Origin of the sequence: Sinorhizobium sp. FG01, assembly GCF_002531875.1 — a bacterium.
GTDB classification, from domain to species: domain Bacteria; phylum Pseudomonadota; class Alphaproteobacteria; order Rhizobiales; family Rhizobiaceae; genus Sinorhizobium; species Sinorhizobium fredii_C.
This window is the reverse complement of record NZ_NWTB01000002.1, coordinates 57,214-114,884: the sequence shown is the minus strand read 5'-3', so window position 1 is coordinate 114,884 and position 57,671 is coordinate 57,214. Positions and strand designations below refer to the sequence as shown.

Below are 57,671 nucleotides of genomic sequence, written 5' to 3'. Positions count from 1 at the left end.
CGGCGACAATTTCGTGCTCTTCGCTCCCGCGTCTACCGATCCGCCGGGCACCGACACCAAGACGCGCGGCAAGGTCTACGGTCTGAACGGCTCGGGGTGCGCGCCGGGGGGCCTCACCGCCGAGCATCTCTTGAGGCAGGGAGTGAAGGAGATCGCTCTAACGTCGGTGCATGCGGTGACCGTCCCGGGCGCCATTGATTCCTGGGCCAAGCTGAACCAGCGCCTCGGCTCCATGCCGCTCGGCGCGTTGCTGCAGCCCGCCATCCGCCATGCCGAGGAAGGTTTTGCGGTGACCGAGCGCGTCGCCACCGATTGGGCCCGTAACGAAGACAAGCTGAAGGCGGATGCCAATAGTGCGCGCATGTGGTTGAAGGGTGGCCGCGCTCCTACGGCCGGTGAGGTGTTCAGGCAGCCAGAGCATGCGAAAGTCCTCCGGGAGATCGCCGCCAAGGGCCGCGACGGCTTTTACACCGGCTGGGTCGCCGAGGACATGGTGGCCTATCTCCGCAGCCTCGGCGGCACGCATTCGCTGGAGGATTTCGCCTCGCAGGAGGCTTTTTGGGTCGAGCCTATTTCGACCAGCTATCGCGGCATCGAGATCCTGGAAATCCCGCCGAACGGCGTCGGCATCACGACTTTGCTAATGCTCAACATCCTGAGCGGCTTCGACCTGGGCAAATACGATCCGGTCGGCGTCGAGCGCTTCCATATCGAGGCCGAGGCCACAAGACTGGCCTTTGAGGCGCGCGACATGTATGTCGCCGACCCGGCCTTTGCCGATGTCCCCGTGCAGAAGCTGCTTTCGGCCAACTTCGCCGACGGCCTGCGCGGCCGCATCGACCTGAGGAGAGCCATGCCGGCTGGGGGCCCGCTCGGCACCACGACATATCGGGATACCGTCTATATCAGCGTGGTCGACGGAAAGGGCAACGCCTGCTCCTTTATCAACTCGCTGTTCTGGCCCTATGGCACCGGCCTTTCCAGCCCGAAAACCGGCGTGCTGCTGCACAACCGCGGCACGGGCTTCCTTGTCGATCCCGCGCACCCCAATTGCGTGGCACCGCGGAAGCGCCCGCTGCACACGATTATCCCGGCGATGGCCATGAAGGACGGCAAACCGTGGCTCTGCTTCGGCGTCATGGGCGGCGGCTTCCAACCGGTCGGCCAAACCCACGTGCTCACCAATATCATCGACTTCGGCATGAATGTGCAGGAAGCCATCGACTGCGCCCGCGGCTTCCCCCAGATGGGGCGCTTCGAGGCCGAGCGCGGCATCCGCGAGGATGTGCTGAAAGGCCTCGTGGCATTGGGCCATGATATCAAAATGGCCGAGATGCCGCTTGGCGGCGGCCAGGCGATCATGATCGATGCGGCCAGCGGCGTGCTGCAGGCCGGCTCGGATCCGCGCAAGGACGGCTGCGCGCTGGCTTACTGAGCCTGCTCGAAGCGAGAACATTCGCCAACGTTCGGAACCTTGCGCGGGCGCGGGACGTTAGAGCCCGTCGCTTTACCAAGCGACGTTGACGCAATGGGGGTCGACTCTTTCCCTCCCACTGCCCCCGAGTCGACCTTGTTGGCAGCGCCCCTCCTCCCTCCTCCGAGGGGCGCTGCCTCACCATGGCAATGTTCGGCAGTGATGCTGTAGATGCCTCGATCAGAGCCGCCTTCTCTCTGCCATCAGAAGCACTGCCAGAACGCAGCACAGGAGGCCGAGGGACGTTGGCAGCCCGTGATGTCCGATCAGTTGCATCGTCAATCCCGTCGCGGGCGAGCCGACGATGCCGCCGATACCCCATACGAAGGCGAAGGCCGCGTTACCGGCGATCAGCGCCTGACCGGTGAACCGCTCGCCGAGCCGGATGAGCGATACGGTATAAATCCCGAAGGAGACTCCGCCCCAGACGAAAACGAGCGGCCAGACGAGCCATGCGTCGAAGATCGACGGCAGCAGCAGGCAGCCGGCCAGCGCAGCCAGGGCACAGAGCAACAGGGTCCGCCTCGAGCCGAGCCGTTCGGTCATGCGCCCGAACAAAATCTGCAGCACGGCATTGCCAGCGATGAAACAGGCGATGAGCGAAGCGATACGGGCCTCGGCGCTACCGAGCGCGGCGCCATAGACCGCCAACAAAGAGAGCAGGGTCTGCTCGAATGCGGCGGCCGTGAAGACCGCGAACAATAGGAGCGGCGCCCGTGCGAAGAAGCCGCCGACCGATATTGCCTCGCCTTCGTGCGGCATCTTCGGCAGACGTGGCACGACCCCAAGCACGATCAGGCCGCAGAGTAGAAGGGCCACGATGCCGATCAGGAAAGGCGGCCAACCCTCGGTACCGGTGAGGCCGAGCGAGAGCGGGCCGATGGCGAAGCCCCCCGAAACAATCGATGAATAGAGGCCCAGGATGCGGCCCCGGCGTGGCGCCGGCGTGATCGACATCAGCCAGGTCTCGCTGATGACGTAGAGCGGATTGGCGAAGAAGCCGAGCAGGAAGCGCAGCGGCATCCAGGCCCAAACGCCCTGCATCCAGGCGATCGCGGCCAGCGTGAGCGCCGCCAGCAGCGAACACAGGATCGCAAGCCGCGCCCCGCCCACGCGCCGCGCCAGCGCCGGAACGAGGGGTGCGGATACAATGAAACCCAGCGGCGTCATCGCCGCCGACAAGCCGATCAGGTCCGGCGCCATCCCCTGCCGCTCGAGGATGAAGCTGAGCAGCGGATAGGTCAGCCCCTGCGCCACGGCAAACACCGAGACGGTCGCGATGATGCCCGCCATCGCCGCCCAGGGGAGCCGATCCTCTCGCGGCGATGCCGTGCTTTGCAGGTGCCGGCAAACAACTGCGGCACGCGGAAACTGGCGATCCTCTGTCATTGCAGCAGTCGCCTCATAGAGGCGGCATCGGCCCTTGCCAGAAGGGCTTGGCGATCTCTGCCTCGAACTGCCGTTGGGTCAGGCCGATATCGGCGATCAAATGCGGATCGTCCTTCAACTTCTGCTCGAGTTCCCGGCGAAAGCCTATCCGCGCGCCCCAGGTCGCGATGATGCTCCGCAGAGTCGCGAGGCTGTAATGCCGATGGGGCGGGGCCGAAGCAGGGGTCGGAGTCTCGTTCATACCAATCCTCCTTATGGTTTGCGGGTCGGGGATCCGACCTGAAAGAGGATGAATTCTGCGGGAGACGAGGAGCGCCGTAATTAAGCGCTCCCAAAAAGTTCTCAAAAACTTCCAAACGGACTATAGACTTGCCCTATGCAGGGATCGCGCTTTGCCTTTGGTCCGTTCGTGCTTGATCCGGCTGCGGGAACGCTGCTTCGGAACGATGACCCCGTTGCGGTCGGCTACCGCGGGCTGAAGCTGCTTGCGGCTCTCGTCGGACGGTCCGGCGAAATCCTGAGCAAAGCCGAGTTGATGGACGCGGCGTGGCCCGACACGGCCGTCGAGGAAGGCAACCTCACCGTCCAGATTGCGCAGCTCCGGAAGCTGCTCGGTCCAGCCCCCGACGGCGGTGAATGGATCTCCACGGTTCCGCGCGTCGGCTACCGCTTCACGGGGGCGACCGAACAGCTCGGTGGCGCCATGCGAAAGCCTTTGCCACTGCCCGACAGGCCGTCGATTGCCGTGCTCCCCTTCGTGAATTTCAGCAACGATCCCGAGCAGGAAGCCTTCGCGGACGGGTTGACCGAAGATCTGATCACCGATTTATCCAGGATCTCCGGCCTGTTCGTCATCGCCCGCAACTCGGTCTTTGCCTACAAAGGACAGGCGACAGACGTGCGCGAGATCGCCGAGGACCTCGGCGTCCGATACCTGCTCGAGGGCAGCGCAAGACGCGCCAAGGGGCGCGTGCGCATCAACGCCCAGCTGGTCGATGCGCTGAGTGGCGCTCATCTCTGGGCGGAACGCTTCGATCGCAGCCTCGAGGATATCTTTGCCGTTCAGGACGAGGTCACCGGCAAGATCGTCGAGGCGCTGCTCGGCCGGCTGCGGGCACCGCCGCAGCGCAATCGGCCCAAGAATCTCGAGGCATACGATCTCTGCGTGCGGGCGCGCAAGCTGATCGACGATTCGCCGCAGACGGCGCGGGAGGCGCATCTGATGCTGACCCGCGCGGTCTCGCTCGATCCGCGATATGCCGAGGCCTATCGCTGGCTTGCCATGAATCATTGGATGGGGTGGGTGCATTGGGGCGAACCGATCGAACCAAGCCGCAGCGTTTCCTTGGAACTGGCGCGCAAGGCCGTAGCGATCGATCCCAACGATGCCGGCTGCCGCTGGGTGTTGGCCAACTTGCTTGCCTATGAGCGCAGCTTCAGGGAGGCGGATGCGGAATTCGCCAAGGCGATCGAGCTCGATCCGAACGACGCCGACATCTGGGCGACCTTATCCGACATTGCGGTCCTGGCCGGCCGGGTCGCGGAGGGCCTGGAGCACATCAGAAAGGCCTTCCGGCTGAACCCGTTTCCGGCAAGCTGGTACTATCTGACGCTCGGCCAGGCGCAATATGCGGGCGGCGAATACGAAGCGGCTGTCGTGACACTCAGCCGGGACGAGACCTATCGCACGGGCTCGCGCCGTTTCCTGGCGGCAAGCCTTGCCCAACTCGGCCGGCTGGACGAGGCGCGCGCCGAGGTCGAGCTTTTCCTCGTCGGCAACCCACATTTCACGATCCGCCATTGGGCCACGACCGAGCCGTTCCGCGACGACGCGACGCTCGAGCATTTCGTTGACGGTTTCCGCAAGGCCGGGCTTCCGGAGTGACGCGCTTCGCGCGGTTCGCTCGACCTACTCCTCGAACCGACCCGAGCCCTCTCGATCGCGCTCGTATTGTCTCGTGAGCGGAAACGGCGGCAGCCAGGCCTCACGGCGAACGATCCAGCTTTCATAGGTCGGCATCAGTTGGTCGGGGGCGTCCAGGGATCCCAGGTTCACTTCGATTTCGTCCGCGCTGCGGCCGAAAAGCGACGAGCCGCAGCGGGGGCAGAAAAACCGCCCGGCATAGGCGCGCGTTTCGCCATCGACCGTCACCGCGCTTTCGGGGAATATCGCGGAAGCGTGAAAAAGCGCCCCGTGATGCTTGCGGCAGTCGAGACAGTGGCAAAGGCCGACCCGGTATGGGAGTCCCGACGCCACAAGACGAACGTTGCCGCACAGGCAACCTCCGGTGAACCGGTCCATGCTGTGCCTCCTCCAGATCAAGCGGAGCGGATTGTTTACAACGAACGGCCCTGTCATTGCAATTTTCCGCCACCGGCGGGGAGTGATCGACTGACGCGCCCGCCTCCGAGGGGAACAAACCGCCACGCCTCCACGTTCCCGACCGTCGAGCATGTTGCGCGCAACCACCCCAGTGCTCCGTTCCCAGAGTGAGGCCGCATCGTGGCGCCGAGAGCAAATTGGAAGGGCTATCTGAAGGTCGCCGAGGTCAGCTGCCCGGTCGCGCTCTACACAGCGGCCTCGACCTCGGAACGAATTGCCTTTCACACCATCAACCGTGCCACCGGGCATCGCGTTCACCGGCAATTCGTCGACAGCGAGACCGGAAAGCCGGTCGAAAAGGACGATCAGGTCAAGGGCTATGAAGTCGGATCCGGCGACTACGTCGTGCTGGAGCCCGAGGAGATCGCGGCGGCCGTTCCGGAGAGCGACAAGACCCTGTCGATCTCGGCCTTCATCGCCTGCGGCGATATCGACAACGTCTATTTCGACAAGCCCTATTACCTTGCTCCGACCAAGAGCCATGCCGAAGACGCGTTCGCTCTGATCCGCGAGGGCATGCGCAAGAAGAACGTCGCGGCCATCGCCAGTGCAGTGCTGTTCCGGCGGGTGCGCACGCTTCTGATCCGCGCCTATGAGGACGGACTGATCGCAACGACCTTGAACTTCGACTACGAGGTCCGCTCGGCCGAAGAAGCCTTCGACGACGTGCCGGATCTGAAGATCGAGGGCGAGATGCTGAAGCTTGCCGAGCACATCATCAAGACCAAACGCGGAAAGTTCGACCCGGCCAAATTCGATGATCGCTATGAGGCGGCCCTTGCCGAGCTGGTCAAGGCGAAACTCGAGGGCAAGAAGATCGAGCCGCGCAAGGAGCCGAAGCGCGAAAAGGTCGTGGACCTGATGGAGGCATTGCGGCAGAGCGCCGGCGTTCCGGCCAAGAAGACAAAGGCGGCCACTCAAACCAAAAAGAAGGCGACCCGTGGCGCGAAGACGAAGGAAGCTTCGCCGCGTCGCAAGGCGGGCTGACCCATGGGCCTCGAAACCTATCGGGAAAAGCGCGACTTCGCCTCCACACCCGAACCGAAGGGGGGCAGAGCGCGTCGATCCGGCAACAGTTTCGTTGTCCAGAAGCACGACGCCACGCGGCTGCATTACGACTTCCGGCTGGAGATGGACGGGGTTTTGAAGAGCTGGGCCGTCACTAAGGGTCCGAGCCTCGTTCCCGGCGAGAAGCGCCTTGCCGTTCACGTCGAGGACCACCCTCTCGAATACGGAGATTTCGAAGGCACGATCCCGAAAGGCGAATATGGCGGCGGTACCGTCATCCTGTGGGATCGCGGCACGTGGACGCCGATCGGCGATGCCCGGCGGGGCTACGCGAAAGGCCATCTCGACTTCGAGCTCAGCGGCGAAAAGCTCGGCGGCCGCTGGCATCTGGTTCGGATGGCCGGCAAGCCGCGCGAGAAACGGGAAAACTGGCTGCTGATCAAAGGCGACGACGAGGCGGCGCGATCGGAGCAAGACCCCGATATTCTCGAGGAGCGGCCGGAGTCGGTTCTGACCGGCCGCGAGATCAAGGATGTTGCCGGCGAAGAGCCGGGCTGGTCGTCGAAGACCGGCCGGATACGCAAGCGGGCTCGCGGCAGGAAAACGGCCGCTTCACCAGGGCAGGAGCCGGAAGCGGCTTCGAACGTCCCAGATCCCGCGAAGTTCAAGGGCGCCAAGCGGGCTCCTTTGCCGGACTTCGTCGAGCCCTCATTGGCGACCCTCGTCGCCTCCGCGCCGGCCGGCGAACGCTGGCTCCACGAAATCAAGTTCGATGGCTACCGGTTGCAGGCGCGGATCGAAGCCGGGCGCACCAAGCTTCTCACCCGTGGCGGGCTGGACTGGACGAGAAGGTTCGGCAAGGCGCTGGTGTCGGCATTGCAGGCGCTACCGGTCGGAACGGCCTTGATCGACGGCGAGGTCGTTGTCGAAACGGGCTCCGGGGCCTCCGACTTTTCCGGATTGCAGGCCGACTTGAGCGAGGGGCGCAGCGATCGTTTCCGCTTCTATGTCTTCGACCTGCTCTATCTCGACGGCTACGACTTGCGCGCTCTGCCCCTGGTCAAACGCAAGGAGCTGCTCGGCCAGCTGATCAGCGAAGGCGATGGCCTCATCCGCTTCAGCAGCCATTTCGAGGAGGAAGGCAGCCTGGTGCTGCGTCACGCCTGCAGGCTGAGCCTCGAGGGCATCGTCTCGAAGCAGCGCGATGCGCCCTATCGTGCGGGACGGAACAAAAGCTGGGTGAAATCCAAGTGCTCGGCGCGTCAGGAGTTCGTCGTCGCCGGCTACGTGCCGTCGACCACGTCGCGGAAGGCGATCGGCTCACTCGTGCTCGGCGTCTATCAAGGCGGCAAGCTCCATCATGTGGGCCGCGTTGGAACAGGGTTCACCGTCGCCGTTGCGGAGGAGCTCTTCAAGAGGTTGGACCGTTTGCGGACGCCCGAGAGCCCGTTCGCGGCGCGGCTTGCGGCGGAAGATGCGCGCCAGGTCCGATATGTCAGGCCGGAGCTCGTTGCCGAGGTCGAGTTCAGGGCCTGGACCGCCGACGGCCTTCTCCGCCACGCTTCGTTCAGGGGATTGCGAGAGGATAAACCCGCCCGCGACATCGTGCGCGAAACGCCCAAGTCCGCGGCAGTTGCGCCCAAGGCTCCGCGTCGGACCGTGAAACTCACCCACCCCGACCGGTTCTACTGGCCGGACGAGGGTGTCACCAAAGAGGGGCTCGCCGATTATTACTCCGAAGTCTGGCGCTTTGTCGGCCCCCATATCGTCGGGCGCCCGCTCGCTTTGGTCAGATGCCCCAATGGGATCACCGGGGAGACGTTCTTCCAGAAGCATGCCTGGAAGGGGCTGAACCCCAATATCGTGCTCGTCAACGATCCGAAGGACCCGCCCGACGAACAGCTGTTGAGCATCAGGGATCTCGATGGCCTGATGGGGCTAGTCCAGTCCGCGGTTCTCGAAATCCATCCTTGGGGCTCGACGGTCGCCGATTGGGAAAGACCGGACACGATCATAATGGATCTCGATCCCGGCGAGGACGTGCCGTTCGAAGCGGTGATCGAAGCTGCGCTCGAGACCGCAGGCCGCCTGAAGGCGGCCGGCCTTGTTCCCTTCGTCAAGACATCTGGCGGCAAGGGGCTTCACGTGGTGGCGCCGTTGAAGCCCAAGGCGGAGTGGCCGGCCGTCAAGGCCTTCACCAAGTTGGTTGCCGATGCGATGGCCTCCGACAGTCCCGACCGGTTCGTTTCGACCATCAGCAAATCCAAGCGCCGCGGCAAGATCCTGGTCGACTATCTGAGAAACCAGCGCGGCGCGACCGCGGTGGCCCCCTATTCGACGCGAGCGCGGCCGGGCGCCGCCGTCTCGATGCCCCTCTCCTGGGACGAATTGGCTCCCAGCATCGGACCGGCCTATTTCACGGTGGAGAACACGCCGACGCGGCTGGCGTCGCTGCACACCGACCCATGGGCGGATTTTCGCGCGGCCGCCGTTCCGCTCAAGGAGGCGAAGGCCGGGCGAAGGAGGGCCGCGTAAGGCTGCACTCAGAACGGACCCTTTCAGGAAGGGGTGAGGCAATGCCGTCGCATCTGATAAAAAGGACAGACTACGACGCCGAGACGCGAACGCTCTCGGTCTGGCTCCTGACCACCGAAAAGCGTTATGACTATGAGGACGTGCCTCCCGAAACTTATGCGGCCTTCAAGCGGGCCTTTTCGAAGGGCCGCTTCTTCAACGCGCATATCCGCGATCGCTTCAAGTATCGCGTCTCGATGCCGGACTGACACCTTGATGCCGGGAGTTAACTCTTCGTCTTTTTCTTCTTTTCCGAACTGAGGCTCTTGCGAAGCGCGTCCATGATATTGACCACGTTGCTGGGTCGCTCCTCTTCCTCAGCCTTTGCCTTGGCCGGCCGCTTCCGGCCCTTCTTTTTGGCGGAAATGATGTCCAGGAGTCGCGCCTGAACGGGATCGCTCACCATAGCGGGATCCCAGGGCTTGCTGCGTTCTTCGATCAGCTTCGTCACGAGGCGCATCAGTTCGGGATCGTTATCGCTGTCATCAATGTTGCGGAAGTACTCCTCGGGTTTCCGCACCTCGTCGCCATAGCGCAGCGTCCAAAGAACGATCCCCTTCCCTCTCGGTTCGAGCATAACGGCGCGCTCGCGGCGATACATGACAAGCCGCGAAATCCCGACCGTCCCGGTTGAGGCCATCGCGTCGCGGATGACTGAAAAGGCCTCCTCACCGACGGGATCGTCGGGAACGAGATAGTGCGGCTTGTCGTACCATATCCAGCGAATGCTGTCGGCCTCCACGAACATGTCGATGTCGATGGTGCGCGTGCTTTCCAGCCCGACCGCTTCGAGTTCCTCGTCCTCCAGAAGCACGAAATCGTCCTCGCCACGTTCATAGCCTTTGACTTCATCATCTTCGTCGACAGCTTTTCCGCTCACCGCATCGACATACTGGCTGACGACGCGATTGTTGGTCTTCCGGTTGAGCGTGTGGAAGCGGACCTTCTCGTTCTCGGTCGTCGCCGGCGTCATTGCCACCGGACAGGTGACGAGTGACAGTTTCAGATAGCCTTTCCAGAATGAGCGGGGTGCCATTGCGGTTGGCCTCGAAGCCTCTCGTTTGAATTTCCGAAACGGGGCCGCGCGCGAGTTTGTTCCTCAGTCCTCGGGCAGGCACTGCCCTGCTCTATCCCGATGAGCGGCGCCCCGAGCTTTAGCGCCCCTGTTTGCGCTGGCCAAAGGCGCTCTCTGCTATCGGTCTCTCAGCCTTTCAGCCAAGAGATTCGGGTCTCTGACGCCTTCCTGATAGAGCGCGACCAGCCTCCTTGCGAGCGTTTCGGCCTCCTCGGTGTCACTCCTCAGCCTTGTCCGGGCAAGTTCGGTTTCGAACACGCCTTGCAGCATACTGATCTCGCTTGGTCGGATAACGCAGTCAAAGTCGCGGAACGGATACATGGCGCGGCCTCCTAGGATGGGGCGAAAGCGCGATGATCTCCCAGCCAGTGGCGCCCTTGCTAATAGCCGCTGATACTACGCAGCATGCGCCTCAAGTGAGACCGCAGCAAGGGGCACCTTCTCGCCTGTCCTCCTACTCCTTGGCAGCAGGGGCCAGCAGACCGGCAGACCTTAGAAGTTGAATCTGCTTCAACGCGTTCTGCGCAAGCAGTGACCGGTAGCGCTCGACGATCCGCGCTTTGTGAGCCTCGTCGGACACTGTTTCGAGCGATCCGAGGATCGCGGCTATCTTTTCGCTGGCCTCCCGCAACTGGACGAGAAGACCCTTGTCGTTCGCAACTCGGTCAAGGACGGAGCGCGTAACAAGCCCAATGCCAGAGGGGCTGCTTGCACCTTGCGATACATAGCCATCGGGCAGGTCACCCTTGAGGTTCGTGACCGAGAGCAATCGTATCGAGTCGATGATCTGGTCGACGGCTTGCTTCGCGCCGGCCACGCGCGTCGGATGGTCGGTGTCCGCTGCCGCGTGCGGGAGGAGTTCAAGCTTGTCGGCATGCTTCGGGAGAAGCGAGAGATAGGGTTTCATCGGGCCGCTCGGGCCGTCCGACGACTTGAAGATGTCGGCATCGATCGCCGCATGCCTGACCTTGCCGGATGTCAGGGCGTCGTCCAGGTCTCTCACGTTCACGAGCTCGCCGCGATCGTAGTTGAGCAGAACGGCCCTGTCGTTCAGAGCGGACAGGACTTCGCGATCGACGATCCCGGCATTGGAGAATGTCCCGGTGGCCGGATCCTGTTTTCCGAGGCCGAGGTGGACCGACAAGACGTCCGAGCCACGCGCGGCGTCAGCCGGAGTAGCGGCGTATTCATAGCCTTCCGCGATGATGTTGTCGCGATGCGCAGGCCGGGCGTAGACGACCACATCCATGTGGAACGCCTTGGCAAGACGTGCGAGCTCACGGCCTATGTTGCCGTAGCCGAGGATCGCGATCCTTTTTCCCTCGAGCTTCTCAGTCGGATATTCGGCGAGGTTCTTGCCGGTATCGAAGTCGCCCGCGACGACGCGGGCATGCAATTCCTCGACCGGCAGGTCGGGGAGAACCTTGAGAAGCGCCTTCATGGCCATCTGCGCGGTAGCCCGGCTATTGATGCCCGGCGTGTTCATCAGCGGGGCCTCGCCGCCTTCGCCGTTCGGACCGCCCCAGGAAGCGGAACCCATGTTTCCGGTGCCCGTGCCGATACGGACGCCGCCAAGGCGGAACTTCGCGGCCTGGGGGATGAATGTTGCGGCGGCGATCACCGCATCGTACTGCCCCTCGCCCGCTTCAGCGAGGATCTCGTCGGCGGTGCTGAGGTGGGGTCGGTAGTAGAAGTGAATCTTGCCGTCGTCGGCCGTGCTTGAACCGTCCGCGGAATTTTCGTGGAACACGCCGCCTTTTTCGTGGATGTATGCGGCCAGTTCGCTGTGATCGAGACGGCCCTCAGCATCGAAGCGGAGGCCGATCGCATCCGCGATCAACACCTTGAAAGTGCCCTCGCGCACCGATGCGGCACCGGCGCCGGCAGATTCGGCGTAGTCAACGCGGCTGCCTCTCTTCTCGAGCTCTTCTTCGATGACGACGATCTTGGCCCTGAGATAGGCGTATTTGAGATTGTCGAGCAGAGCGGTGACGTCGGCAGCGTCCCGAATGCCGCCGATCCAGGCGCGATAATCCCCCGGAGTGCCGGGGAACGCGTTCACGTAGCGCGCCGCATCCAGGCCCTTTTCGTGGACACCGTTCGGATGGGTAATTCCCTCATAACCCAGGATCTGCTTCGACCGCGCGATGATGCGCTGATGCAGGTCCGACGAGGAGATGCTGCCGTCATTGACCTTCAGCAGCGTTACCGCCGCGCCGCGGCGATCCTCTTCCTCCACGACGAGACTGAACAGCGGGTTGCGGTCCACCCATTCGTTCACGAGCTTGCGGTTCTTTGCCGATCGCCTGTTCAATTCGCTGACGGACCCGACGCGCCGTTCGGTCTGCAAGAGCCCGAAGGTGGTCTCGGCGAATGCCAGGGCGCTATAGGTGTTGATGACGCCGCCGAGCATCCTGTCTTCCTCGGCATCGTAGAACGGACCGGAATCGACCGACCGCTTGCTGCTGAACGGCTGCCGGGGATTGATCGGCGGCGCAATCTTGAGCTGCCTCGGGATTGCCCAGGACGGATTGCTCTGGTTGCGCTCGATCAATGCCAGAGCCGCCGGTGTGAAGGATGCGACGAAGTAGCCGGACACGCCGCCGATTGCTTTCTGGAACGGCATGAACAGGCAGCATTTGGCCATTACCGCCCGAACGACATCGGGCTCCCAAGGCATCGCCCCCAGCATGGAGGTCGCGTCGAAGACGGCATGACGGTTTTCAGGGTCGCCGTCCAACCAGGCCAGGAGCTCGGTGATCTCCTCGTTGGTGTATGAATTGGCACCGGTCGTTTCGTGTCCCACGCCAATGAAGATCGAAACGCCGAGTTCTGCGAGCGCGCTTGCCGAGGGGATCTCCCCCTCGCGCTTCGCAAAGTGAATCCTGTTTTCGTCGCCCTTTTCCGCGAAGCGATGCATCTCTATGAGCTGGGTTGCCCAGGATTGCCGGAAGAAGCCCGCTGCACCGGCGCGGTCGCTCTCGGGGCGCGGGGTGTCGACATACACCCGCTGGCCCGCGTCATTTGCGTTGAGCAGGTGCTGCACGCACACGGTATAGCCGCTGTGGCCGCCGCCCAAACCGACTGCAATCCTGTTCGACTTGGGGAATTCAAAATAGCGATGGATCGCCCGCATCATATCGAGCAGAATTTTGTCCGCCGGGTAACCGCGATGCATGCTGCGGGAAAGCTCGGCGGTCGTAAACGCGCCGATATCCTTGCCGGTGTCATCGTATTTCCGGTAGGTGCTCTCTATCCATTTGTCGAACTCATAGCGCCGCAGCCGGCTGTCGACCTCATCCTTTGTCGCATCGGTTATCGGACCGACCCCGAAGAACGGATTCGTCGGCAGCGAAGGAGCGCCGCCTTCGGTGCGTTTCATTGCGTCGAGGCGATGCGCGACAAGGTCTGAATCGGAAATCATTTCTACCTCTGTTCATTCTGGGCAGCAGGTAATCGCTCCCCGTCATTGGTGATCGCCGAAACTGACGCTGCGGCCGAACGTGCAAGTCTCGCTCCCGGATCGGGCGATTGCTCAGGCGACAATGTTGGACAATTCAAAAATCCACGCAGCACGAATTCCGAACGTATTGCCATCGAATTGCGACATGAGACGCTGGATACGATCGAACGCATGCTTTTCTTAAGAGCGGCCGATCAGAAGATCGGCCGCTCTTAAGATTATCAGCATCGTTATTGTGCGGCTTCAGGCGCAAGTGCGGCGGCTTCGCCAGCGGTAGCGGCAGTCGGCACCCTCCGCGGCGACCGCCCCTCTTCCAGTTCGTCGAGGAGCGAGTGCCACAGCGAGATGCAGAGCCCGACCATGACGATCAGGAACGGGGCCGCCGCGATGATCGAGGCCGTCTGCAAACCCTGCAATCCGCCCATCATGAGCAGGACCGAGGCCGAGGCGCCCGCCAGCACGCCCCAAAGCACGACGACACTCGGGGGCGGCTCGAGCGTGCCGTTCGACGAGAGCATTCCCATCACCACCGCGCCTGCATCGGCGCCGGAGATGAAGAAGATCGCAACCAGGAAAATGGCGACCAGGGACGTCAGCCAGGCAAAGGGATATTGCGCCAGCAAAGCAAAGAGCGAGACTGCGGCACCCTGGTTGTAGACCGCGTCGACGATGCCGCCGGCGCCGAAGAGCTCGGAATGCAGCGCGGTTCCACCCATGATCGTGAACCAGACGAAGGTGACGCCGCTCGGGATCAGCAGAACGCCGATCACGAATTCGCGGATCGTGCGGCCACGCGAGATGCGGGCGATGAACACGCCGACGAAGGGCGCCCAGGAAACCCACCATGCCCAATAGAAGATCGTCCAGCTGCCGAGCCACTTGCCGTCGCTGAAGGCCGCGGTGCGGAACGACATGGTTACGAGGTCACTCAGATAGAAGCCGAGCGATTCCGTGAAGGTGTTGAAGATGAAGATCGTCGGACCGATGCAGAGCAGGAATATCAACAGCAGCATCGCGATGATCATATTCATGTTGGAGAGGAACTGGATGCCCTTGCCCACGCCCGACACCGCCGAGAGGATGAACAGCACCGACATGACGCCGATGATGGACAGCGCGATCGCGTTGGAAGTCCCGGTCCCCCATAGGAAGTCCATGCCGCTGTTGATCTGCTGGGCACCGAGGCCGAGCGAAGTGGCCGTGCCGAACAGCGTCGCGATGATCGCTAGCACGTCGATTGCCTTGCCGATCGGCCCGCTTGCGGCCTTGCCGAGAAGCGGCGTGAAGGCAGACGAAATCAGGTTCGACTTGCCCTTGCGGAACGTGAAATAGGCGATCGTCAGGCCGACCACGGCATAGATGGCCCAGGGGTGAAGCGCCCAGTGGAAATAGGAGTACTTCATGGCGAGAAGCGCCGCCTCGAGGCTCTTCGGCTCCGCCTGCCCGTGCGGCGGGCTTGAAAAATGAAAGATCGGTTCTGCAACGCCCCAGAACATCAGGCCGATGCCCATGCCGACGCTGAACATCATGCAGATCCAGGATGCGGTGCGGAATTCCGGCCGCTCGTCGTCCTGTCCGAGCCGGATCTTGCCCAGGCGGCTGACGGCAAGAAAAAGCGCGAAAATCAGGAAGCCCGCTGACGAGACGACGAAGCCCCACCCGAAATCGTCGATGACCGTGTTGAGGACCACTTTCGAGACCGAGGACAGGCTGTCGGGGAACACCGTCCCCCAACCGACAAATCCCAAAATGATGGTGATCGACGGCCAGAAGACGGCCGGATCGACCTGAGGTCTTGATCCTTGCATTGGTTGCTCCTCCTAGTTAACCGGGGCTGCCCGCCTTCTTCCGAGCAGCCTGTTCCCACTCGTGCGATCCGCCGGGCGGATCGTGTCTTCTTGTTGTTGTCTGGGGCGAGCACGCCCGCACTCAACGGGCGGCCTTGCCGCTCAGGCTGCCTTGTTCATCGCCGACAACACGTCGGCGACGCTCTCGCCGAAGGAGGACGGAGTCGGCACGATCGTGACACCCGCCCCCTTCAGGATCTCGACCTTTTCCTGCGCCGATTCCCCGAAGGCGGAGATGATCGCGCCCGCATGACCCATGCGCCGGCCTTTCGGCGCCGAAAGCCCTGCGATATAGGCGATCAGCGGCTTCTTCATCTGGTCGCGCGCCCACAGAGCGGCCTCCGCCTCCTGCGGGCCGCCGATCTCGCCGATCATCAGCACGGCGTCCGTTTCCGAATCCTGTTCGAACAACTCCAGCATGTCCTTGAAGGACGAGCCGTTGACCGGGTCGCCGCCAATGCCGACCGATGTCGACACACCGATGCCGAGGGCCTTCATCTGGCTCGCCGCCTCGTAGCCGAGCGTCCCCGAGCGGCCGACAATGCCGATGCGGCCGGGCAGGTAGATCAAGCCCGGCATGATCCCCATCATCGCCTCGCCAGGCGTGATCATGCCGGCGCAGTTCGGCCCGATCAGGGTCATGCGATCCTCAAAGCGATAGCGCCTCATGTATCGCTTGACCCTGATCATGTCCTGGGAGGGAATGCCGTCGGTGATGCAGACGCAGAGCCGGATGCCGGCATCCGCCGCCTCCATGATCGAGTCGGCGGCAAAGGGCGGCGGCACGAAGACGATCGAGGCATCGGCGCCGGTTTCCTGGACGGCGCCTTTCACCGTGTTGAAGACCGGCATGCCGAGATGCGTCTGCCCGCCCTTGCCGGGCGTGACGCCGCCGACCACGTTGGTGCCGTAACGCTTCATGTCTTCGGCATGGAAGCTGCCGATTTTACCGGTGAAGCCCTGCACGATGACGCGCGTGTTCTTGTCGAGGAGAATGGACATGGCGTAGGCCTCCCTCAAGCAGCTTTGTTGGCGGTGTAGGAACGCCAGGCGGCGACCGCCTTCTCGGCAGCCTCGGCCAGCGTTTCCGCGACGATGATGTCCTCGCCGGACTCGGCGAGGATGCGCCGGCCCTCTTCCATGTTGGTGCCGGAAAGGCGCACGACGAGCGGAACCGGGACACCGACTTCCTTCAGCGCCTTGATCACGCCCTCCGCCACCCAATCGCAGCGGTTGATGCCGGCGAAGATGTTGACGAGGATCGTTTCAACGTTCTTGTCGTGCAGCACGGCGCGGAAGGATTTCGCAACGCGGTCGGGCGAGGCCCCGCCTCCGATGTCGAGAAAATTCGCGGGCTCGCCGCCGGCAATCTTGATCATGTCCATGGTCGCCATGGCCAGCCCCGCGCCGTTGATGATGCAGCCGATATTGCCGTCGAGACCGACATAGGAGAGGCCGCGGTCGGACGCGTAGGTCTCGCGCGGATCTTCCTGGCTCTTGTCGCGCATTTCGGCGATATGCGGCCGGCGGAACAGCGCGTTCTCGTCGAAGCTCATCTTGGCGTCGAGCGCCACGAGATCACCGCGGCGGGTCACGACCAGCGGATTGATCTCAAGCATCGCGGCGTCATAGTCGACGAAGGCGCGATAGCAGCCCATGAGCGTCTGCGTGGCGCGGCCGATCAGGGCATTGTCGATGCCGAGCCCGAAGGCAATCTCGCGGGCCTGGAAATCCTGCATGCCGACGCCCGGATCGACGGTGGCGCGGATGATGGAATCGGGCTCCGCCTCGGCGATCTCCTCGATCTCCATGCCGCCCGAGGACGAGGCGACGATCATGATGCGCTCGGATTTCCGGTCGAGGACGAAGCCGAGATAGATCTCGCGCTCGATATCCATCGCCTCCTCGACGTAGAGGCGGCTGACCAGCTTGCCCTGCGCTCCGGTCTGGTGCGTCACCAGCTTGGCACCGAGCATGGCATCGGCAGCCGCGACGATCTCGTGGTCGGACGAGCAGAGCTTGATACCGCCGGCCTTGCCGCGCGCCCCGGAATGGATTTGCGCCTTGACGACCCAGCGGTCGCCGCCGATCTCGCTTGCGCGATAGGCAGCCTGTTCGGGACTGTAGGCCAGCCCGCCCCGCGGAATGTGGATATGATAGCGGGAGAGAAGTTCCTTGGCCTGGTATTCGTGGATATCCATGGCTTCCTCCTCTCAGCGGCCGGCCGTGATGGCTTCATGGGTGGCGAGCACGTTGCGCGCCATGCGCTCGGAAGCGGCATCGATCATCTTTCCGTCGAGCGAGGCTGCACCTTTGCCCTCGCTCTCGGCGACCTTCAGCGCATCGATGATGCGGCGGGCGCGCTCGACCTCCTTCTCGGGAGGGGAAAAGATCTCGTTGGCAAGCGCGATCTGGCTTGGATGGATGGCCCACTTGCCCTCGATGCCAAGCGCAGCGGCACGGCGGGCCGCGGCCTTGTAGCCTTCCGGATCGGAGAAATCGCCGAAGGGACCGTCGATGGCGCGCAGGCCATAGGCGCGGCAAGCAACGGTCATCCGCGACAGGCCGAAGTGCCACTGGTCTCCCGGGTAGTCGGGATTGAGACCGCCGATATTGACCGTGCGGGCCTTGAGGCTGGCGGCATAGTCGGCAACGCCGAAATGTAGGGCTTCCAGCCGGCCGCCAAAGGAGGCGATGGCCTCGACATTGGCCATGCCGAGAGCCGTCTCGATCAGGGCCTCGAGACCGACACGGGTCTTGTAGCCCTTGGCGATCTCGATCTGGTTGACCATCGCCTCGACCATGTAGAGGTCGGCGGGCACGCCGACCTTCGGCACCAGCAGCGTGTCGATCCTGTCGCCGGCCTGCTCCATGAGGTCGACGACGTCGCGGTACATGTAGTGCGTGTCCAGCCCGTTGATGCGCACCGAGATGGTCTTGCCACGGCCGCGCCAGTCGATCTCGTTCAGCGCTGCGACGATATTGGCGCGGGCCCGCTCCTTGTCCGGCGGGGCGACGGCATCCTCGATGTCGAGGAAGATGTAGTCGGCGCCGGAATTTGCGGCCTTCCCGATCATTTCGGGGTTCGAGCCCGGAACGGCGAGTTCGCTGCGCTGCAGCCGCAACCGGCGGAGATGGTTTATCGTGTGGCTCATGATTTCCTCTCCTCCCGGTTTTCAGGCTGCCTTGGCGGACGACGCGGTCGCGGCGGAACGGAACTGGCTGATCGCCGCACCCACACCCGCACCCGGCTCGATCTTTAGGCCGCAGTCGAGCAGCGTCAGTTCGGCGGCGGAAAGCGCGCCCAGAACCATGACCTCGTTCAGCGAGCCGAGATGGCCGATGCGGAAGACCTTGCCTGCCACCTTGCCGAGCCCGCTGCCGAGCGAGGTGTTATAGGTTTGGTAGGCGTGGCGGATGACCTCGACACCATCGATTCCTTCCGGCAGACGGATTGCCGAAACGGTGTCGGAATGCCATTTCGGTTCGGTTGCGCAGAGCTTGAGCCCCCAGGCGGAGACCGCGGCGCGGACGCCATTGGCGAGATGATGATGGCGGGCGAAGATAGTCTCCAGGCCTTCTTCGAAGATCAGGTCGAGCGCCGCTCTGAGGCCGTGCAGCAGCTGTGTCGGCGGCGTATACGGAAAGTAGCCGGTGTCGTTGGTCTTGATCATGTCCTCGAAGGAGAAGTAGCAGCGCATGTGACGCGCGGTCCTGGCGGCCTCGAGCGCCTTCTGGCTGACAGAGAGGAAACCGAGGCCAGCAGGCATCATGAACCCCTTCTGCGAACCGGACACGGCGCAGTCGACGCCCCATTCGTCCTGGCGAAAGTCGATCGAGCCGATCGACGAGACGCCATCGACGAAGAGCAGCGCCGGGTGGCCGCAGGCGTCGAGCGCGGCGCGCACGGCGGCGACATCCGAGGTGACGCCGGTCGCGGTTTCGTTATGGGTCACGAAGACGGCTTTGATCGTGTGGGCCTTGTCGGCGGCGAGCCGGTCGGCATAGAGCTCGACCGGCACGCCCGTGCCCCACTCCCGGTCGAGGCAATCAACCTCGAAACCGAGGCGTTCGGCCATGTCGACCCAGAGATGCGAGAACTGGCCGAAACGGCTCATCAGCACCCTGTCGCCGGGGGAGAGCACGTTGGTCATCGCCGCTTCCCAGGCGCCGGTGCCGGACGATGGATAGATGAAAACGCGGCCGCTCTGGTTCTTGAACACTCTCTTGATGTCGGCGAAGAGCGGCAGCGTGAGCTCCGGATAGCGAGGGGACCGCATGTCCTCCATCGGCAGGTTCATCGCCTGGCGGACCTGCTCGGGAATGTTGGTGGGGCCTGGGATGAAGAGATGATTGTAGCCTGACATCGTTCCTCCAATGGCTGCGTCCGCGGACGGCGTTTCCTCGGAACCGAGGCTGCCTTTCAGGGAAAGTCTGCACAACACTCGCTCAGGCAGAAAAGAATGCCGGACGGGCAGCGCGAGCGCGGTCCTTGCGGGTGGTCACTTCGAGGAGATGGGTAGGCGAAGACTACCCGCAGGTAGTTACTCCGGGTTGCGCCGGCGTTCTTTTGTGTAGAGTGCTACGGCCATGGCGCGATTGCGCACCTCGAGCTTGTCGTAAAGGTTTTTGAGGTGGTATTTCACGGTATTCTCGGAGATGCCGGTTCGCGCGGCGATCTGGATATTGGTCCAGCCATTGGCCAGCATGCCGAGCAATTCGCTCTCGCGAGAGGTGAGCTGCTGAAAGGGCGTGTTGGAGATTTTGGAGAGCACCGTATAGGGAATGCAGATCCGGCCCTTCATCACGGCGGTGAGCGTCGCGAACAGGATTTCCGGATCCTCGAACTGATAGCAAAGCCCGTTCACACCCAGCCTGATCGTCTCGTTGACGACGGCCGGATCACGAGTATCGGCGAATAGAACGATCCTCGGATCGAGTCCGAGCCGGCCGAGATCGGCGAGCACCTCGGGTGCCTCGGCATCGTCGAGCTGCCAGGAAAGCAGCACGCAATCCACTTCGGCGATGGCAAGCTTCTCGTAAAGCTCGGCCGATGTGCTCGCGGTGTCGGCGATGAAAAAGCGGGCATTCTCGGAAAACAATCCACGGAGGGCAGCAATGACGAGCGGATTGCGTTCCGCGATCAGAACACGCCCGACCGCCTCCTGCGGCACGGATGCAACCATGCGTCTCTCCCGTTGACGCAGACCTGTTCGACTACTGCATGTCTCGTTCAATCGATCTCGATTTAAGGACAAAGACATGCGGCAATTCCAAGTACTGCAGCGACCTTTGAGCGCCTGATAGGACGCGCGGCGCTGTATGGAACGTATCATTTACGTCGGCGGCCGGGTCACCGCGAAACGACGGAACATATTCAAATAGCCCGCTTTGCCTTTACTTGCCTGGGGGAGACGCTCCCCTACATGGGCAGGCATGGACATTGAGGATAGTGCAGTCTCGGCGCGTAGGCTTGATCCGTCCGCACAGATGCAGCTTCAGGCACAGGATCCTGCGGTCATGGCCGAGGTTGCCCGCCTTCTCGCGGGCCGAACGCGTGACATCCGCCTCAAGGGCGAGCTTCGTCGCCTGTTCCAGGAGCGCTCCTGGCCGCGAACCGCCAAGGTTATTCGTGCCTGGATGATTTGGGTGGCCCTGTTGGATGTCCTGACCCTGGGCCTCAACGCCATCCTCCTCCCGAAGGCGATCGTCCTGTCGATGCTCGCGCCCGCCTGCATCCTGCCGCCAGCCGCTCTCGGCACAGCCTTCGTCTGGCGAAAACCGCGAGCGACCTCGATCCAGGGAGGCTCGATCATCGCGGGCCTGTTTTTCATCCTCCTCTCGGTCGCGCTGGTGGGCGTCGGCGCGGGTGGCGAGTTTTACGAACGCCACCTGACCATCATGCTCTTCGTGGCGATCACCGCCATTATCATCTTCAGCGTTCCGTTGGCTTGGACCGTTACCGTCGCCGCCCTGGCGCTGAGCCTCTACCTGGTTTTCCAGTTGCTGAACCCCAGCCTGGAGACGGGCAGCGCCGTGGCTGCGACGTTGTTTTTTGCCAGCGGCATCGTCGCCACTGTCGTTGCGCGGCGCACCATGACGATCCTGGCGCAGAAGGGGTTTCTTCTCGAGCTCAGAGACCGCAGCCGTGTGGCAGAACTGGCCGATGCGAATGCCCGGCTGGAACGTCTCGCCAGAACCGATCCGCTGACGGGGATCGCCAACCGGCGCTGGATGATGGAAACGCTCAACCGGTTCTGGAGCGCAGGCCTGGATAGCCGCGGCTGCTCCATGCTGATGTGCGATATCGACGAGTTCAAGAAGCTCAACGATCGCCTCGGCCATGCGGAGGGCGATCGTTGCCTCGTGAAGGTTGCGGGTATTATTGAAAGCAGCGTGCAAAGCGATCGCGATCATGTCGCCCGTTACGGCGGCGAGGAGTTCCTGATCGTGCTTCCGGGCGTCGACGAGAGCGAGGCGGTCCTTCTCGCCGAACGGATTCGCAAGAGTGTCGAAGCCGCCTCCCTTCCGAACCCGGATTCCCGCGTTTCGCCTTGCGTCACCTTGAGCATCGGAGTGGCGACCCAGCCGCCGGATGAGACGATCGTTTCACCGGAACAGCTTCAGAACCAGGCCGATGCTGCACTTTATCTTGCCAAGCAGGCCGGCCGAAATCGCGTGGTCCTGCACGAACCAAGCTGACCGACAGCTCAAGCATCTCGCTCAATGTGGAACAGCAGGGACAGCTACGTTGCCGGTGGGCGATACCGCACCTGCTTTGCCTTTGCCAAGGCATCAATGGTCTCATCGACGCTGAGAAGTACGGTGGTCTCAATGGAGCTCAGCGCGCCTCCCGCGCCGATCGCAATCGCGACAGCGGCCATCGAGACACTGTCCGGCGCCTCCCAAAGCGTCCAACCGTCATGCTCGCCAAACGCGTACCAGAAACCGTGAAGCTTGCCGCCGACGGCCTCGATATAGGTCCGAGCTGCCTCGCGGCGATCCTCGGGGTTTTGAATCATGCGCGCCCATGTTTCGGGCGTGTAGCTGAAGCGCGTGAGATACATGGTCATGGCTCACCTCCTGCCGTGAGAGCGATTCAGTTAACGCTCAAGCCGCGGGGAACGCGAGTCATTTCCAGGATGAGTCCCGACCTAGTTCGCACTCGAGAGGGCAAACACATCGACCGGTTCGTCCAGTCCTCTCAATGCATAGGCGCCGAGACTTTCAAGCTCTCCGGCGCATCCTGCCCTTTCGACAAAGGCTCTTGAAAGCAGAACGGGGCGCTTGAGCTCCTTGGTCAGGCTCTCGAGCCGAGAGGCGATGTTGACGGCCGGACCGATGACTGTGAAATCGAGGCGCTTGCGCGAACCGATATTGCCGTACATCACGTCGCCGACATGGACGCCGATGCCGTAGCCGAGCGGATCGTGGCCCTTTTTTAGATTGGCCTCGTTGAGCCTGGAAAGCGCCGCCTGCGCTTCGTCAATGGCGGCGAGAAGCTGGCTGCAGGCGCAAGGATCGGTGAGCGGAAAGATCGCCAGCAGCCCGTCGCCCATGAATTTCAGTATTTCTCCGCCATGCCGTTCGATCGGCTCGGACATCGCGTCGAAATAGTCGTTCAGGAGCTCGATGACGTCGTCGCGCGGCCAGAGATCCGACAATCTCGTGAAGTCGCGCAGGTCGCAGATCAGGATTGCCGCGCCGACCGTCACGCCGCTGCCGCGCGTCGTCGCCCCCGCCAGAATCTGCTCGCTGGCATGCGGGCCGACATAGGTTTCGAGGAGCGTGCGAGCCATACGGTTTTTCAACCGGATCTCGCTGACGAGCGCCAGCGCCGGCAGGATGTCCGACAGGAAGGCGATATCCTCGGCATCGAAGCCGCCCGGCCTGTCGCTGGCAAAGGTGATCGCGTGGCGCTTGCCCAGTGTGTGGTAGAGCGGCCAGATCATGTAATCGGTGAGACCTTCGGTCCTGAGCTCTTCGTAGAGCGGGTAGTTCGGACCCTCGGCTGTCGGGTCGTCCAGGTGCCGGCGCACCTCGTCGGCTCCCTCGTTGAACTCGTGCAAGGGGCTGTTCAGATATGGGGTGCTGTCTTCGACGCCATATTCATAGGTGTCGATCTCCGCCTCCGACAATCCTTTCCGCCACAGGATGCGTGCGCCGATCCATTGCGGGTGATGAATCCTGAAATGCAGCGTCGCACGGGCCACCGGCAAGCCCGCCTCCAACAATCTCCGGCAGAGTTCCACGAAGATGTTGTCGATGAAGCGTTCTTCGCGCGTCTCCATCACCAGCCAGTCGAGAATCTTCCTTCGCTCCACGGACCACGCCCGATCGCTCTGACGAGCGGAACCCAACCGCGACTCTAGAATCTGCATTGCACCCTCCTTCGGCCGGGGTTCCATCGCAACCCTTGTTCAAAATCCCAGGGATTGCTGTGCCGGCTCCGGCGGGCCGATGTAGACGCCTTCCAATTCGAGCATGCGCAGCTTCGTGGTGGCGCCGCCCGGCGCAGAAAACCCGCCGACCTTGCCGCCGGCCGCCAGGACGCGATGGCACGGTATGATCAGCGCGACCGGATTTTTCGCCATCGCCTGGCCGACATCGCGCGCCGCTTCCGGGCTGGCGCCGAGCTCCTTGGCGAGCGCGCCATAGGTCGTCGTGCGCCCCCAGGGAATTTTTCGCGTCGCTGCATAGATCTGCTTGAACAGAGCGTCCTCTTCTTCGAGATCGAGCGCGAGCCCGGAAAAATCCGTCTCCTTGCCCTCGAAATAGCGTTTCACCTCGGCAACGGCTTCCACGACTGCCGGCGTGGGCTCGTGTGGTACCGCCTCGGGCAGACGCCTGAGCAGAAGCCGCTCGGTCGCCTCCGCGCTTTTGGTCGGCAGTTGAAAGCGTGTGATGCCTCGCACGCTCCAGGCAATGCCGCAGAAGCCGGCGGCCGTTTCGAAGATCAGATATTGGTGCGCTGTCTGGCCCATAGCCACAGCCTCCCACGATTCTGGAGTTTCCATGAAAATCGTGCGGCCAGGCTGCGAATTCAACCCGTTTCTTGGGTTGGGCGGCGGTAAGGCCGTCCCCTATCCCAGGGCGTGGCTGGCCAAGCCATAGATTATCGGCTTCTCGCCGCCCGCGTCGTCGATCAGCCAAGGCCGCCGGAGCGACATGCTGGTAACGGTGTCGTAGACCGGAAGGCCGGATTGCGCGACGAACTCTGCGAACGAACCGCTCTTCTGCCGGGTGTCGATGCGCAGAAAGGCCCCGGCGTGGTCGGCCACATGCGGCCTCGTCACCGCAATAGCATCATCGTCGCTTGCCGCCACCACCGGGCCGATCAAGTGGCCGCGCCCGAAGCGCCGGCACAGCGAGTAGGCGGCGATGCGATCGCCACGGACAAGCGCCATGCCTTTCGAGAGCTCGACGAGGCGGGCCAAAACTGAGGTGCGGTCGGCGCGATAGGCGGCGCGGTCGAGAGCCGCGATCTCGTCAAGATCGTCCCGCGTAAGCGAACGCAGCGCCGCTCCCGACGGAAGAGTCCCCTGCGGCGTTGCAATCGCATCGCCCTGGCACTGATAGACGGTTCGTTCCGGAGCAAAACCGAGCGACTTATAGAGCCGCCGAGCGGAGCGGGTCGCGTTGAGGCCGATCGCCCGCGAGCCGGTTTGGGCCAGCAGATGATTCATCAACCAGGTACCGGCGCCGAGCATCTGCAAGCGCGGCAAGGTGATGACCAAGCCGAAGGTGGTGAAATCGGGTGCATGATCGAACCACATGGCCGAGCCGAGCACGCGCCCGATCGCATCGCGTGCCACGATCCCGTGACCGAGCTCGCGCGCGAGCTGCCAATCCTCGGCTCGATGCGGCCAGCCGACGGACATGGACAGGGCATGGAGCGCGTCGAGATCGGCATCGGCGATGTCACCGATACTCAATTCGAAGGAATCCAACTTTATCGAATCGGCTCTTTCCATTTTCTTGCCCCTTGGAGGCACCAGCACGCCATCCGCGCTACGGTTCGTACTCGGGCCGCGGAAGCCGAATGTCCCGCTTCAGTTGTAGCCGCTTGCCCGCAACACAAAACGCTTCAGATCTTTTCCAGTTCAGCACTTTCCACCGAAGCCGCAAATCATTCGGCAGGCATTTGCCCGCTCTGGACCTATCCTGATGCGACGCCACCTCGACCCCGGCCAACCCGGCATGCTGTGAGGCAAGAATGAAGACAGAAGAAATCCTCGCCCGGCTGATATCCTTTCCGTCGGTGGTCGGAACGGCGAACCACGAGATAGTCGACTGGATCCGCAGCTACCTTGCAGAGCTCGGCGCCAAGGTGAGCGTGCTGCCGGGTCCGGAAGGCGATCGCTCCAACCTCTTCGCCAGCCTCGGCCCCGTCGACCGGCCGGGCATCATCCTGTCGGGACACATGGACGTGGTGCCGGCTGCCGAGCCGACATGGAAGAGCGATCCCTTCACGCTCAGGCACGAGGGTGAACGGCTCTATGGCCGTGGAACCAGCGACATGAAGGGGTTTCTCGCCTGCGCCCTCGCGGCTCTGCCAGCGATCGCCTCCCTGCCGCTCTCCCAGCCGCTCCACCTCGCCTTCTCCTATGACGAGGAAGCCGGCTGCCGCGGCGTCCCGCACCTGATTTCCCGGCTTCCGGATCTCTGCGCCAAGCCCGAAGGCTGTATCGTCGGCGAGCCGAGCGGCCTGCGTGCCATCCGCGCCCACAAGGGCAAGGCCGCCGCGCGCATCGAGATCGTCGGCCGGGCCGGCCATTCCTCACGGCCGGACCTCGGCCTCAACGCCATCCACGCCATGGCGGAGATCGTTGGCGAGGCGGTCCGTTCCGCCGCGGCTTTGATGGCAGGTCCGTTCGACGGCAATTTCGAGCCGCCCTATTCGTCGCTCCAGGTCGGCACCATTGCCGGCGGGCAGGCGGTGAACATCATTCCCGACCGCTGTACGATCGAACTGGAAGCCCGCGCCGTGGCGGGGGTCGATCCCGCCGGGCTCCTCTCAGGCATTGAGGCGAAGCTCCAAAGCCTGGCCGGCCGCGGCTTCAAGGCCCGCTGGGAAAGCTTGAGCTCGTATCCGGCGTTGTCGCTCAGGGAAGATGCGCCGCTTGCCGCGCTGCTGCACGATCTCACCGGTAAGGTGCCGCTTGCCGCCGTCAGCTACGGCACGGAAGCGGGCCTTTATCAGGCGGCCGGTATCGCCGCGATCATCTGCGGTCCGGGTGACATCGCACGAGCCCACAAGGCGGACGAATATATCGAGATCGGCGAACTCGCGGCCTGCCGAACAATGATCGAGGCGCTTGGCCGAAGGCTAGGCGCGTGAACCCGGTCAACCGGCAAGTCGAAGCCACCCATCAAATCGGTGCCAAATGCCGTCGAGCCTGCCTGCTTCGGAGCATTCTGCCGGGGCAACACGGCAATGATGCATGAAAAGAAAAGGGGACGACCATGGCCTTTCTATTCAACTCGGATGCCGTACGGGCGAAGATCTTCGATTCGCCCGCGAGCTACCCTCGCTTTCTTTCTTCACGGATGCCGGCAGCGTCGATCCTGCTGCGGTCCGCTACCTGCTGACTTGGACCGCACCGCCGGACCTCGAACGCTATGTCAATCTCGAAGTGCTGTTCTCGATCGGCGCCGGCGTCGACCAGTTCGCGCTCGACCGCCTGCCGAAAAGGGTCAAGCTCGTCCGGATGATCGAGGACGGCATCACCCGGATGATGCAGGAATATGTGACACTCGCCGTCCTCGCGCTGCATCGCGACCTTCCCGTTTATCTCAACCAGCAACGTGCCGGCGAATGGCGCGGGCGTCCCGTCCACCAGGCGGCGGAGCGCCGGGTCGGCGTCATGGGCCTCGGCAATCTCGGCCGGGCGGCGCTGGACCGGCTCGGTCCCTTCGGCTTCCCGCTTGCCGGCGGGAGCCGCTCGCCGCACGAGGTCCCGGGCGTCACCTGCTACCACGGCGAAAGCGGTCTTGCCGACTTTCTCCCCAAGCAGGACATCCTGATCTGCCTGCTGCCGCTCACCGCCGAGACACACGGCATCCTCGACGCGTCGCTGTTTTCTAAACTCCCGCTGGGCGCCGGTCTTGTTCATGCCGGGCGGGGCCACAGCTCGATACCGACGCGCTTGTTGCAGCACTTGAGAGCGGCCAGCTCGCCGGCGCAGTGCTCGACGTCACCGATCCGGAGCCGCTGTCGGCGGAGCACCCGCTCTGGCGCCATCCGAAGGTGATCATCACTCCGCATATCGCCAGCGTCACCCAGCCGGAAACCGCGGCAAAAACCGTCGCCGCCAATATCCGGCGCCACGAGGCCGGCCTCGAGCTCGTCGGCCCCGTCGACCGCGACCGCGGCTATTGAACTCACAGCAACGCCGAAAGGAAAGCCATGTCTCTTCTGAAGAAAATCGAAACCAATCCGCAGTTCGAGCCGAAGCGGTCGACGCCGACCCCCGAACGACTGATTTCCGGCAATCCGTCCTTCAAGACCTGGGCACAGGACGTCGCCGGCGACGGCAAGATCAATACCGGCGTCTGGGAAGCAACGCCGGGCGAGACCCGCTCGATCAAGGGTGAAACATTCGAGTTCTGCCATATCATCGAAGGCGTCGTCGAACTGACGGAAGAAGGCGGTGCGGCTCCCGTCACCTATCGCGCCGGCGACAGCTTCGTGATGAAGCCCGGCTTCAAGGGCGTCTGGCGGACGATCGAAACCGTTCGGAAAATCTATTTGACCGTCGGCTAGTGGCAGCGCTTCAGGATCTCCCGGTCTACGAGGTCCAGCGGGACGGCTACTGGCTCAGCGCCGACCGTGGTCGTCCTCGACCTCGACCGAATCCACCGGCATCTTGCCGAGGAATCCTACGAGACCCTTGGTTTCGACCGCCGTCTTTTCTGCGCCCTCGCCGTCTTCGCCATCTCCGACGTCTTTACCCTGCCTGCTGATTTCGGGCGACGACTTGTCGCCGAGCTGACAAAGGGCATGCGCCAGCTGCTTAACCCGCTCACCCCCTGGATGCTCCCCATGTAGGATATCTTCCGACGAGCTGAAAAGGCGAAACGACGGCCGTTGACCTCACACCTGATCTTCTGTTGTTCCCCGCCGGGCGGATCGGAACGTGGCGATGCAGACCGCCTCCCTGTTCTCCGTCCTTTCAGCCACGCACCCCGATGCAGGCCATCATGGCAACCAGTGACATCCGTCCTTCCCCGCGTTCGCAAAGCCGTTCCTCGCTTGCCTCGGGCCAATTGAACGGCCGAAGATTGCGCTGAAACGCCCCCGTCAAACAGCGCATTCGATCATCGCTATTGGCGCAGTCGACTGAAACTGCCGGTAAAGCGCCGCTAATCTTGCTCGGAAGGCAAGGAGCAGCCATGACCCTCAGTTTCAACCCCGATACGGTCGAACTCCCCAAAGGCCATTTCATTGGCGGTCGCTACGTGCCCGCGGCCGGCGGGCTCGCCATGCATCGTCCTTCCGATGGGGTGGCCTATGCCGAGTGCCCCGTCGCCGGGGAAGACATGGTCGATCAGGCGGTCGCGAGCGCGACGCGGGCACTCAAGGAAAGCGGCTGGTCGGGCCTGCGTCCGCGCGAAAGGACCCGCGCTCTTTCGCGCTGGGCCGACCTCATCGAGGCGGAAGCGGCGACGCTGGCGCGCCTCGAGGCGGTCGCCTCTACCCGTCCCGTCGGTCATCTCGTCGACGGCGATATCGCCGTCACCGCCGAGCAGATCCGCTTCTTCGCCGAATTCGCCGACAAGGAAGGCGGCGATCTGGTGCCGACGGACGACGACAATCTCGGCATGATCATGACCGAGCCCTATGGCGTCGTCGGCGCAATCACACCCTGGAACTTCCCGGTGTCGATGGCCGGCTGGAAGCTCGGGCCGGCGCTCGCCGCCGGCAATGCGGTCGTCTTGAAGCCGTCCGAGATGACGCCCTTCTCGACGCTCTATCTCGCCGAGCTTTCGGTGCGCGCCGGCCTTCCGGCCGGTCTCGTCAATGTCGTGCTCGGCGACGGGCCGACGACCGGCAATGCCATTACCGGGCATCCCGGCATTGCCAAGGTGAGCTTCACCGGCTCGACGGCGGCCGGAGCGGCGATCATGGAAAACATCGCGCGCACCGGCATCAAGCCGATGACCCTCGAGCTCGGCGGAAAAAGCCCGCAGCTCGTCTTCGCCGATGCCGATCTCGACCGCGCGGCGCAGGCGATCGCCCTCAACATCACCGCCAATGCCGGCCAGGCCTGCGTCGCCGGTTCGCGGCTGATCGCCGACCGGAAGATCGCCGAGCGGCTGACCGCGGCGATCGTCGGGCACATGTCGGCGATCCAGCCCGGACCGACCTGGGACGCGGCAAGCCAATATTCGCCGATCATCTCCGAGCGCCAGATCGGCCGGATCGATGCGATCGTGCGGAAAGCCGCGGCGACCGGCGGCGAATGCCTGCTCGGCGGCCGGCAACTTGAGCGGGAGGGCTACTTCTATGCGCCGACGCTGATCGCCGGGGTCGACCAGTCCTCTCCCGCCGTGACCGAGGAGATCTTCGGTCCGGTGCTGACGCTGCAGACCTTCGACGAGGAAGAAGAGGCCCTGGCGCTCGCCGACCACCCGACCTACGGGCTTGCCGCCGGCGTCTTCACCCGCGACCTGTCGCGCGCTGTCCGCGTGACCCGCCGGCTCGAGGCGGGCACCGTCTGGATCAACCGATACGGCCGCTCGCGCGACCACATCCTGCCGACCGGTGGCTACAAGAGCTCCGGCATCGGCAAGGATCTCGGCCGCGAAGCCTATCTCGCCAACCGCCGCAGCAAGAGCGTGCTGATCAATCTCTGAGGGAACTACGATGAAGAGCTATTCAATCGCATTGATCCCCGGGGACGGCATCGGCAAGGACGTGGCGGCGGCCGCCTGGGAGGTACTGGAGAAGGTCTCCGCCCGGTCGGGCTTCGAGCTGAAGGCAACGGCCTTTCCCTGGTCCTGCGCCTATTACAAGGAAACCGGGGCGATGATGCCGGCCGACGGCATCGAGACGCTGCGCGGTTTCGACGCCATCCTGCTCGGCGCGGTCGGCTGGCCCGCGGAGGTTCCGGATTCCGTGTCTCTGCACGGCCTGCTGCTGCCGATCCGCAAGGCCTTCGTGCAATACGCCAATATCCGTCCGCACCGGCTGCTGCCCGGCGTCGAGGGCCCCTTGAAGGCCCGCAGCTTCGACATCCTCTGCATCCGCGAGAACACCGAGGGTGAATATTCCGGTGCCGGCGGCCGCGTGCATCAGGGCACGACGGACGAGGTCGCGGTCGAGACATCGATCTTCACCCGAACCGGTGTCGAACGCATCCTCCGTTTCGGCTTCGAACAGGCCCGCGCCCGCCGCGGCAAGCTCGCCTCGGTGACGAAGTCCAACGCGCAGAAATATTCGATGGTCTTCTGGGACGAGATCACCGAGCGTCTGGCCACGGAATATCCGGACGTGACGGTCACCAGCTACCACATCGACGCGATGGCCGCGCGCATGGTCATGGCGCCGGAAAGCCTCGACGTCGTCGTCGCCTCCAATCTCTTCGGAGACATCCTCACCGACCTTGGCGCCGCCATTCAGGGCGGCCTCGGCTTTGCCGCCTCAGCCAACATCAATCCCGATCGCAGCGCCCCTTCGATGTTCGAGCCGGTGCACGGATCGGCGCCGGATATCGCCCATCTCGGCATCGCCAACCCGATCGCGGCGATCTGGTCGGCGGCGATGATGCTCGATCATGTCGGCGAGGCGGCCGCGGCGGAGGCAGTCATGGCGGCGATCGCCTCCGCCACCTCCGCCGGGATCGGCACGGTGCCCGGCAAGGACAGAACGGAAACCATCACAGCCGCGGTTCTTGCCGCGCTCGACTAATCACAGGGGAACGACATGCTGAAGTTGAACGACAAGGAGCTTTTCCGCCAGGCCGGCCTGATCGACGGCGCATGGGTCGACGCAGCCTTCGGTGAGGTCGTCGAGGTCATCGACCCCGCGTCTCAGGACGTCCTCGGCACGGTTCCGGACATGGGGACGGATGAGACGCGGGCTGCAATCGAGGCTGCCGCTGCCGCCTTCGGAGCGTGGAAAAAGAAGACGCATGCCGAGCGGGCCGCGCTGCTCGAACGCTGGCACGCGCTGATGATCGAAAATCTCGAGGATCTGGCGCTGCTCCTCACCCTGGAGCAGGGAAAGCCGCTCGACGAAGCGCGTGGCGAGATCCGCTATGGCGCCGCCTTCGTCAAATGGTTCGCCGAGGAGGCCCGCCGCATCGGCGGCCATACCATCCCCTCGCCAACGGCGGACCGGCGCATCGTCGTCTTGAAGGAAGCAGTCGGCGTCTGCGCCATCGTCACGCCCTGGAACTTCCCGAACGCGATGATCACCCGCAAGGTCGCCCCGGCGCTCGCCGCCGGCTGCACCGTCGTCATCAAGCCCTCGGAATTCACGCCGTTCTCGGCGCTTGCGCTCGGTGTGCTGGCCGAGCGCGCCGGCATTCCGGCCGGCGTGATCAACATCGTCACCGGCATGCCGACCAAGATCGGTAACGAGTTCATGGCGAACGAGACGGTCCGCAAGATCTCCTTCACCGGCTCGACGCGCGTCGGTTCGCTTCTGATGCGCGGCGCCGCCGACAGCGTCAAGCGGCTCTCCCTCGAGCTTGGCGGCAACGCCCCTTTCATCGTCTTCGACGACGCCGATCTGGACCTTGCGGTAGAAGGCGCGATCGCCTCAAAATTCCGCAACGGCGGCCAAACCTGCGTCTGCGCCAACCGCATCCTGGTGCAATCGGGCGTCTATGACGCCTTCGCCGAGAAGCTCGCCGCCCGCGTCGACGCGATGAAGGTCGGACCGGGAACCGAGCCGGGCGTCGCCATCGGCCCGATGATCAACGCGGCGGCGATCGAGAAGATCGAGCGCCATGTCGAGGATGCGTTGGCCAGAGGCGCAAAGCTCGCCGCTCGCAGCAAATCTGTGCCGGAGGGCAAGCAATACACGGCCCCGATCGTGCTCACAGGAGCGACCACCGAGATGCTGCTCGCCAGCGAAGAGACCTTCGGCCCGGTCGCGCCCCTCTTCCGCTTCGAAACCGAGGAGGAGGCGATCGCTATTGCCAACGGCACGCCCTTCGGACTTGCCGCCTATTTCTACACGGAAAGCCTGAAGCGCTCCTGGCGTGTCGGTGAAGCGCTGGAATTCGGCATGATCGGTCTCAACACCGGCGCCATCTCCACCGAAGTCGCGCCCTTCGGCGGCGTCAAGCAATCCGGCCTCGGCCGCGAGGGCGCGCAATGTGGCATTGAGGAATATCTCGAAATGAAGAGCTTCCACATCGGCGGGCTGGCGTAACTTCGGGATACTCGCAAACCGTGTCGCTCGGGCGGGAACCGCTTCGAACACGAGGCGGTTCCAGCCAGGCGATCATCACCTCGGCAGTGGACAGCGCGCGAAACAATTCCTCCGAACGCTGAGGATCTTCGTCCGTCCTGCGCCTTAGCGTCGTCTCGTGTCTCCGCGATAATAGCTCCGCAGTAACCGAGCGCGCGATTTTGCCATTTGCGACATCGCGCGAAGGGGCGGCGAAGATACATGTGCGAATCCCCAAGTTAGCCAATCTTATTCCGCACCTTGGACACAGTTCGTTCCTATGGAGCGTTGGGGCGATGTACTCAACCAACAAGGAACGACTGCCAGGGAGACTTACTGAATGCCGCAGCACAGCGCGAATGAACAGTACCTGCTAGAGTTGATCAATGCCGAGAGGGCGAAAGCGGGCGTACAGCCGCTGGCCTTCGACAACGACCTCAGCGAAGCCGCCGAAGGGCACAGCCAGTGGATGCTCGCTGCCGACGTTTTCTCGCATACCGGTTCTGGGGGATCCAGTTCGACACAGCGTATCAAGGCGGCGGGCTATGTCCTGCAGGGATCCTGGGCCACCGGTGAGAATATCGCCTGGGCAACGACCCGTGCCCCCACCGGCTATCAGGATGAAGTCAAGCTCCTGCACACCAACTTAATGAACTCGTCGGGTCACCGCGCCAACCTTCTCAATCCGAATTTCCGCGAGGTCGGCCTCGGCGTCGAGGTCGGTGACTATGGCGGCCGCAGCAGTGCGTTCGTGACGGAGAATTTCGCAAAGACCGGTTCCGACCTCTTCCTGACGGGCGTGGCTTTCGACGATCGCGACGGCGATCGCTTCTACGATCCCGGCGAGGGTCTCGGCGGCATCACGGTGACGGCCAAGAATTCAGCGGGGCAGCTTTTCAAGACCACGGCGAGCGCCGCCGGCGGCTATGACCTCGCGCTGAAGCCCGGCACCTATACCGTTACCTTCTCGGGCGCCAACATTGCCACGTCGACCCAGACGGCCACCATCGGCACGAAAAACGTCAAGAAGGATCTTATCGATCCGGCCATGACCTCAGGAACGCTGAGTGCGAATGCCGCAGCAGAAGGTTCGGCGCCGATGTCGACACCGGTCCACACTCCAGTCCCTTCCGATGCATCGGAGGGCGACGGAACGCCTACTTCGAACGCTTGGCTTGCGGATTTCCTCAAAGACAGCGGTGATTGGGACGCGGTGCAGAGCGACCGCTTGACCGGTTCCGCCAGTGATGAGGCAAGCGCCCCGGTGGCCAAGAATGGCGATCATCTTGCTCTCGCGCTCAATGGAGACCAGTTGCATTTTCAACCGTCCCTGGAGACTGTCGGCAAAGCCGATGAAATCGCCGACTTGTTCGAGGAGATGGTTGCGAACTTCGCTCACCGCGATTCTCTCCCGTCTCGGCTAGCGGACCATTCGGACGACCTCCAGGTGCCGGCGGACGTCGATGCCACGCACGACGCCCTTGCCGACATCCTGGTCCAGATGGCGACAGCTAGAGGCAGCCTGAATTCGGATCTGTTTGTCTGAAGCCATCCGCCGGCGAAAGTCGCGGGTTCCCGCCAAGGCGGGAACCCGCGAACGTGCACATGAGCCGGTTGCTAGGGAGCGACATCGATCCGCGAGCGCTGGCTCGCCGCACCGTTGTCGGCTCCCCCAGCTACTGAACCCTGTCGAGCATCTTGTAGTACATGCCGACCAGCGGCAGGAACCACGGCTTGCCGAAATGTCCGGGCACCGCCGGCCAGGCGAGGTCCTTGACCGGGTTGCGATCGGCCTTGCCGAGAATGGCGTCGGCGATCAGCATGCCCATATGGGTCGACATCTGTGCCCCGTGGCCGGAATAGCCCATGGCGTACCAGAGCCCGTCGGCAAATCCCGCCCGCGGAAAACGGTCCTTGGTCATGTCGACCAGGCCGCCCCAACAGTAGTCGATCTCGACCTTGGCGAGATGCGGGAAGATTTCGGCCAGGCTCGCACGAAGGATCGCACCGCTCTTTTCGTCGGAGCGCTGATCCGACGTTGCCGAAAACCGCGCACGGCCGCCGAAGATCAGCCGGTTGTCGGGCGACAGCCGGAAATAGTTGCCGATATTGAGCGAGGTGACGCAGGTGCGGTTGCCGGGCATCGTCGCGGCAATCTCGGCCTCGGTCAGCGGCCTGGTTGCGATGATGAAGCTGCCGACCGGCACGATGCGGCGGCGGAAATAGCCGAAGGCGCCCGTCGTATAGGCGCCGGTCGCCAACAGCACCGTATCGGCCGTCACGCTGCCGCGCGACGTCGCCAGTTCCTGCTTGCCGCCCGACTGGCGCCGGCCCGTTACCGGGGCGTTCTCGACGACTGTCGCGCCGTGGCGGACCGCCGTATCGGCAAGACCGACGACGAAGCGGCCCATATGCATCATCGCGCTCTTCTTCGAGAGCATTGCACCGTGAAAGCAGTCCGAGCCGACCTCGTCCTTCAAATCGCCTTTCGTCAGAAGCGCCGTGTCCGGGTCGACCTCGCGGTTCACCACCTCGAAGTTCCGGGCGATCGCCTCGAAATGCACCGGCTTCGAGGCAAGCTTCAGCTTGCCGGCGCGCCGGAAGCTGCAGTCGATACCCTCCTCCGCCACGATGCGCTCGATCGTGTCGACGGAAGCGTCGTAGGCGCGGTAGAGCGCCGCCGCCCGCTCGGGTCCGAGTTCCGCCTTGGCGGCGACGAAGCTGTGGGCAATGCCGTTGTTGAGATGGCCGCCATTGCGGCCGGAGGCGCCCGATCCGACCGCCCCCGCCTCCAGCACGATCACTTTCGCGCCGGCCAATGCAAGCTGACGTGCAGCTCCGAGCCCCGTGAATCCGCCGCCGATGACGGCGACGTCATAGTGGCCCTCGACCGGTGCGCGGCTGCCCCCTTGAAAGGTGCGAGCCGTGTCGTGCCAGTAGGACTTGAGCTGCATGGCCATCTCCTGTCAGAGCCCGACGACGCCGGGCAGGCCGGAAATATCCTTGATTTCCGTATATCCATAGAAGGGATTTGCCGGCTCGTGGCCTCGGTTGACCCAGACCTTGTTCTTGATGCCGAGATCGTGCGCGGACATCAGGTCGTAGCGGAACGAGGACGAGCAGTGGAGAATGTCCTCCGGGCCGCAGCCCAGCATGTCGAACATATATTCGAAAGCCTTGAAGCGCGGCTTGTAGGCCTGTGCCTGCTCGGCTGTGTAGACTGCGTGAAAGGGAGCACCGAGTTTCTCGACATTCGACATGATCTGCGAATTCATAGCGTTCGACAGGATCACCAGCGGGATCTCTTTGGCGACCTTGGCGAGGCCGGCCGGCACGTCCGCATGCGGACCCCAGGTCGGCACTCGTTCATAGACCACACGGGCGGCCTCATCGCGGAATTTTATGCCGTTGCGCTTGCAGGTGCGTTCCAGCGAATTGTGCACCACTTCCGCATAGGGCTTCCAGTCGCCCATGATCTCGTCGAGACGATAGGCGGCAAAATTCTTGATGAACTCGGCCATGCGCGGTTCATCGAGCTGCTCACCGTAAAGGTCGCGCGCCGCTTCCGCCATCTGGAAGTTGGTCAGAGTGCCGTAACAGTCGAAGGTGATGTATTTCGGACGGAAGTTCGCCATGCGCATTCTCCTCTTCAATGACGTGACGGGGTTTATCCGAATTGGATCATAGGCGTGTCCCGTACGCCGGCTTGCGCGATTTGGGCGCCTATCGAAGCAGATTGTACCGTATCCGCGGGCGGCTTTGGCACATGGTTGTGTGCACTGCCCGCAGCGCTCAGCCTTGTTCCCACGCTCGAGACCCTTTGCCGCTGCCCTGTCGGCATAAGATGCGGCGACCCCGCGGAGCAAAGATATAAGATACCGCCCCGACCGGCGCCTTCGGACGATCTGCCGGTCGCACTTCCTTAACACTTGCTGCAGGAAACCAGGGACCAGTCCATGCAGTTAAGTCAGATCGAACTTGCCCCGTTCGGCCCCGAGCATCTGGAGAGCGCCGCGCGCCTCTCCCGCCAGGCCGGCTGGCCGCATCGGCTGGAGGACTGGCAGATGGCACTGGCGCTGAGCGAGGGCGTCGTTGCTCTCGAGGCCGGCCGGGTTGTCGGGACGACATTGGTGACCACCTATGGGAACGGCTGCGCCACGATCAACATGGTGATCGTCGACGAGGCGATGCGCGGCCGCGGCCTTGGTCGCGGACTGATGGATGCGGCCCTGCGGATCGCCGGCGACCGCCGGCTCCGGCTGGTGGCGACGGCGGACGGCCTGCCTCTTTATGAAAAGCTCGGCTTCCGCGAAACCGGTACCGTGCTGCAGCACCAGGGCATCGCCAGAGAGCTTGCCGCCCCCGCTGAAACCGAGCCGGCGACCGCGGAAGACCTTGCGGAGATCGCCGCCCTCGATCGCATCGCCTTCGGTGCCGATCGCCGGGATCTGATCGCGTATATCGTCAAGGTGGGCGAGTTTGTGGTCATCCGCCGCAACGGCCGTGTCGTCGGCTTTGCCGCCCTGCGCGCCTTCGGTCGCGGCGATGTCATCGGGCCCGTCGTCGCTGCAAATGTCGACGACGCCAAGGCGCTGATAACCCATTTCATCGCAACGCGGGCCGGCCAATTCGTCAGGATCGATACCACCGCCGAAACCGGCCTCTCCCCCTGGCTGTCAGACCAGGGGCTTAGCAATGTTGGTGGCGCTTTTGCCATGGACAGACCCACCGTTGACCGCGCCGCAGACCGCGCGGCTTTCACCTTCGCCCTCGCCAATCAGGCGCTCGGCTGATCTGGAGGACTCGATGTACAGCAATTCCCTAATCGAACTCGATCGCGCCCATCTGGTCCACCCGGTCGCCTCCTATCGCAGCCACGAGCGGATCGGCGTGCGCGTCCTTCGGTCCGCCAAGGGCGCGACCGTGACCGACGCCTCGGGGCATACGATGATCGACGGTTTTGCGGGGCTTTGGTGCGTCAATGCCGGCTACGGCCATGAATCGATCGTCGAGGCGGCGGCCCGGCAGATGCGCGAGCTGCCCTATGCTACCGGCTATTTCGGCCTCGGCTCCGAACCGGCGATCCGGCTTGCGGCCGAACTGGCGGAGCGGGCGCCGGGCGATCTCAACCATGTCTATTTCACGCTTGGCGGATCGGACGCCGTCGACAGCACGATCCGCTTCATCCGCTACTATTACAATGCGCAGGGACGGCCACAGAAAGACCAGTTCATCTCGGTCGAACAGGGCTATCACGGCTCCTCGACGGTCGGTGCCGGCCTGACGGCGCTGCCGGCCTTCCATGCCGGCTTCGGCGTGCCGCTCGACTGGCAGCACAAGATCCCTTCGCACTACGCCTATCGCAACCCCGCTGGCAGCGAGCCGGCCGCAATCATAGCCGCCTCGGTCGCGGCGCTGCGCGCCAAGGTCGAGGCGCTCGGTGCCGATCGGGTGGCGGCCTTCTACGTTGAGCCGATCCAGGGCTCGGGCGGCGTGCTCGTGCCGCCGCCCGGCTGGATGAAGGCGATGCGCGACCTTTGCCGGGAACTCGACATCCTGTTCGTCGCCGACGAGGTGATCACCGCTTTCGGCCGCACCGGCCCGCTGTTCGCTTGTAGTGACGAGGACATCGTCCCCGACCTGATGACGACGGCCAAGGGGCTCACCTCCGGCTACGTGCCGATGGGCGCCGTCTTTCTCTCGGACAGGGTCTACGACACGATCGCCGATGGCGCCGGTGCCTCAGCCGTCGGCCATGGCTACACCTATTCCGCCCATCCGGTCAGCGCCGCCGTCGGCCTGGAAGTGCTGCGGCTCTACGAGAACGGGCTGCTGGAAAACGGCGTCAGGGCCGGAAAGCGGCTGATAGCAGGACTGCAGAGCCTCGGCGATCATCCGCTGGTTGGCGATGTCCGCGGCCGCGGCATGCTGGCCGCAATCGAGCTCGTCACCGACAAAGGGGCCAAGACGCCGCTCCCGGTCGCGGCCGATCCGGCGCGCCGCATCTTCGACCGCGCCTGGGACAACGGCCTCGTCATTCGCGCCTTCGGCAACGGCGTTCTCGGCTACGCGCCGCCGCTCTGCTGCACCGACGCGGAAATCGACGCAATCGTCGAGCGCACGCGGCTGACGCTCGACCAGACCTTGGAGGACCCCGAAATTCGCGCGGCCCTCACCTGACCCCCGACTTCCGCTCAGAGAACAGCGGATCGGCGGTCGGAAAGGTGAAATACCGGTTTATGCCCATATTCGCAATTTTGTGCCGGCATCCTTCTTCCATTCAGAGACTCCGGCGAGCCGATGCTGCGAGACTGGATGGGCTAAGGGGCGCAGGAATGCCCGGGAAAGCAAGTCTTTCCGGCCCGTTGAAAACAGCATTTTCTTCTGATGCAGCCCAGCGCGAGCAAACTTCGCCCGCGCCAAATAGAGGAAAGAGCCTTGGCAAAGACCTTCGCCGATTTCAAGTATCTCACCTTCGACGTCGTCGGCACGCTGATTGATTTCGAAGGCGGCATCAAGGATTGCCTGGCCGACATCGGTAAGGAAGCGGGCGTCACGGTCGACGGCGAAGAGGCGCTGGAGCTTTACCGGGCAGGGCGTTACTCTGCCGATGCCGACCTCTTCCCCGACGATCTGGTCCGCGTCTATCTCGCCATTGCTCCGGAGCTCGGTCTTCCCGCCGAAGCAAAATATGGCGAAAGGCTGCGTGATTCCGCCAAGGGCTGGAACGGTTTTGCCGACAGCGCTGAGTCGCTTGCCCGCCTTGCTAAGCGCTACCGCCTGATCGCCATGACCAACGCCCGGCGCTGGGCTTTCGAGCATTTTTCCCGCGAGCTCGGCAATCCGTTCTATGCCGCCTTCACCGCCGACGATACGGGCACCGAAAAGCCGGATCCGGCCTTCTTCGAGAAAGTCTTCGCCTTCGTCGCGGCGGAGGGCAATTCGAAGGACGACATCCTGCACGTCGCCCAAAGCCAGTATCACGACATCGGCATCTCGCGGAAACTCGGGCTGACCAATTGCTGGATCGAGCGGCGCCATGCCCAGAAGGGCTATGGCGGCACAATCGAGCCGGCCGAGTTCACCAAGCCCGACTTTCATTTCACCTCCATGGCCGGCCTTGCCGACGCCGTGGAGAAAGCCAAGGCCACCTGAAAGGCGGGCGAAGCATTCCACCTGAACCCCGTATGCAAAAGAAGACGGGGCGATCCGACCAACCACCAAGCGAATGGGGAACGACATGACTGACAAAATTACCAACTGGACCGGAAAAGACGACGCAGTCGTCGAAAACGCCATTCGCCGCGGCGCCACCCGCCGCGAGCTCCTGCAGATGCTGCTGGCCGGCGGCGCCGCCATGTCCGCCGGCGGCCTGGTGCTTGGCCGCGCCTCTGACGCGGTGGCCGCAACTCCGGTCAAAGGAGGGCACCTCAAGGTCGCGGGCTTCACGTCTTCGACCGCAGACACACTCGATCCGGCCAAAGCTTCGAATTCAACGGACTATTCGCGATGCTCCGCGGTTTATAACCGCCTCTCGAGCCTCGACAAATCCGGCGCCACCCAGATGGAGCTGGCAGAAAGCATCGAAAGCGCCGATGCCAAGGTGTGGACCGTGAAATTGCAGAAGGGCGTTACGTTTCACGATGGGAAGTCGCTGACATCCGCAGACGTAATCTTCTCGCTCAAGCGCCATCTGGATCCCGATGTCGGTTCCAAGGTCAATGCTATTGCGAAGCAGATGACCGGCTTCAAGGCAGTCGACGATCTCACGGTCGAAATCACGCTCGCCGATGCCAACGCAGATCTGCCGACAATCCTGGCGCTGCATCATTTCATGATCGTCGCCGACGGCACCGCCGACTTCTCCAAGGGGAACGGCACCGGACCCTTCGTTCTCGAAAACTTCGAGCCGGGCGTGCGCTCGGTCATGCGGAGGAACGAGAACTACTGGAAGTCAAAGGGGCCATATGTTGACTCCTTTGAGTTCTTGGCGATCAGCGACGATAGCTCCCGCGTCAATGCGCTTCTGTCCGGGGACATCCATGTCGCCGCCGCCATCAACCCCCGTTCGGAGCGCCTTGTCGCAAGCCAGCCAGGTTTCGTTCTCTCCAAGTCGAGTGCCAACAGCTACACCAACCTCAACATGCGCCTCGACGCGGCCCCGGGTCAAAACAAGGACTTCGTGGCCGGTATGAAGCACCTGGTCAATCGCGAGCAGATCCTGAGGGCGGCCCTGCGCGGGCGCGGCGAAATCGGCAACGATCAGCCCGTCTTTCCGGGCAACGTCTACCGTAACGACGATATTAAGCCAAAGGCGTACGATCCTGAAAAGGCGAAATTCCATTTTGAGAAGGCCGGCGTTTTCGGCCAGACCATCCCGGTGGTCGCTTCCGACGCGGCTACCGGTTCGGTGGACATGGCGATGGTCATCCAGGCGGCCGCTGCCGAGATCGGCCTGAAGCTCGATGTCCAGCGCGTGCCCTCGGACGGTTACTGGGACAATTACTGGCTCAAGGCGCCGATCCATTTCGGCAACATCAATTACAGGCCGACGCCCGACATCCTGTTCTCGCTGCTCTACGCCTCCAGTGCTCCCTGGAACGAGAGCCAGTATAAATCGGAAAAATTCGACAAGATGCTGATCGAGGCGCGCGGTTCGCTTGACCAGGAGAAGCGCAAGGCGATTTACCACGAGATGCAGGTCATGGTCGCCGAGGAGGCCGGTACCATCATTCCGGCCTACCTGACTGGTATCGACGCCATCACAGACAAGCTCAAAGGCATGGAAACCAACCCGCTAGGCGGTATGATGGGTTATCGCATGGCCGAGCATGTCTGGTTTGAGGCCTGATTGGGCAACTGGCCTAGGGGGCTGCAGCTTCGATGCTGCGGCCCCGGACAGTATGGTTTGAAACCTATCTTGAAAGCCGAAAGGGAGCGCGCGTGAACAACCGGGTCCTATCCCTTGCGCTGAGTAGATTGCTCATCGCCTTCATCACCCTGATGATTGTCTCCTTCGCCGTGTTCTTCGCGACAACGCTCCTGCCGGGCGATACCGCGTCGATTCTGCTCGGCCAAGCCGCCACGCCGGAAGCCGTCGAGGGTCTGCGTAAGGCCATGCATCTCGACGAGCCGGCAATCCTCCGTTTCCTGCGCTGGATCGTCGGTCTCGTGCAGGGCGACCTTGGTACCTCCTATGCAAACGAGATGCCTGTCGCCGATTTGATCGGCGGGCGCTTCGTCAACACACTGAAGCTCGCGGGCGTCACCGCGCTCTTCTCCGTGCCGATCGCGCTGACGCTCGGCATAACAGCGGCGATGCTGCGCGGCTCGCTCTATGACCGCGCCGTTACCGTGCTGACCATCGGCGTGATCTCGGTGCCGGAATTCATGATAGCGACCTCCGCAGTGCTGGTCTTCGCCGTCTATCTGAAGTGGCTGCCGGCGCTCTCGGTTGCCAATGAAGTCACCTCATTCGCCGATCTCCTGCGCATCTATGCAATGCCGGTCATAACGCTGACCTTCGGTGTCTCGGCTCAGATGATCCGCATGACACGGGCAGCAGTGATCGAGACGCTCAACACGCCCTATGTCGAGATGGCGTTGCTCAAGGGCGCCTCGCGGCCGCGCATGGTTTTTCGCCACGCGCTGCCCAACGCTCTGGGCCCGATTGTCAATGCGGTTGCGCTTTCGCTCTCATACCTGCTCGGCGGCGTTATTATTGTCGAGACGATCTTCAACTATCCCGGTGTTGCCAAGCTGATGGTTGATGCCGTAGCCACCCGCGACCTGCCGCTCATCCAAAGTTGCGCGATGATCTTCTGTCTCGGCTACCTGCTGCTGACCACCACGGCCGACCTCATCGCCATCCTTTCCAATCCGAGGCTTCGATGACAATGACCACTTCGAGCACATCGACCAGCGCTATCCGGAAGTCCGGAAGCCGGCTTGGCTATCGTTTCAACCTCGTCGGCGTTATCGGCTTTTCGATCATCATCGCCTGGGCGCTCGTCGCGGTCTTCGCGCCGATGATCATCCCCTATCCTGTCGGCGAGATCGTCGATCTCGACTACTTCGGCCCGATGAGCCATGACTTCTGGCTCGGCTCCGACTATCTCGGTCGCGACATGCTCTCGCGAATCCTGATGGGCGCCCGCTACACGGTCGGCATCTCGCTTGCCGCGGTGACGATCGCTTGCTTCTCCGGCGTGGTGCTCGGCATGATCGCCGCGGTCGCCGGCGGCTGGCTCGACACAGTCTTGAGCCGCTTTCTCGACGCGCTCAACTCGATCCCGAGCAAGCTCTTCGGCCTCGTCGTCGTCGCCGCCGTCGGTTCCTCCATTCCGGTGCTGATCCTGACGTTGTCTGTAATCTACATCCCCGGCGCCTATCGCTTCGCCCGGGCCCTCGCCGTCAACATCAATGCGATGGATTTCATCACCGTCGCCCGGATCCGCGGCGAAAGCACCTGGTATCTGATCCGCTCCGAGATCCTGCCTAACATTGTCGGGCCGGTGCTTGCCGATCTCGGCCTCCGCTTCGTCTTCATCGTCCTGCTGCTCTCTGGTCTCTCCTTCCTCGGCCTTGGCGTCCAGCCGCCTTATGCCGACTGGGGCGCTCTCGTCCGGGAGAACATCGGGGGCCTTCCCTTCGGCGCGCCGGCGGTCATGTTCCCGTCGCTCGCCATCGCCACCCTGACGATCAGCGTCAACCTCCTCATCGACAACCTGCCGCAGAAGATCCGTGATCGGAGTGAATGATGGCTAATCTCGTGGAAATCCGTGACCTGAAGGTCGAAGCGACCACCGATTCCGGGCGCAAGGTCGAGATCATCAAGGGCGTCAGCATCGACATCGCCGACGGTGAGATCGTCGCGCTGATCGGCGAAAGCGGCTCGGGCAAGACGACGATCGCGCTGACGCTGATGGGCTACGCCCGTCCCGGCTGTCGCATTTCCGGCGGCAGCGTTTCCGTCGCCGGCAAGGACATGGTCCGGCTTAGCGAAACGGAGCGCGCCCGCATTCGCGGTACCGAGGTTGCCTATGTGCCGCAATCGGCCGCCGCCGCCTTCAACCCGGCCGCTACGATCATGGACCAGGTAATCGAGATCACCCGCATCCATCAGTTGATGTCGCCCGACGAGGCGCGTGCCAAGGCCGTCGCGCTCTTCCGTTCCCTGTCGCTGCCCGAACCGGAGACGATCGGCAGCCGCTATCCGCATCAAGTTTCCGGCGGACAGTTGCAACGCCTTTCCGCCGCCATGGCGCTGATCGGCGACCCGAAGCTGGTGATCTTCGACGAGCCGACCACTGCGCTCGACGTAACGACCCAGATCGAAGTGCTGCGCGCCTTCAAGTCCGTCATGAAGGCCGGCGGCATTGCCGGCGTCTATGTCTCGCACGACCTTGCCGTCGTCGCCCAGATAGCTGATCGCATCGTCGTCTTAAAGGGCGGCGAAGTGCAGGAGGTCGGCACCACGCAAGAGATCCTCAGCGACGCCAAGCACCCCTATACGCGCGAGTTGCTCGACGCCTTCGAACCTCAGCCGCGCGCCGCCCCCGGTCCCGCCGCATCTGCCCCGGCCCCGCTTTTGCAGATCGACACGCTGGTCGCGGGCTACGGGCCGCGACAGGCGGACGGATTGCCGCTTGTGCGCGCCGTCAAGCAGGTCTCGCTGAAGGTCGAGAAGGGCCGCAATCTCGGCATCATCGGCGAATCCGGCTGCGGCAAGTCGACCCTTGCCCGTGCGATTGCCGGCATCCTGCCCGCGGTCTCGGGCAGCATCCAGTTCGAGGGGCGCGAACTTGGCCGCAGCGCCCGCGAGCGCTCACGCGAACAGCTGCGCGAGATGCAGATCGTCTTCCAATATGCCGACACCGCACTCAACCCAGCAAAGTCAGTCGAGGATATCCTCGACCGGCCGCTCGCCTTCTACCACGGCATGGGTCGCAGCGCCCGCAGCGCCCGCATCGATGAACTGCTCGACATGGTGCGTCTGCCGCGCAACCTGCGCCATCGCCGCCCCTCCGAGCTTTCCGGCGGCCAGAAGCAGCGCGTCAATTTCGCCCGGGCGCTCGCCGCCGAGCCGAAGCTGATCCTTTGCGACGAAATCACCTCCGCCCTCGATACGGTCGTCGCCGCCGCGGTCATCGACCTGCTCAAGGAACTGCAGCGCGAGCTCGGCCTCTCCTACGTCTTCATCAGCCACGACCTTTCGACGGTGCAGGCGATCTGCGACGAGGTGGTCGTCATGTATGCGGGCGAGAAGGTCGAGCAGCTCGCCTCGGCCGAGCTCGCGACCGGCGCGAAGCACCCCTATTCCAAGCTGCTCTTCGCCTCCGTGCCGAAACTCGACACCGGCTGGCTCGACGGTCTCGATCGGCGGCCGGAGCTGGCGCGGGCGCTCAGCAAGGCGGGGTAAAAAAATATCTGGTGGCAATGCGATTGGCCTGATCCGCCTGCGCGCACGGCGGGGAGAACGGACGAGCCGCGGGCTGCCAGTCCCGCTTTGAGAGGGCTGCCGCTGCCATGCCTGGTAAGCCGCGGGTTCCACTCCCCTCTCCCCGTCAAAACGGGGAGAGGGTTAGAACCAGGGGCGAACACATGGATCGAGAGGCGCCACCTATACCTGAAACAGGCTGGTCAGCGGCATGTGCGATTTGACGATCGGCGACTTCAAGACGACATAGCTGAAATACTTGTCGATGCCGACATCCATGTCGATCAGCCGTTCCATGATCGTCTGGTATTCGACGATCCCGCCGGTGACGAACTTCAGGAGGTAGTCGTAACCGCCGGACACCAGGTGACACTCCACGACGGAGTCGACCTTCTCGACGGCGGCGAGAAAGCGGGCGAAGTCGATCTGGCGATGATTCTTCAGCGTCACCTCGGTGAAGACCGTCAGGGTCTGGCCGAGCTTGGCAATATTGATTTGCGCCGAATAGCCGACGATATAGCCTTCCGCCTGCAGCTTCTTCACCCGCATCAGGCAGGGGCTGGGCGAGAGATTGACGAGTTCGGCGAGCTCGACATTGGTGATGCGGCCGTTCTTCTGCAGTTCGTAGAGGATCTTGATGTCGATCCGGTCGAGTTTCATCGGCGCTCTCCAATTGGCCCGGGGGCCGCAATACGACTCGGACTGTCCAGCATCTTATGCGGCGTGTACTGACTGACAAGCTGAAAAGGCCTACCCTGCCCTGATAAGTTTAGGCAATCTCCGCCAGAATAAGCATTGGCCCTGGGTCGAGCGAACGGAAGAATATCCTGTGAAGCGCCGATGTGCGGCAGTCTTGCAATCGCCAAAGCGCTAGAATGCCGTTCGGTTCGACCGGAGACCGCTGATGCCTGCCCCGCTTCTTCATATCGAAACCACGCCAGCGCTGCCGGCGAGCGCCGACGCCGTCGTCATTGGCGGCGGCATCGTCGGGGTTTTTGCCGCCTATCATCTGGCACGGCGCGGCCTCAAGGTCGCGCTCCTGGAAAAAGGCCTGGTCGGCGCCGAGCAATCCAGCCGCAATTGGGGCTGGTGCCGACAGCAGAACCGGGACGCGCGCGAGTTGCCTATGGCGACCAAGAGCCTGTCGCTCTGGGAGAGCTTCGCCGCGGAAACCGGCGAAGACACCGGCTTTCGCCGCTGCGGCCTGCTCTATCTCAGCAATGACGAAAGCGAGCTTGCCGGCTGGGCACGCTGGGGCGACTTTGCCCGCGGCGTCGGAGTGACGACCCACATGCTCGATCAAACGCAGGCGAGTGAAAAGGGTGCGGCGACCGGCCGCCGCTGGAAGGGAGGCGTCTTTTCGCCGAGCGACGGCACCGCCGATCCCTCGCGCGCCGCGCCGGTTGTCGCCCGCGCGGTCATGAAGCTCGGCGGAACCGTGCACCAGATGTGCGCGGCCCGCGGCATCGAGCTCGAGGGCGGACGGGTCAGCGGCGTCGTCACCGAAGCCGGCACGATCCGCACCCCAATCGCCGTGCTTTCCGGCGGCGCCTGGGCCTCCTCCTTCTGCCGGCAGCTCGGCATTCGCTTTCCGCAGGCCTCGATCCGCGCCTCGATCCTCTCCGTGGCGCCCGGTGCCGAGGACCTGCCGCCAGCCCTGCACACCGCCGCAGTCTCGGCGACGCGCCGTAGCGACGGCGGCTATACGCTGGCGATCAGCGGCCGCGCCCGGGTCGATCCGACCCCGCAGCAGATGCGCTTTGCCCGGCATTTCGTACCGATGTTCGCGCGACGCTGGCGCAGCCTGGCGCCCGGCGGCATCGAAGGCTGGAAATCCGGTCATGAGACGCTGTCGCGCTGGCGGCTCGACCGGCCGACGCCGATGGAGTTCAACCGCATCCTCGATCCTCGCCCGGATCAGGCGCAGATCCGGTTGACTTTGAAGCGGGCCCGGGCGCTCCTGCCGGCGCTCGAGAAGCGGCCGGTCAGCGCCGCCTGGGCCGGCTATATCGACAGCACCCCGGACGGGGTCCCGGCAATCGGCGAGATCGGCTCGCTCGCCGGCCTGGTGCTCGCCGCCGGCTTCAGCGGCCACGGCTTCGGCATCGGACCCGGCGCGGGCCACCTAGTCGCGGATATCGTGACGGGTGAGCCGCCGATCGTCGACCCGAAACCTTATCGACCCGACCGGCTGAACGGCTCGGCCTGGGGCAAGGTCGCCGATTTTTGACACGATTTTTGATGCGGGCAATGTGGCAACGCGGCTGTACAGGCCAGCGGCCGGCGAACGGGCGCGGGTGAAAGTGGAGTTTGCGGCCGGGTCGCGCACACTTCGCCGCTCCCGCGTCCCTTGCTCGAAGATGCAAGAGGCGCCGTAGCGGCGAAGTGCCTCCCCCGCTTTGGATCGCCAGTACCTTTGAGACGTTCACCAGGCGACGTTGCAGCGGACAAGCCGCAACACAACACACCCTCTCCGGCCGGCGTCGTCGACCGCCATTCAAAGCCGTCGTGGCAAACGTCGCCTGCCTTAGCCGAAGAAAATCTGGCGCAAGCGGGCAAACAGGCCTGGCTGGTTTTCGACAAGCATCGCGCGAATGTGACGTGCCGCCGTCGACGCACTGACCGTGGCGCCGAAATGGCAATAGCAGATGACCTTGTGCAATTGCTCGTCACTCAGTTCGAAGAACCGCTTCGCCTCGCCGTAGCTGTCATTGTCCAGGCCGGCAGTCCGCAGGACCGGGTCCTCGAATGCAACGGAGATCGGCGTGCCGTCGCCGCGCATCGTGGCGCGCACATGCGCCGGCTGATACTCGGTCTCGTGCAACGTCGAAAGCCGTCTGTGCGGGCTGCGTTCCAGGAGTTCCGCCCAGCGCTCCAGACGCTCGCTACGCGACAGGGTCCGGCGCGGAAGGTCCTGTTTGACCTCGGCGACACTTTGCAGGTCTTCGATTGCATGGTGCTTCATTGTGACCTCCTAATCAGACTTAGTTGGTCCCCCATTCCACCTCATACGCCTAATAAACGTGACTCCAACCGGCCGCGAAGTCCAATCACGAAAATGCCCCGCGAACACTTAACCAGCAAAAATTGAGGGATTTCGCGCGGACCCGCGCCTGACGCCGCCCTCTCACGCGTGACGAGCCCGCGCCCGGGGATGCCCGGACGCGCCAGTTCGTTTCCCGCGACCGTCTCAATCCTCGCGGAATGCGTGCCGCATCTGGTCGGTGAGCGGCTTCGCCAGATAGGAAATCACCGTGCGATCGGCGATCTTGATGAACACCTCGGCCGGCATGCCCGGATAGAGGGAGAGGCCCTTGAGCTTGGCAAGGCTCTCCGGCTTCGGGCGAATGCGCAGCGGATAGTAGGTGGCGCCGGTCCGCTCGTCGCTGACCATGTCCGGGGCGACGGTCACCACCTCGGCCTCGACCTCCGGCGTCGTGCGCTGGTTGAAGGCGCTGAAGCGGATCTCGACCGGCTGGCCGACACGGATCTGATCGATGTCGTGGGTCGCCACCCGCGCCTCTACGGTGAGTTCGTCGGCCTCCGGCACCACGAGCATCAGCGTCTCGCCGGGATTGACAACGCCGTTCACGGTATGCACTGCCAGCTGATAGACCCGTCCCGGCAGCGGCGCGGTGATGTCGAGCCGCCGCAACTGGTCCGTGGCGGCCGTACGCCGCTCCTCATATTCGGCGATCTTCGCCTCGACATCGGTCAGCTCCTTGGAGATCTCCGTGCGCCGGTCCTCGTCCAGTTGCAGTACCTGCAGGTCGATCTCGCTGGATTTGCCGCGTGCCTGGGCACGCGAGGCGATATACCGTCCGCGGTCGCCCTCGAGCTCCGCCCGCTGGCGTTTCAGCGTCGTCACCCGTTGCATCGGCACCAGGCCCCGGCCATAGAGCGAGTCGACGCCGGTCAGTTCCTCCGCAATCAGCGTCAAGGCGTCCTCGATCGCCTTCAGCTGCACGGTCAGGCCGTCGATCTCGTCGGCCAGCTGCGCCTTGCGCGACTGTAGCTGCCCCTTCATGCCGAGCAGCGCCGTGCGGCGGCTGGCGAAGAGTTTCTGTTCGCCATCGACGAGTTTTGCCGCCGCCGCGCTGGAGACGAAGTTCGCGAGGTCCTTGTCGATCTCGAACGACTCGGCGCCGATCCGCTCGGCCAGCAGCCGGGCGCGGCGCGCATAAAGCTGCGCCATCGTGCTTTCGACGATCGCAAGGTTCGCACGCACCGTGGTGCCGTCGAGCCGGATCAGCACCTGGCCGGCCTCGACGCGGTCGCCTTCCTTGACCTTGAGTTCGCCGACGATGCCACCGGTCAGATGCTGGACCTTCTTGACATTGTCGTCCACGACCACGACGCCGCCGGCGACGATCGCGCTCGACAGCTCCGTCGTCGCCGCCCAGCCGCCGACGCCGGCCACGAGGGCAAGCGCGAGGACCGAGACCCCGATCATATGGCGAGAAAGCGAGCGGCGCGCATTGGGCGCCCGTTGCGTGCTTCCGCTCATTGCTTTGCCTCCTGGCCTTCCGCGACGATCTTCAGCGGTGACGCACGTTCCGTCTGCTGCCCCCTCAACACTTTGCCGAGCACTTCCTCCTTCGGGCCGAAGGCCTGCTGCCGCCCCTCGTTCATCATCAGGACGAGGTCGGTGCTCGCAAGCGCGCTCGGCCGGTGGGCAATCACCACGACGATGCCGCCGCGCCGGCGCACATTCATGATCGCCTCGCTCAGCGCCTGCTCGCCATCCGCATCGAGGTTCGAATTCGGCTCGTCGAGGACCACCAGGAAGGGATCGCCATAGAGCGCCCGGGCGAGCGCGATGCGCTGGCGCTGGCCGGCCGAGAGCGCCGTGCCGCCCTCGCCGATCTCAGTATCGAAGCCGTTCGGAAGACGGAGGATCAGCTCATGGACGCGCGCCGCCTTGGCAGCCGCGACGATCGCCTCGGAGGTCGCATCCGCGGCGAAGCGGCAGATGTTCTGCGCCACGGTTCCGGCGAAAAGCTCCACGTCCTGCGGCAGGTAGCCGATATGCCGTCCGAGCGCGTCGCCGTCCCATTGGTCGAGTGCCGCCCCATCCAGCCGCACCGAGCCGCGATAGGCCGGCCAGACGCCGATAAGGGCGCGCGCCAAGGACGACTTTCCCGATCCGCTCGGGCCGATGACGCCAAGAGCGCTGCCGGCCCGCACGGTGAAATTGATATCGGTGAAGATCAGCCGCTGCGCCGCCGGCGGCCCGCTCGCCAGCGCCTCGACGCTCAGACGCTCGTGCGGCTTCGGCAGCGCCAGCGGGGTTTCGGCCTCCGGCAAGGCCTTCAACAGGTCCTTAAGGCGCTGCCAGCTCTGCCGCGCCTGAACGAGGCCGCGCCAGTTGCCGATGGCGAGCTCGACCGGGGCGAGCGCCCGGGCGGTGAGGATCGAGCCGGCGATGATGATGCCGGGCGAAGCCTGGCCCTCGATCACCAGCACGGCGCCTGCAGCCAGCACGCCCGACTGCAGCGCCATGCGGAAGACCTTGGAGAGCGCCCCATAGCCGTTGCCGATATCGGATGTGCGGCGGTTTTCCTCCCGGTATTCGGCGTTGCGGCGTTCCCAGAGCTCGGCAAGCCGGCCGGTCATGCCCATCGCCTGGACGACCTCGGCATTGCGCTGCGAGGCCTGGGCAAAGGCGCTGCGAAGGCCGCCCGCCTCGGATGCCTTCCTGGCAGGCGCTTGCGTGCCGCGATTGGTGAGATAGGTGAGAAGCGTCAGGATCAGCCCGCCGCCGATCGCCACGAAGCCGATGACCGGATGGAACAGGAAGCAGATGGCGACATAGAAGGGCAGCCAGGGAAGATCGAACAGCGCCGCCGGCCCGGCGCCCGAGAGGAACGAACGAACCTGATCGAAGTCGCGCAGCGCCTGCAGCCCGTCTCCCTGCATCTTCAGCTTCAAGGGTGCCTTCACCACCGCCCGATAGATGCGGCCGCTCAAGCTCTCGTCGAGCGCGCCGGCGATGCGCACCAGCATCCGCCCGCGGATCAGCTCGAAGGCGCCCTGGAAGGCATAGAGCAAGAGGGCGAGCAGACCGAGCGCAATCAGCGAGGGAATGCTGCGACTGGGCAGAACCCGGTCATAGACCTCGAGCATGAAGAACGAGCCGGTGAGATAGAGGATATTGACGAGCGCACTGGCGATGCCGACGCCGACAAAGGCGGATCGGCACTCTCGCAGGGCGGAGGCGGGATCGACATTCCTGCCGCTCGATACTGTCAAAGGTTCAGGCACCGGCGATTTTCTCCAGGTCGGCATGGTCCGGCCGCCAAGGCGGCCTTTTGTTGAGGTCCCGGCACGGACGCGCCGAGAACGAGTGTGTTCGTTCAGCTTGTTGCTCCGCACCTTAAATCACGTTGGCCTAATTTTTCAAAGTCCGCATGCAGAAGTTGTTACCGGGGTGACAGGGAATATACGGTCGGTTGTCGGTTGCCGATGGCGCGAGCGGACCTGCCCATTGGGATGCGGCGGCAGGCCGCGCCATTGCCGGCCCTCGGCGATGCGAACACGCCTCCGCTACCTGTCTCGCAAATTCGGCAGGATAGTGTTGCGAACCAGAAAGGAGAGCTTTATGTGCAGGGCGACGCGACTTGATCTCGGTGGAGAGTGGTGAGCAGAAAGGCTGCCCCTGAAATTTCCGGTGGCGCTTCTGTGAAGCGGCTGGCGACTTTTGCCGTCCATGTGACCGAGTGGAAGAGACCCTTTCTGGAGCGCTCGTTTCCCGACCGGCGCTTTCATTTTCTGCCAAAGAACCTGTCCGACTCGGATTTCGACCGGACTTGGAAGCCTCGCATTCTCCTGGAGGGGCCATGCGAGTTCTTCGTCTGGGGCGCCGCCTTGCCGCCGGCGCTGGCCGAAATCGCGACAAAGCAGAACATCCCTGTTTGCTTCGTCGAGGACGGCTTCCTTCGGTCAGCGCGGCCGAGCGCCAGCCGTACGCCTCCCCTGTCGCTAGCGCTCGACAGCAGGGCACCCTATTTCGATTGCCACCGGCCGTCCGATCTCGAAGTGCTGCTCTCAACCTATGACTTCGAGGCGGATGCGGCACTGATGGAGCGGGCGCGCGCCGGCGCCGCGCTGCTCCTGGAGAGCGGCATCAGCAAATATAATGGCGGGCTGCAGCGGACGGCGGAAGAACTCTATGGACCTAAGACGCGCAAGCGCGTGCTGGTGATCGGTCAGGTTGAGGACGATGCTTCGATCCGCTACGGCTGCCCAAGCCCGATGACCAACAACGACCTGGTGCGGCTTGCCGCGTCGGAGCAGCCCGACGCCCAGATCCTCTACAAGCCGCATCCGGACGTATTGAGCCGCGTTCGTCCGGCCCGATCCGACCCCGCCGAAGTCGCGCATCTCTGCGACGTGGTCACCGAGAGCTTGCCGCTGGCCGAGGCGCTGCGGACGGTCGATCATGTCTATACGATCACCTCGCTGGCCGGTTTCGAGGCGCTGATGCGCGGCATCGAAGTGACGACGGCCGGTTCGCCCTTCTATGCCGGCTGGGGGCTGACGGACGACAGGCAGTCCAATCCGCGCCGCGGCAGGAGGCTTTCGCTGGAGGCGCTTTTCGCCGGCGCCTATCTCCTCTATCCTCGCTACTTCGACCCCGTCACCGGAGAGCAAACATCATTCGAAGCGACCGTCGCCGCGATAAAGCGGCAACTCGAAGAACCCGATCTCAGACAGCCTTCCCGCCCGGCCTGGCGGCCGTGGGGCCCCTACGGCGTGCTCGGCTGGCGCCATCTGCTCACCGCGATGATGGCGCCGGCGATCCGCCATGCCGGCAACGACCGCGACGCCGAAGATTTCCGGGCCGACCCCATCGGCTTCTTCCGCAGCCTTTCCGACCGGCGGCTGCGGCTGATCGGCCACATTCTCTATCCCTTCGGGTGAAGCCGTGAGCTATTTCTCCACCCATATCCGCGTCGTCGGCGCCCTCCTTGTGCGGGAGATGGCGACGCGTTTCGGTTCGAAGCCGGGCGGCTATATCTGGGCGCTGCTCGACCCGGCGGCCCATATCCTGCTGATGACGATGATCTTCCGGGCGATCGCCCGCGCGCCCGCGCTCGGCACCAGTTTCGCGCTGTTCTTCGCGACCGGCTATATTGCTTTCCAGTTCTACCAGGCAATGACCAGCTATCTGAACAGCGCGGTTCGCGCCAATAGGGCGTTGCTCAGCTATCCGAACGTCGCGCCGATCGACACAGTCGTCGCCCGCTTCGTTCTGCAGGTCGGCACGACCTCGCTGGTTGCCGTCATCGTGCTTGGGACAATCGTTGCGAGCATGCGGGTCGATACCAGCCTTCACTGGCCAACAATCCTGGAAGCTGTGGCCATGGCCTGCCTCTTCGGCCTCGGCATCGCCATGATCAATTGCGTCCTTTTTCTCAAATACCCGCTTTATGAGCAGGTCTTCGGTATCGTCAACCGGCCACTCTTCCTAATCTCCGGAGTTTTCTTCCTGCCGGATTCGCTGCCCGCGCCCTACCGAGATCTCGTGCTTATCAATCCACTCGTCCACATTATCATGGGCTTTCGAAAGGGCTTCTACCCCGAGTATAGGGCGGTCGGCCTCGACATGACATATCTCTATGGAATCGCATTTCTGACATTGTTTGCCGGGATGCTGGTGTTCACTCTTTCCAGAAAAACGCTGAGAAACGAATGATACGGTTCGAGCAGGCGACGAAATATGCCCGAACCAAGGGCATCAAGAAGCCGATCATCGAAGACGCCTCGCTGACGCTCAATCGTGGCAAGAGCGTCGGGCTGCTCGGCCGCAACGGCGCCGGCAAGTCGACGCTGCTCCGGCTGATCGCCGGCGCGATCAAGCTCGACAAGGGGCGAATCGTCCGCCGCGGCAAGATCTCCTGGCCGCTCGGCTTCCAGGGCAGCTTTCAGACCTCGCTTACCGGCGAACAGAATGTGCGCTTCGTCGCCCGCATCTACGGCGTCGATACCGAAGAACTGATCTCCTATGTCGAGGATTTCGCCGAGCTCGGCCCCTTCTACAAGGCGCCGGTCGGCACCTATTCCTCCGGCATGAAGGCGCGCCTCGCCTTTGGCTTGAGCATGGGCGTCAACTTCGATTATTATCTCGTCGACGAAATCACCGCCGTTGGTGACGCAAACTTTAAGAAAAAGTGCCAGGCTGTCTTCGAGACCAAGCTTCACGATTCCGACTTGATCATGGTTTCACACAGCACCGGCACGATCCGCACCTATTGCGATTGCGGCGTCGTGCTGGAAAAAGGCAAGTTGACTTATTATGAGAATGTCGAAGACGCTATCCGCGCACACGACATAAACATGAAGGAAAACTAAATGGCGGCAAGCAAAGACGCGGCAGCGAACAAGCCAGGCCCCGCCGAGGCCGCCGATAAGCCAGCCACCACCTCCCCAGCCGCCAAGGGCGATGCCAAGAGCAAGGGCCTCGCCGTGCTCGAAGGCCTGCTCGGCAAGGAGAGCGCGCCGGTCATTCCGCTCCCGGGGCGCAACAAGCTGGAACCCGCCAAGAAGGCCGGCAAGAAATCGTGGTTGAAGAAACTCCGCTGGCGCCACGCCATCGTCGGTGCGTCCTTCCTCGGCCTCGTCGCCGTGCCGGCGACGCTCGCCTCCCTCTACATGGCCTTCATCGCTGCCGACCAGTATCACAGCACGACCTCCTTCGCGGTGCGCAGCATCGAGGGCGGCATGTCGAGCGATATCCTCGGCATGTTCACCCAGGCCTCCGGCGGCAGCACGGTTTCGGACAGCTACATCCTCATGGACTATATCCTGAGCGAGCGGATGGCGGCGGATGCCGACCGCAAGTTCAAGCTCGAGGATGTCTACGCCACCCGCGGGCTCGATTATTTCTATGGCATCGGCTCCGATCTGCCGATCGAGGACAAGCTCTACTACTGGCGGGACATGGTGAGCGTGAATTTCGACCACGCCTCAGGCATCATGCAGGTGATCGTCAAGGCTTTCGAGCCGAGGCAGGCGCGGGAGATCGCCCAGTTCATCGTCGACCAGAGCGACAGTCTCGTGAACAGCCTCTCGCTTTCGGCGAGGAACGATGTGCTGCGCGCCGCGCAGGACGAGGTGCTGGCGGGCGAAGCGCGGCTCTCAAAGGCCCGCGCGGGGCTGCGGGTCTATCGCGACAAATCGCAGGAAATCAGTCCCGAAGAAGGCGCAAAGCTCGCCGTTCAACTGATCGGCTCGCTCGAGCAGCAGCTGACGCAGCTTAACGCAGATCTTGCCACGGCAAAAAGCCAGATGGGCGATGACACGCCGCGAATCCGCGTGATCAAGACGCGCATCGAAAGCCTGGAGCAGCAAGTCGCCGTCGAGCGGCAGCGGCTAGGCACGGGCGAAAAAACCTCCGCCGCGGAAGACGCCAACGCGCCCGACGTCGCCGGCCGCATTGCCGAGTTTGAAGAGCTGGAAACCGAGCGCGAATTTGCCGAGCGCGCCTATACAGCGGCTTTGGGCGCTCTCGAGAAAGCGCGCGTTGAAGCGAACAACCGCCAACGCTATCTGGCGCTCTTCATCGAGCCGACGCTTTCGGAAATGGCGCAATACCCGAGCCGGCTGCTCAACGCGCTGCTGGTGACCCTGGGGCTCCTATTTGCCTGGGGAATTGGCGTCATGAGCTATTACAATATACGCGATCGGGCCTAGTCCGCATACATTTCGCTTTTCCCGCCTTGCCTCGGCATATGGGATTGGCGCCGGCAGCACCGGCGCCCCACGCTTGCCGATCTCTAAATCACGTGAAGGGACGCGCGGGGGCCCGCCCGCTTGCGTTCATCGATGAAGTCAAGCATAGCGCGCTACGCCGAGAGGTGCGGTTTTGACCATCCTTTCAGTGGAGGCTTTGCGATGGTCACTTGGCGAGATTTGCGTTAACCCCTTCCATCTCCCACAATCTAGTCGGAAGCGAGCGCTCTTTGAACTTGTCGAATTTAAGGCAACCCCTTACAAGAGGCGATCATAAGAACGCCAGAAGGGAAATTTACGTTGAGTTCGCTACTTGTCGGCGCTGTTTTAAGCCAGATCACAGCCACCGCCGCCCACTATGACCTGAAGAAAGAAGGCGAGCGCAAGCGATCCGCTCGGCATCTGAGGCAGCTCTTTTACGGCCTCCAGCGCGTTCTTCAGCCCGACAATTTTGTAGAAGCAGGAGCGAACGACGCGCAAACTTCGCTTGATATTCGCCGCTTGGTTCCCAGTGCAGCCATATTTGCCTTCGAGGCCAATCCCTTCAATCACGAATTCTTTTCAAAGCAAATCGACTTTTCGAGCCACAGAATCGCCTACCAAAACATGGCGGTAAGCGATGCAGTTGGAACAGTGTCCTTCAAAATTCTAAGACAGATGGGCGAAACGCTGATAGACCCGATTTCCGAGCGAAACTCAATCCTCGCTAGATCTGAACCTGACACCACTTACGAGGAAGTCGCGGTCCCTAGCACGTCGTTGGATAGTTACTTCAGCATTGCTCACGGAAGCTTCAGTCTATGGATAGACGTAGAGGGAGCATCTCGACAGGTGCTCACCGGTGCAGATCGAGTCCTGGCCAAAACGCAATCAGTCATCGTCGAGGTAGAATCGAGAGCCTACTGGTCACATCAATGGCTGTACCACGATGTGTGCGCCCATCTGATGGCTAGAGGGTTTGTGCCTGTAGCAAGAGACTACGAATACAAACATCAATTCAACATTGTCTTCCTCAAGGACACTATCTTCTCACACCCAGAAATCTTAAGCGAACTTGAATACTATCAAAGTGCTTTGGTGGGATCACGAAGGCCGTAGGAACGTAGCTTATTCCTCCTCTCCCATTAATCCGGGCTTGCGCCCAGCGCCTCCATGCCCCAAAACGCTGCCTGCACAGGAAGATACAACGACGCAGGGTCCCACGACACCCATGAATGCCATATACAGTTTCCTCGATCGCTATCTCGCTGCCCCCCTCGAAAAACGCATTCGGTCAGGTGGGATGCGAGTACCGTGGATGAAGAAGCCTGGGCTGGTTCAGAAGGTATCGCTGGTCGTACCTTGCTACAATGTGGGTAAATACGTAGACGACTTCTTCAAGTCGATTACCTCTCAATCTACAGGCACTGAAAATCTAGAAATCGTCGTCGTTGACGATGGGTCAACTGACAACACAGCACAGCGCGTCGAATACTGGATTCGACGCCACCCTGGTTTGATCCGTTACCATAAGCAGGCTAATGCCGGGTCAGCCGCCGCTCGTAATGCCGGGGTTTCCCTCGCTACCGGAGAGTGGATATCTTTTCCAGACCCAGATGATCTCCTGCACTGGCATTATCTCCACCACGTAAACAGGATGATCAAGAAAGGCAGTTCACGTCGCCTTGCGATGATATGCTGCAATCTACTTGTCTTTTTGGAAAAGACAGGTGTCACGAAGAACTCTCACGCACTGAAGTATCGTTTCCAGAAACCTGAAACGTGGCTGAACGCAAATTCCATGGGGGACCATATCCAACTTTCGGTCGCCCATGCCGTTTTCCGTCGAAACGTAGTCAGTGACAATGACCTTAGCTTTGACGGAAGAATCAAGCCACGCTT

General features: G+C 63.1%; 49 protein-coding genes and 1 pseudogene (2 of these 50 only partly in view). 28 read left to right on the top strand and 22 right to left on the bottom strand.

Translation table 11 applies throughout. The features are described 5' to 3' along the window. A protein-coding gene (ggt, locus tag CO656_RS00655; RefSeq protein ID WP_097524442.1) for a gamma-glutamyltransferase crosses the window boundary here: on the top strand, positions 1 to 1,435 show its 3' portion. 185 nt of this gene lie to the left of the window's left edge; the window shows 1,435 of its 1,620 coding nt (coding positions 186–1,620); the start codon falls outside the window, past its left edge; its stop codon occupies positions 1,433 to 1,435. A 219-nt stretch (positions 1,436 to 1,654) separates the two neighbouring features. On the opposite strand, the gene CO656_RS00650 is transcribed toward ggt, so the two are convergent. Together CO656_RS00650 and CO656_RS00645 are read right to left on the bottom strand one after the other, a co-directional pair. Continuing rightward, on the bottom strand, positions 1,655 to 2,767 hold the full coding sequence (locus tag CO656_RS00650; RefSeq protein WP_234819631.1) for an MFS transporter: 1,113 nt from the start codon (positions 2,765 to 2,767) through the stop codon (positions 1,655 to 1,657). A gap of 109 nt (positions 2,768 to 2,876) precedes the next feature. Continuing rightward, a complete protein-coding gene (locus CO656_RS00645) occupies positions 2,877 to 3,104 on the bottom strand; it encodes a DUF1127 domain-containing protein (RefSeq protein ID WP_097524441.1) in 228 nt (75 codons plus the stop codon). Positions 3,105 to 3,239: 135 nt separating this feature from the next. On the opposite strand from CO656_RS00645, the gene CO656_RS00640 reads away from it, so the two are divergent. After that, positions 3,240 to 4,748, top strand: a complete 1,509-nt coding sequence (locus tag CO656_RS00640) for a winged helix-turn-helix domain-containing tetratricopeptide repeat protein (protein ID WP_097524440.1) — start codon at positions 3,240 to 3,242, stop codon at positions 4,746 to 4,748. Between the two features lie 24 nt (positions 4,749 to 4,772). On the opposite strand, the gene CO656_RS00635 is transcribed toward CO656_RS00640, so the two are convergent. Continuing rightward, positions 4,773 to 5,165, bottom strand: a complete 393-nt coding sequence (locus CO656_RS00635; protein WP_097524715.1) for a GFA family protein — start codon at positions 5,163 to 5,165, stop codon at positions 4,773 to 4,775. Between the two features lie 201 nt (positions 5,166 to 5,366). On the opposite strand from CO656_RS00635, the gene CO656_RS00630 reads away from it, so the two are divergent. Genes CO656_RS00630 through CO656_RS00620 form a run of 3 tightly spaced genes read left to right on the top strand, consistent with a single transcriptional unit; the run spans position 5,367 to position 9,037 of the window. Then, positions 5,367 to 6,233, top strand: a complete 867-nt coding sequence (locus tag CO656_RS00630) for a Ku protein (RefSeq protein WP_097524439.1) — start codon at positions 5,367 to 5,369, stop codon at positions 6,231 to 6,233. Positions 6,234 to 6,236: 3 nt separating this feature from the next. Next, complete coding sequence (ligD, locus tag CO656_RS00625; protein ID WP_097524438.1) at positions 6,237 to 8,789, top strand: DNA ligase D; 2,553 nt, start codon at positions 6,237 to 6,239, stop codon at positions 8,787 to 8,789. Positions 8,790 to 8,830: 41 nt separating this feature from the next. Beyond that, on the top strand, positions 8,831 to 9,037 hold the full coding sequence (locus CO656_RS00620; protein WP_037416430.1) for a KTSC domain-containing protein: 207 nt from the start codon (positions 8,831 to 8,833) through the stop codon (positions 9,035 to 9,037). 17 nt (positions 9,038 to 9,054) lie between these two features. Here CO656_RS00620 and CO656_RS00615 read toward each other — a convergent pair whose 3' ends face one another. From CO656_RS00615 to CO656_RS00570, 9 genes are all read right to left on the bottom strand, one after another. Beyond that, positions 9,055 to 9,864 (bottom strand): Ku protein, encoded by an 810-nt coding sequence (locus CO656_RS00615; protein ID WP_037416427.1) that lies wholly within the window; start codon positions 9,862 to 9,864, stop codon positions 9,055 to 9,057. 156 nt (positions 9,865 to 10,020) lie between these two features. Further along, entirely contained in the window at positions 10,021 to 10,224 is a 204-nt protein-coding gene (locus CO656_RS00610) for a hypothetical protein (protein ID WP_037416424.1), read from the bottom strand. A 133-nt stretch (positions 10,225 to 10,357) separates the two neighbouring features. Further along, on the bottom strand, positions 10,358 to 13,327 hold the full coding sequence (locus CO656_RS00605; protein WP_097524437.1) for an NAD(P)-dependent oxidoreductase: 2,970 nt from the start codon (positions 13,325 to 13,327) through the stop codon (positions 10,358 to 10,360). Positions 13,328 to 13,596: 269 nt separating this feature from the next. Continuing rightward, on the bottom strand, positions 13,597 to 15,174 hold the full coding sequence (locus CO656_RS00595; protein ID WP_097524436.1) for a BCCT family transporter: 1,578 nt from the start codon (positions 15,172 to 15,174) through the stop codon (positions 13,597 to 13,599). Between the two features lie 141 nt (positions 15,175 to 15,315). Next, complete coding sequence (gene sucD / locus CO656_RS00590) at positions 15,316 to 16,215, bottom strand: succinate--CoA ligase subunit alpha (protein ID WP_097524435.1); 900 nt, start codon at positions 16,213 to 16,215, stop codon at positions 15,316 to 15,318. Positions 16,216 to 16,229: 14 nt separating this feature from the next. Beyond that, positions 16,230 to 17,414 carry a malate--CoA ligase subunit beta gene (locus tag CO656_RS00585; RefSeq protein WP_097524434.1) on the bottom strand — a complete coding sequence of 395 codons (1,185 nt, stop codon included), beginning with the start codon at positions 17,412 to 17,414 and terminating at the stop codon, positions 16,230 to 16,232. Positions 17,415 to 17,426: 12 nt separating this feature from the next. Beyond that, positions 17,427 to 18,368 carry a CoA ester lyase gene (locus CO656_RS00580; RefSeq protein WP_097524433.1) on the bottom strand — a complete coding sequence of 314 codons (942 nt, stop codon included), beginning with the start codon at positions 18,366 to 18,368 and terminating at the stop codon, positions 17,427 to 17,429. Between the two features lie 21 nt (positions 18,369 to 18,389). Then, positions 18,390 to 19,580 (bottom strand): aminotransferase class V-fold PLP-dependent enzyme, encoded by a 1,191-nt coding sequence (locus CO656_RS00575; RefSeq protein WP_097524432.1) that lies wholly within the window; start codon positions 19,578 to 19,580, stop codon positions 18,390 to 18,392. Positions 19,581 to 19,757: 177 nt separating this feature from the next. Continuing rightward, complete coding sequence (locus CO656_RS00570) at positions 19,758 to 20,399, bottom strand: response regulator transcription factor (RefSeq protein WP_097524431.1); 642 nt, start codon at positions 20,397 to 20,399, stop codon at positions 19,758 to 19,760. Positions 20,400 to 20,649: 250 nt separating this feature from the next. Between CO656_RS00570 and CO656_RS00565 the strand changes: the two genes are divergently transcribed. Continuing rightward, positions 20,650 to 21,915 (top strand): GGDEF domain-containing protein, encoded by a 1,266-nt coding sequence (locus CO656_RS00565; RefSeq protein ID WP_097524430.1) that lies wholly within the window; start codon positions 20,650 to 20,652, stop codon positions 21,913 to 21,915. Positions 21,916 to 21,959: 44 nt separating this feature from the next. Here the strand turns inward: CO656_RS00565 and CO656_RS00560 are convergent, their stop codons facing one another. From CO656_RS00560 to CO656_RS00545, 4 genes are all read right to left on the bottom strand, one after another. Further along, entirely contained in the window at positions 21,960 to 22,286 is a 327-nt protein-coding gene (locus CO656_RS00560; protein WP_176536552.1) for a GYD domain-containing protein, read from the bottom strand. An 81-nt stretch (positions 22,287 to 22,367) separates the two neighbouring features. Continuing rightward, positions 22,368 to 23,504, bottom strand: coding sequence for an adenylate/guanylate cyclase domain-containing protein (locus CO656_RS00555; RefSeq protein ID WP_234819630.1), 1,137 nt, complete (start codon positions 23,502 to 23,504; stop codon positions 22,368 to 22,370). A gap of 129 nt (positions 23,505 to 23,633) precedes the next feature. Next, positions 23,634 to 24,197, bottom strand: coding sequence for a methylated-DNA--[protein]-cysteine S-methyltransferase (locus CO656_RS00550; RefSeq protein ID WP_097524429.1), 564 nt, complete (start codon positions 24,195 to 24,197; stop codon positions 23,634 to 23,636). A 99-nt stretch (positions 24,198 to 24,296) separates the two neighbouring features. Then, positions 24,297 to 25,187: a GNAT family N-acetyltransferase gene (locus CO656_RS00545; RefSeq protein WP_097524428.1), complete on the bottom strand. Its 891-nt coding sequence runs from the start codon at positions 25,185 to 25,187 to the stop codon at positions 24,297 to 24,299. Positions 25,188 to 25,429: 242 nt separating this feature from the next. Here CO656_RS00545 and argE point away from each other — a divergent pair, with 242 nt between their 5' ends. The 8 genes and pseudogenes from argE to CO656_RS00505 all read left to right on the top strand — a co-directional run bounded on the left by argE (position 25,430) and on the right by CO656_RS00505 (position 34,163). After that, the gene (gene argE / locus CO656_RS00540; protein WP_097524427.1) at positions 25,430 to 26,554 is read left to right on the top strand and encodes an acetylornithine deacetylase; all 1,125 of its coding nucleotides are present in this window, start codon (positions 25,430 to 25,432) and stop codon (positions 26,552 to 26,554) included. Between the two features lie 125 nt (positions 26,555 to 26,679). Then, positions 26,680 to 27,595: pseudogene (locus CO656_RS00535) on the top strand (glyoxylate/hydroxypyruvate reductase A). Positions 27,596 to 27,622: 27 nt separating this feature from the next. Then, positions 27,623 to 27,979 (top strand): cupin domain-containing protein, encoded by a 357-nt coding sequence (locus CO656_RS00530; RefSeq protein WP_097524426.1) that lies wholly within the window; start codon positions 27,623 to 27,625, stop codon positions 27,977 to 27,979. A 66-nt stretch (positions 27,980 to 28,045) separates the two neighbouring features. Beyond that, positions 28,046 to 28,264 carry a hypothetical protein gene (locus CO656_RS00525; protein ID WP_097524425.1) on the top strand — a complete coding sequence of 73 codons (219 nt, stop codon included), beginning with the start codon at positions 28,046 to 28,048 and terminating at the stop codon, positions 28,262 to 28,264. A gap of 344 nt (positions 28,265 to 28,608) precedes the next feature. Next, positions 28,609 to 30,072 carry an aldehyde dehydrogenase family protein gene (locus tag CO656_RS00520; protein WP_097524424.1) on the top strand — a complete coding sequence of 488 codons (1,464 nt, stop codon included), beginning with the start codon at positions 28,609 to 28,611 and terminating at the stop codon, positions 30,070 to 30,072. Between the two features lie 10 nt (positions 30,073 to 30,082). Then, positions 30,083 to 31,126: a tartrate dehydrogenase gene (locus CO656_RS00515; protein WP_097524423.1), complete on the top strand. Its 1,044-nt coding sequence runs from the start codon at positions 30,083 to 30,085 to the stop codon at positions 31,124 to 31,126. 15 nt (positions 31,127 to 31,141) lie between these two features. After that, on the top strand, positions 31,142 to 32,599 hold the full coding sequence (locus CO656_RS00510; RefSeq protein ID WP_037416367.1) for an NAD-dependent succinate-semialdehyde dehydrogenase: 1,458 nt from the start codon (positions 31,142 to 31,144) through the stop codon (positions 32,597 to 32,599). 358 nt (positions 32,600 to 32,957) lie between these two features. Next, a complete protein-coding gene (locus tag CO656_RS00505) occupies positions 32,958 to 34,163 on the top strand; it encodes a CAP domain-containing protein (protein ID WP_097524422.1) in 1,206 nt (401 codons plus the stop codon). Between the two features lie 130 nt (positions 34,164 to 34,293). On the opposite strand, the gene CO656_RS00500 is transcribed toward CO656_RS00505, so the two are convergent. After that, on the bottom strand, positions 34,294 to 35,571 hold the full coding sequence (locus CO656_RS00500) for an FAD-binding oxidoreductase (RefSeq protein ID WP_037416361.1): 1,278 nt from the start codon (positions 35,569 to 35,571) through the stop codon (positions 34,294 to 34,296). 12 nt (positions 35,572 to 35,583) lie between these two features. Beyond that, on the bottom strand, positions 35,584 to 36,252 hold the full coding sequence (locus CO656_RS00495; protein ID WP_037416357.1) for a haloacid dehalogenase type II: 669 nt from the start codon (positions 36,250 to 36,252) through the stop codon (positions 35,584 to 35,586). A gap of 321 nt (positions 36,253 to 36,573) precedes the next feature. Here CO656_RS00495 and CO656_RS00490 point away from each other — a divergent pair, with 321 nt between their 5' ends. The 7 genes from CO656_RS00490 to CO656_RS00460 all read left to right on the top strand — a co-directional run bounded on the left by CO656_RS00490 (position 36,574) and on the right by CO656_RS00460 (position 45,038). Further along, on the top strand, positions 36,574 to 37,410 hold the full coding sequence (locus tag CO656_RS00490; protein ID WP_097524421.1) for a GNAT family N-acetyltransferase: 837 nt from the start codon (positions 36,574 to 36,576) through the stop codon (positions 37,408 to 37,410). Between the two features lie 13 nt (positions 37,411 to 37,423). Next, positions 37,424 to 38,797, top strand: a complete 1,374-nt coding sequence (locus tag CO656_RS00485) for an aspartate aminotransferase family protein (protein ID WP_097524420.1) — start codon at positions 37,424 to 37,426, stop codon at positions 38,795 to 38,797. A gap of 258 nt (positions 38,798 to 39,055) precedes the next feature. Further along, positions 39,056 to 39,772, top strand: a complete 717-nt coding sequence (locus tag CO656_RS00480; protein WP_097524419.1) for an HAD-IA family hydrolase — start codon at positions 39,056 to 39,058, stop codon at positions 39,770 to 39,772. An 85-nt stretch (positions 39,773 to 39,857) separates the two neighbouring features. After that, complete coding sequence (locus CO656_RS00475; protein ID WP_037416343.1) at positions 39,858 to 41,468, top strand: ABC transporter substrate-binding protein; 1,611 nt, start codon at positions 39,858 to 39,860, stop codon at positions 41,466 to 41,468. 92 nt (positions 41,469 to 41,560) lie between these two features. Continuing rightward, positions 41,561 to 42,511 (top strand): ABC transporter permease, encoded by a 951-nt coding sequence (locus CO656_RS00470; RefSeq protein ID WP_037416319.1) that lies wholly within the window; start codon positions 41,561 to 41,563, stop codon positions 42,509 to 42,511. Beyond that, positions 42,508 to 43,377, top strand: coding sequence for an ABC transporter permease (locus CO656_RS00465; protein ID WP_037416316.1), 870 nt, complete (start codon positions 42,508 to 42,510; stop codon positions 43,375 to 43,377). The genes CO656_RS00470 and CO656_RS00465 overlap by 4 nt, the downstream gene beginning before the upstream one ends. Further along, entirely contained in the window at positions 43,377 to 45,038 is a 1,662-nt protein-coding gene (locus tag CO656_RS00460) for an ABC transporter ATP-binding protein (protein ID WP_037416313.1), read from the top strand. Before CO656_RS00465 ends, CO656_RS00460 begins: the two co-directional genes overlap by 1 nt. Positions 45,039 to 45,239: 201 nt before the next feature. On the opposite strand, the gene CO656_RS00455 is transcribed toward CO656_RS00460, so the two are convergent. Beyond that, positions 45,240 to 45,716, bottom strand: coding sequence for an Lrp/AsnC family transcriptional regulator (locus tag CO656_RS00455; RefSeq protein WP_037416311.1), 477 nt, complete (start codon positions 45,714 to 45,716; stop codon positions 45,240 to 45,242). Between the two features lie 244 nt (positions 45,717 to 45,960). Between CO656_RS00455 and CO656_RS00450 the strand changes: the two genes are divergently transcribed. Then, positions 45,961 to 47,286, top strand: coding sequence for an FAD-binding oxidoreductase (locus CO656_RS00450; RefSeq protein WP_097524418.1), 1,326 nt, complete (start codon positions 45,961 to 45,963; stop codon positions 47,284 to 47,286). A 297-nt stretch (positions 47,287 to 47,583) separates the two neighbouring features. On the opposite strand, the gene CO656_RS00445 is transcribed toward CO656_RS00450, so the two are convergent. The 3 genes from CO656_RS00445 to CO656_RS00435 form a co-directional block, all read right to left on the bottom strand. Next, positions 47,584 to 48,021 (bottom strand): hypothetical protein, encoded by a 438-nt coding sequence (locus tag CO656_RS00445; RefSeq protein ID WP_037416305.1) that lies wholly within the window; start codon positions 48,019 to 48,021, stop codon positions 47,584 to 47,586. 225 nt (positions 48,022 to 48,246) lie between these two features. Then, positions 48,247 to 49,563: an HlyD family type I secretion periplasmic adaptor subunit gene (locus CO656_RS00440; RefSeq protein ID WP_097524417.1), complete on the bottom strand. Its 1,317-nt coding sequence runs from the start codon at positions 49,561 to 49,563 to the stop codon at positions 48,247 to 48,249. Further along, positions 49,560 to 51,308 (bottom strand): type I secretion system permease/ATPase, encoded by a 1,749-nt coding sequence (locus CO656_RS00435; RefSeq protein ID WP_179864684.1) that lies wholly within the window; start codon positions 51,306 to 51,308, stop codon positions 49,560 to 49,562. The genes CO656_RS00440 and CO656_RS00435 overlap by 4 nt, the downstream gene beginning before the upstream one ends. Before the next feature lie 387 nt (positions 51,309 to 51,695). On the opposite strand from CO656_RS00435, the gene CO656_RS00430 reads away from it, so the two are divergent. From CO656_RS00430 to CO656_RS00405, 6 genes are all read left to right on the top strand, one after another. Then, complete coding sequence (locus CO656_RS00430; RefSeq protein WP_234819610.1) at positions 51,696 to 52,979, top strand: capsular polysaccharide biosynthesis protein; 1,284 nt, start codon at positions 51,696 to 51,698, stop codon at positions 52,977 to 52,979. A gap of 4 nt (positions 52,980 to 52,983) precedes the next feature. Continuing rightward, a complete protein-coding gene (locus tag CO656_RS00425; protein WP_097524415.1) occupies positions 52,984 to 53,754 on the top strand; it encodes an ABC transporter permease in 771 nt (256 codons plus the stop codon). Next, the gene (locus CO656_RS00420; RefSeq protein ID WP_097524414.1) at positions 53,751 to 54,410 is read left to right on the top strand and encodes an ABC transporter ATP-binding protein; all 660 of its coding nucleotides are present in this window, start codon (positions 53,751 to 53,753) and stop codon (positions 54,408 to 54,410) included. The genes CO656_RS00425 and CO656_RS00420 overlap by 4 nt, the downstream gene beginning before the upstream one ends. Beyond that, positions 54,411 to 55,751 carry an RkpR, polysaccharide export protein gene (locus CO656_RS00415; RefSeq protein ID WP_097524413.1) on the top strand — a complete coding sequence of 447 codons (1,341 nt, stop codon included), beginning with the start codon at positions 54,411 to 54,413 and terminating at the stop codon, positions 55,749 to 55,751. 339 nt (positions 55,752 to 56,090) lie between these two features. Next, entirely contained in the window at positions 56,091 to 56,888 is a 798-nt protein-coding gene (locus tag CO656_RS00410; protein WP_158255699.1) for an FkbM family methyltransferase, read from the top strand. Positions 56,889 to 57,000: 112 nt separating this feature from the next. Continuing rightward, positions 57,001 to 57,671 carry the 5' end (the start) of a CDP-glycerol glycerophosphotransferase family protein gene (locus CO656_RS00405; RefSeq protein WP_097524411.1) on the top strand. The gene runs 1,930 nt beyond the window's last position, so the window shows 671 of its 2,601 coding nt (coding positions 1–671); it begins with the start codon at positions 57,001 to 57,003; its stop codon lies off the right edge, out of view.

Bases quoted from the DNA above. Each gene is read 5' to 3' on its own strand.
- CO656_RS00650 (WP_234819631.1), bottom strand. From the start codon at position 2,767: ATGGCGGGCATCATCGCGACCGTCTCGGTGTTTGCCGTGGCGCAGGGG.
- CO656_RS00645 (WP_097524441.1), bottom strand. From the start codon at position 3,104: ATGAACGAGACTCCGACCCCTGCTTCGGCCCCGCCCCATCGGCATTAC.
- CO656_RS00640 (WP_097524440.1), top strand. From the start codon at position 3,240: ATGCAGGGATCGCGCTTTGCCTTTGGTCCGTTCGTGCTTGATCCGGCT.
- CO656_RS00635 (WP_097524715.1), bottom strand. From the start codon at position 5,165: ATGGACCGGTTCACCGGAGGTTGCCTGTGCGGCAACGTTCGTCTTGTG.
- ligD (WP_097524438.1), top strand. From the start codon at position 6,237: ATGGGCCTCGAAACCTATCGGGAAAAGCGCGACTTCGCCTCCACACCC.
- CO656_RS00620 (WP_037416430.1), top strand. From the start codon at position 8,831: ATGCCGTCGCATCTGATAAAAAGGACAGACTACGACGCCGAGACGCGA.
- CO656_RS00615 (WP_037416427.1), bottom strand. From the start codon at position 9,864: ATGGCACCCCGCTCATTCTGGAAAGGCTATCTGAAACTGTCACTCGTC.
- CO656_RS00610 (WP_037416424.1), bottom strand. From the start codon at position 10,224: ATGTATCCGTTCCGCGACTTTGACTGCGTTATCCGACCAAGCGAGATC.
- CO656_RS00605 (WP_097524437.1), bottom strand. From the start codon at position 13,327: ATGATTTCCGATTCAGACCTTGTCGCGCATCGCCTCGACGCAATGAAA.
- CO656_RS00595 (WP_097524436.1), bottom strand. From the start codon at position 15,174: ATGCAAGGATCAAGACCTCAGGTCGATCCGGCCGTCTTCTGGCCGTCG.
- sucD (WP_097524435.1), bottom strand. From the start codon at position 16,215: ATGTCCATTCTCCTCGACAAGAACACGCGCGTCATCGTGCAGGGCTTC.
- CO656_RS00585 (WP_097524434.1), bottom strand. From the start codon at position 17,414: ATGGATATCCACGAATACCAGGCCAAGGAACTTCTCTCCCGCTATCAT.
- CO656_RS00580 (WP_097524433.1), bottom strand. From the start codon at position 18,368: ATGAGCCACACGATAAACCATCTCCGCCGGTTGCGGCTGCAGCGCAGC.
- CO656_RS00575 (WP_097524432.1), bottom strand. From the start codon at position 19,580: ATGTCAGGCTACAATCATCTCTTCATCCCAGGCCCCACCAACATTCCC.
- CO656_RS00570 (WP_097524431.1), bottom strand. From the start codon at position 20,399: ATGGTTGCATCCGTGCCGCAGGAGGCGGTCGGGCGTGTTCTGATCGCG.
- CO656_RS00565 (WP_097524430.1), top strand. From the start codon at position 20,650: ATGGACATTGAGGATAGTGCAGTCTCGGCGCGTAGGCTTGATCCGTCC.
- CO656_RS00560 (WP_176536552.1), bottom strand. From the start codon at position 22,286: ATGACCATGTATCTCACGCGCTTCAGCTACACGCCCGAAACATGGGCG.
- CO656_RS00555 (WP_234819630.1), bottom strand. From the start codon at position 23,504: ATGGAGACGCGCGAAGAACGCTTCATCGACAACATCTTCGTGGAACTC.
- CO656_RS00550 (WP_097524429.1), bottom strand. From the start codon at position 24,197: ATGGGCCAGACAGCGCACCAATATCTGATCTTCGAAACGGCCGCCGGC.
- CO656_RS00545 (WP_097524428.1), bottom strand. From the start codon at position 25,187: ATGGAAAGAGCCGATTCGATAAAGTTGGATTCCTTCGAATTGAGTATC.
- argE (WP_097524427.1), top strand. From the start codon at position 25,430: ATGAAGACAGAAGAAATCCTCGCCCGGCTGATATCCTTTCCGTCGGTG.
- CO656_RS00530 (WP_097524426.1), top strand. From the start codon at position 27,623: ATGTCTCTTCTGAAGAAAATCGAAACCAATCCGCAGTTCGAGCCGAAG.
- CO656_RS00520 (WP_097524424.1), top strand. From the start codon at position 28,609: ATGACCCTCAGTTTCAACCCCGATACGGTCGAACTCCCCAAAGGCCAT.
- CO656_RS00515 (WP_097524423.1), top strand. From the start codon at position 30,083: ATGAAGAGCTATTCAATCGCATTGATCCCCGGGGACGGCATCGGCAAG.
- CO656_RS00510 (WP_037416367.1), top strand. From the start codon at position 31,142: ATGCTGAAGTTGAACGACAAGGAGCTTTTCCGCCAGGCCGGCCTGATC.
- CO656_RS00505 (WP_097524422.1), top strand. From the start codon at position 32,958: ATGCCGCAGCACAGCGCGAATGAACAGTACCTGCTAGAGTTGATCAAT.
- CO656_RS00500 (WP_037416361.1), bottom strand. From the start codon at position 35,571: ATGCAGCTCAAGTCCTACTGGCACGACACGGCTCGCACCTTTCAAGGG.
- CO656_RS00495 (WP_037416357.1), bottom strand. From the start codon at position 36,252: ATGGCGAACTTCCGTCCGAAATACATCACCTTCGACTGTTACGGCACT.
- CO656_RS00490 (WP_097524421.1), top strand. From the start codon at position 36,574: ATGCAGTTAAGTCAGATCGAACTTGCCCCGTTCGGCCCCGAGCATCTG.
- CO656_RS00485 (WP_097524420.1), top strand. From the start codon at position 37,424: ATGTACAGCAATTCCCTAATCGAACTCGATCGCGCCCATCTGGTCCAC.
- CO656_RS00475 (WP_037416343.1), top strand. From the start codon at position 39,858: ATGACTGACAAAATTACCAACTGGACCGGAAAAGACGACGCAGTCGTC.
- CO656_RS00465 (WP_037416316.1), top strand. From the start codon at position 42,508: ATGACAATGACCACTTCGAGCACATCGACCAGCGCTATCCGGAAGTCC.
- CO656_RS00460 (WP_037416313.1), top strand. From the start codon at position 43,377: ATGGCTAATCTCGTGGAAATCCGTGACCTGAAGGTCGAAGCGACCACC.
- CO656_RS00455 (WP_037416311.1), bottom strand. From the start codon at position 45,716: ATGAAACTCGACCGGATCGACATCAAGATCCTCTACGAACTGCAGAAG.
- CO656_RS00450 (WP_097524418.1), top strand. From the start codon at position 45,961: ATGCCTGCCCCGCTTCTTCATATCGAAACCACGCCAGCGCTGCCGGCG.
- CO656_RS00445 (WP_037416305.1), bottom strand. From the start codon at position 48,021: ATGAAGCACCATGCAATCGAAGACCTGCAAAGTGTCGCCGAGGTCAAA.
- CO656_RS00440 (WP_097524417.1), bottom strand. From the start codon at position 49,563: ATGAGCGGAAGCACGCAACGGGCGCCCAATGCGCGCCGCTCGCTTTCT.
- CO656_RS00420 (WP_097524414.1), top strand. From the start codon at position 53,751: ATGATACGGTTCGAGCAGGCGACGAAATATGCCCGAACCAAGGGCATC.
- CO656_RS00415 (WP_097524413.1), top strand. From the start codon at position 54,411: ATGGCGGCAAGCAAAGACGCGGCAGCGAACAAGCCAGGCCCCGCCGAG.